General features: G+C 71.5%; 56 protein-coding genes and 1 riboswitch. Of the genes, 31 read left to right on the forward strand and 25 right to left on the reverse strand.

Annotated features, from left to right (window positions below; all coding sequences use genetic code 11):
- Positions 1-47: 47 nt before the first annotated feature.
- Positions 48-1,301: an exodeoxyribonuclease VII large subunit gene (gene xseA / locus JI751_RS18855; protein WP_201940118.1), complete on the reverse strand. Its 1,254-nt coding sequence runs from the start codon at positions 1,299-1,301 to the stop codon at positions 48-50.
- A 47-nt stretch (positions 1,302-1,348) separates the two neighbouring features.
- On the opposite strand from xseA, the gene JI751_RS18860 reads away from it, so the two are divergent.
- Both JI751_RS18860 and JI751_RS18865 read left to right on the forward strand, forming a co-directional pair.
- Positions 1,349-2,344, forward strand: coding sequence for a 4-hydroxy-3-methylbut-2-enyl diphosphate reductase (locus tag JI751_RS18860; RefSeq protein ID WP_201940120.1), 996 nt, complete (start codon positions 1,349-1,351; stop codon positions 2,342-2,344).
- Positions 2,345-2,347: 3 nt separating this feature from the next.
- Positions 2,348-2,971, forward strand: coding sequence for an L-threonylcarbamoyladenylate synthase (locus JI751_RS18865; RefSeq protein WP_201940122.1), 624 nt, complete (start codon positions 2,348-2,350; stop codon positions 2,969-2,971).
- Between the two features lie 166 nt (positions 2,972-3,137).
- Here the strand turns inward: JI751_RS18865 and JI751_RS18870 are convergent, their stop codons facing one another.
- From JI751_RS18870 to JI751_RS18880, 3 genes are all read right to left on the reverse strand, one after another.
- A complete protein-coding gene (locus tag JI751_RS18870) occupies positions 3,138-3,581 on the reverse strand; it encodes a DUF6542 domain-containing protein (protein ID WP_201940124.1) in 444 nt (147 codons plus the stop codon).
- Between the two features lie 10 nt (positions 3,582-3,591).
- On the reverse strand, positions 3,592-4,773 hold the full coding sequence (locus JI751_RS18875) for a DNA recombination protein RmuC (RefSeq protein WP_201940125.1): 1,182 nt from the start codon (positions 4,771-4,773) through the stop codon (positions 3,592-3,594).
- Between the two features lie 149 nt (positions 4,774-4,922).
- On the reverse strand, positions 4,923-5,900 hold the full coding sequence (locus JI751_RS18880) for a GlxA family transcriptional regulator (protein WP_201940127.1): 978 nt from the start codon (positions 5,898-5,900) through the stop codon (positions 4,923-4,925).
- A 78-nt stretch (positions 5,901-5,978) separates the two neighbouring features.
- Here JI751_RS18880 and JI751_RS18885 point away from each other — a divergent pair, with 78 nt between their 5' ends.
- Entirely contained in the window at positions 5,979-7,280 is a 1,302-nt protein-coding gene (locus JI751_RS18885) for an MFS transporter (protein ID WP_201940463.1), read from the forward strand.
- A 3-nt stretch (positions 7,281-7,283) separates the two neighbouring features.
- On the opposite strand, the gene JI751_RS18890 is transcribed toward JI751_RS18885, so the two are convergent.
- Entirely contained in the window at positions 7,284-8,063 is a 780-nt protein-coding gene (locus tag JI751_RS18890; RefSeq protein ID WP_201940129.1) for an exodeoxyribonuclease III, read from the reverse strand.
- A gap of 186 nt (positions 8,064-8,249) precedes the next feature.
- On the opposite strand from JI751_RS18890, the gene JI751_RS18895 reads away from it, so the two are divergent.
- Both JI751_RS18895 and JI751_RS18900 read left to right on the forward strand, forming a co-directional pair.
- Positions 8,250-9,062 (forward strand): M57 family metalloprotease, encoded by an 813-nt coding sequence (locus JI751_RS18895; protein ID WP_201940131.1) that lies wholly within the window; start codon positions 8,250-8,252, stop codon positions 9,060-9,062.
- A 73-nt stretch (positions 9,063-9,135) separates the two neighbouring features.
- Complete coding sequence (locus JI751_RS18900; protein ID WP_201940134.1) at positions 9,136-10,932, forward strand: acyl-CoA dehydrogenase; 1,797 nt, start codon at positions 9,136-9,138, stop codon at positions 10,930-10,932.
- 7 nt (positions 10,933-10,939) lie between these two features.
- On the opposite strand, the gene JI751_RS18905 is transcribed toward JI751_RS18900, so the two are convergent.
- Together JI751_RS18905 and JI751_RS18910 are read right to left on the reverse strand one after the other, a co-directional pair.
- Positions 10,940-12,439, reverse strand: coding sequence for a PH domain-containing protein (locus tag JI751_RS18905; RefSeq protein ID WP_201940141.1), 1,500 nt, complete (start codon positions 12,437-12,439; stop codon positions 10,940-10,942).
- The gene (locus tag JI751_RS18910; RefSeq protein ID WP_201940143.1) at positions 12,436-12,930 is read right to left on the reverse strand and encodes a PH domain-containing protein; all 495 of its coding nucleotides are present in this window, start codon (positions 12,928-12,930) and stop codon (positions 12,436-12,438) included. Before JI751_RS18910 ends, JI751_RS18905 begins: the two co-directional genes overlap by 4 nt.
- 190 nt (positions 12,931-13,120) lie before the next feature.
- On the opposite strand from JI751_RS18910, the gene JI751_RS18915 reads away from it, so the two are divergent.
- Together JI751_RS18915 and ychF are read left to right on the forward strand one after the other, a co-directional pair.
- Positions 13,121-13,933: a M57 family metalloprotease gene (locus JI751_RS18915; RefSeq protein ID WP_201940145.1), complete on the forward strand. Its 813-nt coding sequence runs from the start codon at positions 13,121-13,123 to the stop codon at positions 13,931-13,933.
- 126 nt (positions 13,934-14,059) lie between these two features.
- Positions 14,060-15,136 carry a redox-regulated ATPase YchF gene (ychF, locus tag JI751_RS18920; RefSeq protein WP_201940147.1) on the forward strand — a complete coding sequence of 359 codons (1,077 nt, stop codon included), beginning with the start codon at positions 14,060-14,062 and terminating at the stop codon, positions 15,134-15,136.
- A gap of 102 nt (positions 15,137-15,238) precedes the next feature.
- Here ychF and JI751_RS18925 read toward each other — a convergent pair whose 3' ends face one another.
- Both JI751_RS18925 and JI751_RS18930 read right to left on the reverse strand, forming a co-directional pair.
- A complete protein-coding gene (locus JI751_RS18925; protein WP_201940149.1) occupies positions 15,239-16,729 on the reverse strand; it encodes a DUF4331 domain-containing protein in 1,491 nt (496 codons plus the stop codon).
- Between the two features lie 193 nt (positions 16,730-16,922).
- Positions 16,923-18,236 carry a FlgD immunoglobulin-like domain containing protein gene (locus JI751_RS18930; protein WP_201940151.1) on the reverse strand — a complete coding sequence of 438 codons (1,314 nt, stop codon included), beginning with the start codon at positions 18,234-18,236 and terminating at the stop codon, positions 16,923-16,925.
- Between the two features lie 231 nt (positions 18,237-18,467).
- On the opposite strand from JI751_RS18930, the gene JI751_RS18935 reads away from it, so the two are divergent.
- Positions 18,468-19,577, forward strand: coding sequence for a sugar phosphate isomerase/epimerase family protein (locus tag JI751_RS18935; RefSeq protein ID WP_201940153.1), 1,110 nt, complete (start codon positions 18,468-18,470; stop codon positions 19,575-19,577).
- A gap of 57 nt (positions 19,578-19,634) precedes the next feature.
- Here the strand turns inward: JI751_RS18935 and JI751_RS18940 are convergent, their stop codons facing one another.
- A complete protein-coding gene (locus tag JI751_RS18940) occupies positions 19,635-20,309 on the reverse strand; it encodes a class I SAM-dependent methyltransferase (protein WP_236666572.1) in 675 nt (224 codons plus the stop codon).
- Between the two features lie 44 nt (positions 20,310-20,353).
- Between JI751_RS18940 and JI751_RS18945 the strand changes: the two genes are divergently transcribed.
- The 4 genes from JI751_RS18945 (at position 20,354) to JI751_RS18960 (ending at position 23,286) form a co-directional block, all read left to right on the forward strand.
- On the forward strand, positions 20,354-20,965 hold the full coding sequence (locus JI751_RS18945; protein ID WP_201940155.1) for a sulfite oxidase-like oxidoreductase: 612 nt from the start codon (positions 20,354-20,356) through the stop codon (positions 20,963-20,965).
- Positions 20,962-21,699 (forward strand): FAD-binding oxidoreductase, encoded by a 738-nt coding sequence (locus JI751_RS18950; protein ID WP_307814377.1) that lies wholly within the window; start codon positions 20,962-20,964, stop codon positions 21,697-21,699. The genes JI751_RS18945 and JI751_RS18950 overlap by 4 nt, the downstream gene beginning before the upstream one ends.
- Positions 21,700-21,736: 37 nt before the next feature.
- Positions 21,737-22,366 (forward strand): NADPH-dependent F420 reductase, encoded by a 630-nt coding sequence (locus tag JI751_RS18955; protein ID WP_201940157.1) that lies wholly within the window; start codon positions 21,737-21,739, stop codon positions 22,364-22,366.
- 74 nt (positions 22,367-22,440) lie between these two features.
- Positions 22,441-23,286, forward strand: a complete 846-nt coding sequence (locus tag JI751_RS18960; protein WP_201940159.1) for an alpha/beta fold hydrolase — start codon at positions 22,441-22,443, stop codon at positions 23,284-23,286.
- On the opposite strand, the gene JI751_RS18965 is transcribed toward JI751_RS18960, so the two are convergent.
- The 6 genes from JI751_RS18965 to JI751_RS18990 form a co-directional block, all read right to left on the reverse strand.
- Complete coding sequence (locus JI751_RS18965) at positions 23,270-23,842, reverse strand: GNAT family N-acetyltransferase (RefSeq protein WP_307814378.1); 573 nt, start codon at positions 23,840-23,842, stop codon at positions 23,270-23,272. The two genes, JI751_RS18960 and JI751_RS18965, sit on opposite strands and share 17 nt — an antisense overlap.
- Positions 23,839-24,255, reverse strand: coding sequence for a VOC family protein (locus tag JI751_RS18970; protein ID WP_201940161.1), 417 nt, complete (start codon positions 24,253-24,255; stop codon positions 23,839-23,841). Before JI751_RS18970 ends, JI751_RS18965 begins: the two co-directional genes overlap by 4 nt.
- 80 nt (positions 24,256-24,335) lie before the next feature.
- Complete coding sequence (locus JI751_RS18975; protein WP_307814379.1) at positions 24,336-25,370, reverse strand: ribonucleotide-diphosphate reductase subunit beta; 1,035 nt, start codon at positions 25,368-25,370, stop codon at positions 24,336-24,338.
- The gene (locus JI751_RS18980; RefSeq protein WP_201940170.1) at positions 25,367-27,775 is read right to left on the reverse strand and encodes a ribonucleoside-diphosphate reductase subunit alpha; all 2,409 of its coding nucleotides are present in this window, start codon (positions 27,773-27,775) and stop codon (positions 25,367-25,369) included. Before JI751_RS18980 ends, JI751_RS18975 begins: the two co-directional genes overlap by 4 nt.
- 127 nt (positions 27,776-27,902) lie before the next feature.
- Positions 27,903-28,117: riboswitch (cobalamin riboswitch) on the reverse strand.
- Between the two features lie 66 nt (positions 28,118-28,183).
- The gene (locus JI751_RS18985) at positions 28,184-29,092 is read right to left on the reverse strand and encodes a pseudouridine-5'-phosphate glycosidase (RefSeq protein ID WP_201940171.1); all 909 of its coding nucleotides are present in this window, start codon (positions 29,090-29,092) and stop codon (positions 28,184-28,186) included.
- Positions 29,092-29,985 carry a carbohydrate kinase family protein gene (locus JI751_RS18990; RefSeq protein ID WP_201940173.1) on the reverse strand — a complete coding sequence of 298 codons (894 nt, stop codon included), beginning with the start codon at positions 29,983-29,985 and terminating at the stop codon, positions 29,092-29,094. The genes JI751_RS18985 and JI751_RS18990 overlap by 1 nt, the downstream gene beginning before the upstream one ends.
- 94 nt (positions 29,986-30,079) lie before the next feature.
- Between JI751_RS18990 and JI751_RS18995 the strand changes: the two genes are divergently transcribed.
- Positions 30,080-31,474: a ferredoxin reductase family protein gene (locus tag JI751_RS18995; RefSeq protein ID WP_201940175.1), complete on the forward strand. Its 1,395-nt coding sequence runs from the start codon at positions 30,080-30,082 to the stop codon at positions 31,472-31,474.
- Positions 31,475-31,537: 63 nt separating this feature from the next.
- On the opposite strand, the gene JI751_RS22020 is transcribed toward JI751_RS18995, so the two are convergent.
- The gene (locus tag JI751_RS22020) at positions 31,538-31,738 is read right to left on the reverse strand and encodes a hypothetical protein (RefSeq protein ID WP_236666573.1); all 201 of its coding nucleotides are present in this window, start codon (positions 31,736-31,738) and stop codon (positions 31,538-31,540) included.
- Between the two features lie 37 nt (positions 31,739-31,775).
- On the opposite strand from JI751_RS22020, the gene JI751_RS22025 reads away from it, so the two are divergent.
- From JI751_RS22025 to JI751_RS19010, 3 genes are read left to right on the forward strand one after another with little or no spacing between them, the layout of a single operon-like run.
- Positions 31,776-32,000 carry an FMN-binding protein gene (locus JI751_RS22025; RefSeq protein WP_307814404.1) on the forward strand — a complete coding sequence of 75 codons (225 nt, stop codon included), beginning with the start codon at positions 31,776-31,778 and terminating at the stop codon, positions 31,998-32,000.
- The gene (locus JI751_RS19005; protein ID WP_307814380.1) at positions 31,997-32,761 is read left to right on the forward strand and encodes an FAD:protein FMN transferase; all 765 of its coding nucleotides are present in this window, start codon (positions 31,997-31,999) and stop codon (positions 32,759-32,761) included. Before JI751_RS22025 ends, JI751_RS19005 begins: the two co-directional genes overlap by 4 nt.
- 28 nt (positions 32,762-32,789) lie before the next feature.
- Complete coding sequence (locus tag JI751_RS19010) at positions 32,790-32,990, forward strand: hypothetical protein (RefSeq protein ID WP_201940177.1); 201 nt, start codon at positions 32,790-32,792, stop codon at positions 32,988-32,990.
- Between the two features lie 14 nt (positions 32,991-33,004).
- On the opposite strand, the gene JI751_RS19015 is transcribed toward JI751_RS19010, so the two are convergent.
- Together JI751_RS19015 and JI751_RS19020 are read right to left on the reverse strand one after the other, a co-directional pair.
- The gene (locus JI751_RS19015) at positions 33,005-34,207 is read right to left on the reverse strand and encodes an MFS transporter (protein ID WP_201940179.1); all 1,203 of its coding nucleotides are present in this window, start codon (positions 34,205-34,207) and stop codon (positions 33,005-33,007) included.
- A complete protein-coding gene (locus JI751_RS19020) occupies positions 34,191-34,538 on the reverse strand; it encodes a DUF3054 domain-containing protein (protein ID WP_201940181.1) in 348 nt (115 codons plus the stop codon). Before JI751_RS19020 ends, JI751_RS19015 begins: the two co-directional genes overlap by 17 nt.
- Positions 34,539-34,571: 33 nt before the next feature.
- Between JI751_RS19020 and JI751_RS19025 the strand changes: the two genes are divergently transcribed.
- Genes JI751_RS19025 through JI751_RS19035 form a run of 3 tightly spaced genes read left to right on the forward strand, consistent with a single transcriptional unit; the run spans position 34,572 to position 37,783 of the window.
- Positions 34,572-35,861, forward strand: a complete 1,290-nt coding sequence (locus JI751_RS19025; RefSeq protein ID WP_201940182.1) for a cytochrome P450 — start codon at positions 34,572-34,574, stop codon at positions 35,859-35,861.
- A 40-nt stretch (positions 35,862-35,901) separates the two neighbouring features.
- Positions 35,902-36,951, forward strand: coding sequence for a family 43 glycosylhydrolase (locus tag JI751_RS19030; RefSeq protein WP_201940183.1), 1,050 nt, complete (start codon positions 35,902-35,904; stop codon positions 36,949-36,951).
- Positions 36,952-36,976: 25 nt separating this feature from the next.
- Positions 36,977-37,783, forward strand: coding sequence for a thioesterase family protein (locus JI751_RS19035; RefSeq protein WP_201940184.1), 807 nt, complete (start codon positions 36,977-36,979; stop codon positions 37,781-37,783).
- A 215-nt stretch (positions 37,784-37,998) separates the two neighbouring features.
- On the opposite strand, the gene JI751_RS19040 is transcribed toward JI751_RS19035, so the two are convergent.
- Positions 37,999-39,102 (reverse strand): hypothetical protein, encoded by a 1,104-nt coding sequence (locus JI751_RS19040; RefSeq protein ID WP_201940185.1) that lies wholly within the window; start codon positions 39,100-39,102, stop codon positions 37,999-38,001.
- 43 nt (positions 39,103-39,145) lie between these two features.
- Here JI751_RS19040 and JI751_RS19045 point away from each other — a divergent pair, with 43 nt between their 5' ends.
- From JI751_RS19045 to JI751_RS19060, 4 genes are read left to right on the forward strand one after another with little or no spacing between them, the layout of a single operon-like run.
- Positions 39,146-39,436 (forward strand): hypothetical protein, encoded by a 291-nt coding sequence (locus JI751_RS19045; protein WP_201940186.1) that lies wholly within the window; start codon positions 39,146-39,148, stop codon positions 39,434-39,436.
- Between the two features lie 5 nt (positions 39,437-39,441).
- Positions 39,442-40,344, forward strand: a complete 903-nt coding sequence (gene mshB, locus JI751_RS19050; protein ID WP_201940191.1) for an N-acetyl-1-D-myo-inositol-2-amino-2-deoxy-alpha-D-glucopyranoside deacetylase — start codon at positions 39,442-39,444, stop codon at positions 40,342-40,344.
- Positions 40,341-40,718, forward strand: a complete 378-nt coding sequence (locus JI751_RS19055) for a hypothetical protein (RefSeq protein ID WP_201940193.1) — start codon at positions 40,341-40,343, stop codon at positions 40,716-40,718. Before mshB ends, JI751_RS19055 begins: the two co-directional genes overlap by 4 nt.
- Positions 40,693-42,447, forward strand: a complete 1,755-nt coding sequence (locus JI751_RS19060) for a VanW family protein (protein ID WP_201940202.1) — start codon at positions 40,693-40,695, stop codon at positions 42,445-42,447. Before JI751_RS19055 ends, JI751_RS19060 begins: the two co-directional genes overlap by 26 nt.
- 23 nt (positions 42,448-42,470) lie before the next feature.
- Here JI751_RS19060 and aspS read toward each other — a convergent pair whose 3' ends face one another.
- The gene (gene aspS / locus JI751_RS19065; protein WP_236666593.1) at positions 42,471-43,712 is read right to left on the reverse strand and encodes an aspartate--tRNA(Asn) ligase; all 1,242 of its coding nucleotides are present in this window, start codon (positions 43,710-43,712) and stop codon (positions 42,471-42,473) included.
- A gap of 318 nt (positions 43,713-44,030) precedes the next feature.
- On the opposite strand from aspS, the gene JI751_RS19070 reads away from it, so the two are divergent.
- Entirely contained in the window at positions 44,031-45,002 is a 972-nt protein-coding gene (locus tag JI751_RS19070) for a DUF389 domain-containing protein (protein WP_201940206.1), read from the forward strand.
- Here JI751_RS19070 and JI751_RS22030 read toward each other — a convergent pair.
- The gene (locus JI751_RS22030) at positions 44,984-45,895 is read right to left on the reverse strand and encodes a GNAT family N-acetyltransferase (RefSeq protein ID WP_201940208.1); all 912 of its coding nucleotides are present in this window, start codon (positions 45,893-45,895) and stop codon (positions 44,984-44,986) included. The two genes, JI751_RS19070 and JI751_RS22030, sit on opposite strands and share 19 nt — an antisense overlap.
- 66 nt (positions 45,896-45,961) lie before the next feature.
- Between JI751_RS22030 and fdxA the strand changes: the two genes are divergently transcribed.
- The 7 genes from fdxA to JI751_RS19110 all read left to right on the forward strand — a co-directional run bounded on the left by fdxA (position 45,962) and on the right by JI751_RS19110 (position 53,344).
- Positions 45,962-46,288 carry a ferredoxin gene (fdxA, locus tag JI751_RS19080; RefSeq protein ID WP_056604759.1) on the forward strand — a complete coding sequence of 109 codons (327 nt, stop codon included), beginning with the start codon at positions 45,962-45,964 and terminating at the stop codon, positions 46,286-46,288.
- Entirely contained in the window at positions 46,288-47,391 is a 1,104-nt protein-coding gene (dapC, locus tag JI751_RS19085; RefSeq protein ID WP_201940210.1) for a succinyldiaminopimelate transaminase, read from the forward strand. The genes fdxA and dapC overlap by 1 nt, the downstream gene beginning before the upstream one ends.
- Positions 47,392-47,609: 218 nt before the next feature.
- Positions 47,610-48,596 (forward strand): LacI family DNA-binding transcriptional regulator, encoded by a 987-nt coding sequence (locus JI751_RS19090; protein ID WP_201940212.1) that lies wholly within the window; start codon positions 47,610-47,612, stop codon positions 48,594-48,596.
- Between the two features lie 4 nt (positions 48,597-48,600).
- Positions 48,601-49,902, forward strand: coding sequence for a sugar ABC transporter substrate-binding protein (locus JI751_RS19095; RefSeq protein ID WP_201940214.1), 1,302 nt, complete (start codon positions 48,601-48,603; stop codon positions 49,900-49,902).
- A gap of 40 nt (positions 49,903-49,942) precedes the next feature.
- Positions 49,943-50,842, forward strand: a complete 900-nt coding sequence (locus JI751_RS19100; RefSeq protein WP_307814383.1) for a carbohydrate ABC transporter permease — start codon at positions 49,943-49,945, stop codon at positions 50,840-50,842.
- Entirely contained in the window at positions 50,839-51,723 is an 885-nt protein-coding gene (locus JI751_RS19105; protein WP_201940218.1) for a carbohydrate ABC transporter permease, read from the forward strand. Before JI751_RS19100 ends, JI751_RS19105 begins: the two co-directional genes overlap by 4 nt.
- Positions 51,724-51,769: 46 nt before the next feature.
- On the forward strand, positions 51,770-53,344 hold the full coding sequence (locus tag JI751_RS19110; protein ID WP_201940220.1) for a glucoamylase family protein: 1,575 nt from the start codon (positions 51,770-51,772) through the stop codon (positions 53,342-53,344).
- A gap of 111 nt (positions 53,345-53,455) precedes the next feature.
- On the opposite strand, the gene JI751_RS19115 is transcribed toward JI751_RS19110, so the two are convergent.
- From JI751_RS19115 to JI751_RS19125, 3 genes are read right to left on the reverse strand one after another with little or no spacing between them, the layout of a single operon-like run.
- Entirely contained in the window at positions 53,456-54,424 is a 969-nt protein-coding gene (locus tag JI751_RS19115; protein WP_201940226.1) for a VldE C-terminal domain-containing protein, read from the reverse strand.
- Positions 54,425-54,432: 8 nt separating this feature from the next.
- Positions 54,433-55,374 (reverse strand): 2,3,4,5-tetrahydropyridine-2,6-dicarboxylate N-succinyltransferase, encoded by a 942-nt coding sequence (gene dapD / locus JI751_RS19120; RefSeq protein ID WP_201940228.1) that lies wholly within the window; start codon positions 55,372-55,374, stop codon positions 54,433-54,435.
- Positions 55,375-55,408: 34 nt separating this feature from the next.
- On the reverse strand, positions 55,409-55,939 hold the full coding sequence (locus JI751_RS19125) for a DinB family protein (protein WP_201940230.1): 531 nt from the start codon (positions 55,937-55,939) through the stop codon (positions 55,409-55,411).
- Positions 55,940-56,244 lie beyond the last annotated feature (305 nt).

Consider the following 56,244-nt stretch of genomic DNA (forward strand, 5'->3'; position numbering starts at 1 on the left):
GCTCCTCGCGGGCCTCTTCGTAGCTGGGCTGCTGCTGGGTGGGGGCGTCAGGCATGGGGGTCCTCCTCGACCAGGGGTGCTTCTTCGATGCGGTCCGTCGTGGCGTGGATCCGGCCGTCGGCGACCCGTACGGACACGGCGGCACCGACGGCGGCCCCCGCGACGGAGGTGACGACGTGGCCGTCGGCGTCCTGCAGGACGGCGTACCCCCGCTGGAGCGTGGCGAGCGGCGACAGCGCCTGGGCGCGGGCGCGCTGGTGGCCGATGTCGTCGGCGGCGCGGTCGAGCCGGTGCGAGAGCGTACGGCGAGCGCGCGCCAGCAGCTCGTCGAGCTCGTCGGACCGCGCCGTGAGCAGGTTGCGCGGGTCGGCCATCGCCGGTCGCGACCGGACCTGGCCGAGCCACTCCTGCTCGCGCGCGATGCGCTGGGTGATCACCTGGCGCAGCCGGTCGCGCGCCCAGGTGACGCCGTGGGCCTCCTCGGCCATGTCGGGCACCACGAGCTTGGCGGCGTCGGTGGGTGTCGAGGCCCGGACGTCGGCGACGAGGTCGAGCAGCGGCTGGTCGGGCTCGTGGCCGATGGCGGACACCACGGGCGTACGCATCGCATGCACCGCGCGGATCAGCGCCTCGTCGGAGAAGGGCAGGAGGTCCTCGATCGAGCCACCGCCCCGGGCCACCACCACGACGTCGACGTCGGGGTGGCGCTCGAGCCGGTCGAGGGCCTCCATCACCTCGGCGGCGGACCGGGTGCCCTGCATGGCGGCGTAGGCCACCTCGAACCGCACGGCCGGCCAGCGGCGGCGCGCATTCTCCAGGACGTCGCGCTCGGCGGCGCTGTTGGGCGCGGTGACCAGGCCGACCAGGCCGGGGAGGAAGGGCAGGTCGCGCTTGAGCTCCGGCGCGAACAGTCCCTCGGCGGCCAGCAGCTGGCGCCGCCGCTCGAGCCGGGCGAGCAGCTCGCCGAGGCCGACCATCCGGATCTCGCGCGCGGCGAGCGAGAACGACCCGCGGTTGGGGTAGAAGCTCGGCCGCGCGTGGACCACGACGCTCGCGCCCTCGACGAGGGGCGGGTTCATCGAGTCGAAGAGCGAGCGCTGGCAGGTCAGCGTCACCGAGATGTCGGCCACGGTGTCGCGCAGCGTCATGAAGACCGTGTTGACGCCGGGACGCCGGTTGACCTGGGCGATCTGGCCCTCCACCCACACGCTGCCGAGCTTGTCGATCCACTGCGTGACCGCGTTGGCGACCGCACGCACGGGAGCCGGGGACTCGACCGTTGCGTCGCGGAGAGAGGGCACGCGGCGAGGATAGGGGAGGGCGCGGACACCCCCGTAAGATCGAGGGCATGACAGACCTCGGCCTGCCCCCGGTCCTCGACCCCGAGACCGCCAAGAACGTCCTCCTCGCGGCCCCCCGTGGCTACTGCGCGGGAGTCGACCGGGCCGTGATCACCGTCGAGAAGGCGCTCGACCTCTACGGCGCGCCCGTCTACGTCCGCAAGCAGATCGTCCACAACAAGCACGTGGTGGCCAACCTCGAGTCGCGCGGCGCGATCTTCGTCGAGGAGCTCGACGAGGTGCCCGAGGGCCGCACGGTCGTGTTCTCCGCCCACGGTGTCTCGCCGGCCGTCCACGCGCAGGCTGCCGAGCGCAGCCTCAAGACCATCGATGCCACCTGCCCGCTGGTGACCAAGGTCCACCACGAGGCCAGGCGCTTCGCCAGCGACGACTACGACATCCTTCTGATCGGGCACGAGGGTCACGAGGAGGTCGAGGGCACCGCCGGCGAGGCGCCCGAGCACATCCAGCTCGTGCAGAGCCCCGACGACGTGGCCGGCATCGTCGTCCGCGACCCCGCGAAGGTTGCCTGGCTGTCGCAGACCACGCTGAGCGTGGACGAGACGCTGGAGACGGTCGCGGCGATCCGGGAGAAGTTCCCCCTGCTGCTCGACCCGCCCAGCGACGACATCTGCTACGCCACCCAGAACCGCCAGCTCGCGATCAAGGAGATCTCGCAGAGCGCCGACCTGGTGATCGTGGTCGGCTCGCGCAACTCCTCCAACTCGGTCCGCCTCGTCGAGGTGGCCCTCGAGGCCGGTGCGAAGGCGTCCTACCTCGTCGACGACCACACCGAGATCGACGAGGCCTGGCTCGACGGCGTCGAGACCGTGTCGGTGACGTCCGGCGCGTCCGTCCCCGAGGACCTCGTGGAGGGGGTGCTGGCCTTCCTCTCCGAGCGCGGCTACCCCGACGCCAAGGCCGTGCACTCCGCCGAGGAGTCGCTGATCTTCGCCCTGCCGCCCGAGCTGCGCCGCGACCTCCGCGCGGCCCAGAAGGCCTGAGTCGTGGCGCGCTTCGTCGACATCCACCCCGACAACCCGCAGCCGCGGCTGGTCACCCAGGTCGTCGAGGCACTGCGCAACGACGAGCTGATCGCCTACCCGACCGACTCCGGCTACGCGCTCGGCGCCCAGCTCGGCAACCGCGACGGCCGCGACCGGATCCTGAGGATCCGCGAGCTCGACGACCGCCACCACTTCACGCTGATGTGCAAGGACTTCGCCCAGCTGGGGCAGTTCGTGCACGTGGAGAACTACGCGTTCCGTGCGATCAAGGCGGCGACGCCCGGGCCGTACACCTTCATCCTCCCCGCGACCGGGGAGGTCCCGAAGCGGCTGATGCACCCTAAGAAGCGCACGGTCGGCGTCCGGATCCCCGACCACACGCTGGTCTGTGCACTGCTCGAGGAGCTCGGCGAGCCGATCCTCACCAGCACGCTGATCCTGCCCGGCGAGACCGAGGCGCGGACCATGGGCTGGGAGATCAAGGAGGACCTCGACCACGTGGTCGACATCGTCGTCGAGTCCGGCGAGGTCACCGCCGAGCCCACGTCGGTGATCGACTGGTCGGAGGCCCAGCCCGTCGTCGTACGCCACGGGGCGGGCGACGTGTCGCGCTTCGAGGAGTAGCCCAGTCGGATCCACCGGTCTCTCGCCTGCTGCGCGTCACCAGGCGGGCGCGCTGGCGGCGTTGTCGAGCACTCGACGGGCCTGGCGGCCCGCGTTCGGCCCTCCGCCTGCCATCACACCCGCCTGATGACGCTCGCGACGGCGTCGACCGGCGGACCCGACTGGCTCAGGCGGGGCGCGAGAGCTCGCGGCTGAGCTCGGTGGCCATGTCGGCCTCGCCCTCGCGGTGGAGCCGCCAGCCGAGCCAGCCCAGGCAGAGGGCGTAGCCGAGGAAGAGGGCGACGCCGTGCGTGGCCACTCCCGAGACGATCGCCTGCAGCACGCTGTCGGTCGGATCGGCGACGGCGCCGCGGGCGACGAGTGCGACGAAGGCGAAGACGGCCGTCATCAGCAGCGGTGGCAGGAGCGCGACCAGGTAGAAGTCACGCCGACGCACGAGCGCGGCCAGGCCGAGGCACAACACCATGAAGCACAGGTCGAAGAAGATGGACAGCCGGCCGACGAGCAGCACGTCGATGCTGACCGCGGTGAGCGTGACGGCGACGCCGAGCGACACCACCTGGCGGCCCGGCTCGCGGCCGACCTCCCAGAACGCTTCGGCCTGGTTCACGACGCTCAACCTAGGACGCATCCCAGGCACCCTCCGCGCGGCGCGCCGCGCGGTCCGCAGAGTCTGGATCGGCCTGCTGGGCCAGCAGGTCGTCGAGGGTCGGCTCGTCGAGCACGGTCGGCACGCCGTCGAGAGCGGTCAGCTCGGGTGCCGACGGCGAGCGGGGCGCGACCTCGACCTGGCGCGGGGAGTCGAGCTGCTCCGACGTCACGCCGAGGTCGGCGAAGCGGCGCGCGGAGACCAGCACCCGGCCCTCGAGCGAGCCCATCGCCTGGTTGTAGGCCGCAACGCTGGCACCGAGCGAACGACCGACCCGGTCGAGGTGACCGGCCATCGACCCGAGCCTGGCGTGCAGCTCCTGGCCGAGCCGCTGCACCTCGTGGGCCTGGGCGTTGAGCAGCTCGTGCTGCCAGCCCTGGGCGACGGTGCGCAGGAGCGCGATGAGCGTGGAGGGCGTGGCGAGCACGACGTTGCGCGCGGCGGCCTGCTCGACGAGGTCGGGCACGGCCTGCAGCGCCGCCTGGAGGATGGCCTCGCCGGGCAGGAACAGCACGACGAACTCGGGCGTCCCGGCCAGCGCCTCCCAGTAGCGGCGCGAGCCGAGGTCGGCCACGTGCTTGCGCACGTGCTCGCCGAGCCGGGCCATCGCGGCGTCGTGCTCGGCCGGGTCGTCGGTGCCGGTCAGGTCGAGGAACGCCGCCAGCGGCGCCTTGGCGTCCACCGCGATCGTGCGGCCCCCCGCCAGGTTGACCACGAGGTCGGGTCGGAGCCGGCCGTCGTCGAGGCGCACCTGCTCGGCGAAGTCGCACCGGTCGACCAGTCCGGCGAGCTCGACCGTGCGTCGCAGGTGGAGCTCGCCCCACTGCCCGCGCACCTGCGGCTTGCGCAGCGCGGCGGCGAGGGTGCTGGTCTCGCGGCGGAGCGTGTCGGTCGACAGGCGTACGTCGGCCACCTGCTGGTGCAGCTGCGCCTGCCAGGCCACGCGGTCGTGGGCGAGGTCGCTCAGCTGGTCCTGGAGGCGCTCGAGCCCGTCCTGGACGACGGCGTGGTCCGCGACGCGCTGCTGGAGCGCGGCCACCGCGACGTCGTCCTCGGGCCGGCTGCGCGACCACAGCACGCCGATGACGGCGCCGAGGCCGAGGCCCACGGCGAGGACCAGCGCCAGGGTGAGCAGCAGGGGGAAGGTGTCCATGGATCCAGCATGGAGGCCACCACCGACACTCACGGGGAGCTCGACCCCGGCCCTGTCGGGGTAGTCCAGTGAGAATTGGCTGTCCAGGACCGGGGATGGCAGCCAGATCTCACTGGACTACCTGGGCCGGGCAGCCAGAAGTCACTGGACTACACCGAGGTCGAGTCCCCGCGGAACGTACGCCGGTAGGCCGAGGGGGAGACGCCGAGGCTCGCCCGGAGGTGCTGGCGCAGCGACGCAGCGGTGCCCATCCCGGCGCGGGTCGCCACCTGGTCGACCGGGAGGTCGGTGGCCTCGAGCAGGTGCTGGGCGTGGCGGATCCGCTGCTGGGTGACCCAGGCGCCGGGGGACTGGCCGGTCTCCTCGCGGAAGCGGCGGGTGAAGGTCCGCACGCTCATCGACGAGCGCCGCGCGAGGGTGGTCACGTCGAGGGGCTGGTGGAGGTGGGCCTGCGCCCAGGCGCGCACGTCGCTCGTCGTCTCGTCGCTGCGTCGGGGGACCTGCCGCTCGATGAACTGCGCCTGCCCGCCGTCGCGCCACGGCGGCACGACCATGTGGCGTGCGACGGCGTTGGCGACGGCAGTCCCGTGGTCCGTACGGACGAGGTGGAGGCAGAGGTCGATGCCGGCACTCAGTCCGGCCGAGGTCAGCACGCGGCCGTCGTCGGTGAAGAGGACGTCCTCGTCGACGGCCACGGCAGGGTGGAGACGACGGAAGTCGTCGGCGTACTTCCAGTGCGTCGTGGCCCGCTGCCCGTCGAGGATCCCGGCCGCGGCGAGCACGAAGGCGCCGGTGCAGATCGAGACCCAGCGGGCGTCTGCGGGCACGGTGGCGAGGGCCGCCCGCAGGTCGTCGGGGAGGGTGCCCTCGCGCCGCGGTCCGTGGATCATCGTGCCCGGGACGACCACGGTCTGGGCGGTGGCGAGGGCCTCGACGCCGGCCGACGGCGCGATCGCGTAGCCCTTGCTGGTGGCGACCGGTCGGTCGTCGACCGACACGACCTGGACGTCGTAGAGCGGGTTCCCGGACGCGTCGCGCGCCTCACCCAGCACCTGGGGCGGGATGGTCAGGTCGTAGCCGATCACCGGCGGGATGGCCAGGACGACCACGCGGTGGGGAGACGGCATGGCCGGATCCTTGCACATGTTGGCAATTCTGCCACTCGTCCGGCCGGGACGCGGTGCGAGAGGCTGGCCCGCGTGACGATGACGAGCCCTCCGCCGGGTCCCGCGCCCGCCGTCGACCGCGCTCAGAAGGTCCACTACGCGTGGATCGTGGCCGCGGTCGCCTTCGTGACGCTGGTCGGGGCCGCGGCCTTCCGCTCGGTGCCGGGTGTGCTGATCGAGCCGCTGCACGACGAGTTCGGCTGGTCGCACGGCCTGATCGGGTCGGCCGTCTCCCTCAACCTCATGCTCTTCGGCCTGATCTCGCCCTTCGCCGCCGCGCTGATGGACCGGTTCGGCGTCCGGCCGGTCGTCACCTTCGCGCTCCTCATGGTCGCGGTCGGCAGCGGGCTCACCGTCTTCATGACCGAGCCGTGGCAGCTGATCCTCACCTGGGGCCTGCTCGTCGGGGTCGGCACCGGTTCGATGTCGATGGCCTTCGTCGCCACCGTCACCAGCCGCTGGTTCGTCGCCCGCCGCGGCCTCGTCAGCGGCATCCTCACCGCCGGCAACGCCACCGGCCAGCTGATCTTCCTGCCGGTCGTCGCGTGGTTCGCGACCCACCACGGCTGGCGTACGGCGGCGCTGCTGGCGTCCGCGGCCGCACTGGCCGTCGTACCCCTCGTGCTCGCCTTCCTCCGCAACCACCCGGCCGACCTCGGGCTGAAGGCGCTCGGCGCGACCGACGCCGACCCCGGCCCGCCGCCGCACCAGCAGGTCGGCTCGAGCGCCGGGCGTGCACTCGGCGTGCTGCGCGACGCCGCCCGGACCCGGACGTTCTGGCTCCTCGCCGGCGGCTTCGCGATCTGCGGGATGACCACCAACGGCCTCATCGCCACGCACTTCGTCCCGGCCAGCCACGACCACGGCATGCCCGCCACGACGGCCGCCTCGCTGCTCGCCGTGGTCGGGATCTTCGACGTCGTCGGCACGATCGCGTCGGGCTGGCTGACCGACAAGGTCGACCCGCGGCTGCTGCTCGTCGGCTACTACGCCCTGCGCGGCGTCGGCCTGATGACCCTGCCGGCACTGCTGTCGCCGCACGTCCACCCCAGCATGTGGGTCTTCATCATCGTCTACGGCCTCGACTGGGTGGCGACGGTCCCGCCGACCGTGGCGATCTGCCGCGAGTGGTTCGGCGCGGCGTCCGGGCCGATCGTCTTCGGCTGGGTCTTCGCCAGCCACCAGGTCGGCGCCGCCATCGCGGCCACCGGCGCCGGCATCGTCCGCGACGTCACCGGCGGCTACGACCCGGCCTTCTACGCCGCGGCCGGGCTGTGCGTGCTCGCCGCCGCGATGTCGTACGCCATCCGGCGCACGCCGCAGCCGGTCGCCATCGGCTGAGCGCTAGCCGAGGTCGACGACCACCGGCGCGTGGTCGGACGGTGAGCCGGTGCCCTGTGCCGGGTCACGCTCGTCCCTGTCGATGAAGGCGCCGGTGACGCGCGAGGCCAGCGAGGGCGAGGCGACGACGAAGTCGATCTTGAGGCCGCGGTCGCGCTCGAAGCGCTGGCGGTAGTAGTCCCAGTAGGTGTAGCCGGGGGCGTGCTCGCGGGTCACCTCGGCGTAGCCGTCGTTGAGGAAGCCCTGGAAGGCGGCGCGCTCGGGCGGCGTCACGTGGGTCGACTTCGCGAACTGCGCGGGGTCGAAGACGTCGTCGTCGGTCGGGCAGATGTTCCAGTCGCCGACCATCGCGGTCGGGGTGTCGAGCCAGCCGCGGGCGGTCTCGCGCAGCCGCGCGAGCCAGTCGAGCTTGTAGGTGTAGTGCGGGTCGTCGGGCTTGCGGCCGTTGGGGACGTAGAGCGACCAGATGCGTACGCCGTCGCACGTCGCGGCGATCGCACGGGCCTCCTCGGCCGCCGGATCGCCCCACGTCGGCATGCCCTCGAAGCCGACCTGCACGTCCTCGAGGCCGACGCGCGAGAGCAGGGCGACGCCGTTCCACTGGTTGAGGCCGGCGACCGCGATGTCGTAGCCCAGGGCCTGGAGACCCATCAGCGGGAGCTGCTCCTCGCGGGCCTTGGTCTCCTGCAGCGCGAGCACGTCGATGTCGTGTCGCTGCACGAAGGCCTCGACGCGGTCGATGCGGGAGCGGAGGCTGTTGACGTTCCAGGTGGCGATGCGCACGAGTCCACCCTAGGGAGGCGCCGGCCCTTTACAGATCCTGGGTCTTGGGGCAGGTTCTGGGCAGCGCACTGGTCTCGGGAACTTCGTGCTCACCACCGGATCGACCTGGTTCCACCTCCGTCGACCCCTTTCATGGACTCCGAGATGGCGTGTGCCCACATCCCCCATCAAGGAGAAGAAATCACGATGCAGCGCAGTCGACTCGGGGCGATCGCCCTCGCCAGCTCCGCACTCCTCGGCGCGGCACTGGCCTCACCGGCCATCGCCGCCACGGAGACCGGCACCACCGTGCCGACCTACCAGGAGTTCAAGGCCGCGACCTACCAGGACGCGGACAACCAGTACATCGTCAACGGTGACGAGCCGGCCGGCACCAACGCCGACCTCCGCACCTTCTACGACCGCCTCGTCGGCCAGGACAGCCTCAACGAGGGTCTGATCGTCAACACCGTGGGCGGCGCCGACGACAAGTGGTCGACCGCCCAGGTCGGCAACCTCACCTACTGCGTCAGCAACAAGTTCGGCACGCGCAAGGCCGACATCGTCAACGCGATGAACGGTGGCGCCGGCCTCTGGGAGGCCGCGTCGTCGAGGATCAACTTCGTCTACGTCCCGTCGCAGGACGCGAGCTGCACCACCCGCAACAACAACGTGCTCTTCTCCGTCGAGCCCGTGCAGACCTCGCAGTACATCGCCCGGGCGTTCTTCCCGAGCAGCCCGAAGCGCTCGCGCAACGTCCTGGTCGACGACTCGATCTGGACCTCGGGCTCGTGGACGCCGTCCAACATCCTCGGCCACGAGCTCGGCCACACGCTGGGCTTCCGCCACGAGCACACCCGCCCGGAGGCCGGCACGTGCTTCGAGGACAACAACTGGCGTCCGCTGACGCCGTACGACTCGGCGTCGATCATGCACTACCCCCAGTGCAACGGCTCGTCGAGCAACCTGTCGATGACCGCGACCGACCGCCAGGGAGCGGCTGCCCTCTACGGCGCCTGATCCCCGGCACGATCTCGAACGCCCCTTCCGTCCCGAGCGGAGGGGGCGTTCGTCTGCCGGTTACGGTCTGCACGTGCCCTCCACGATCCTCTCCGCCCGCGACCTCGAGTTCATGCTCTTCGAGTGGCTCGACGTCGAGCGGCTCAGCGAGCGACCGCGCTTCGCCGAGCACGACCGTGCGTCGTACGACGCCCTGCTGGCGCTCTGCGAGGAGCTCGCCACCGAGCACTTCGCGACGCACTACCGCAAGAGCGACACCGAGGAGCCGACGTTCGACGGCTCGAAGGTCACCCTGATCCCCGAGATCGAGGCCGCGCTCCAGAAGCTCAGCCGGGCCGACCTGCTGACCCTCTCGCTCGACGAGGAGCACGGCGGCATGCAGGTGCCGCGCGTCGTGGCGTCGGCCTGCATGGCGTGGTTCACCGCCGCCAACATCGGCACCGCGGCGTACTCCTTCCTCACCATCGCCAACGCCGGCCTGCTGCTCGCGCACGGCTCGCCCGAGCAGGTCGAGCGCTGGGTCGGACCGATGCTGGAGGGCCGGTTCTTCGGCACGATGACGCTGTCCGAGCCGCACGCCGGCTCGAGCCTCGGCGACGTCGTCACCCGCGCGGTGCCCGCCGACGACGGCACGCACCGGATCTTCGGCAGCAAGATGTGGATCTCCGGCGGCGACCACGAGATGGGCGACAACATCGTTCACCTGGTGCTGGCCAAGCTGCCCGACGCGCCCGCCGGCTCGCGCGGCATCTCGCTGTTCATCGTCCCGAAGTACCTCGTCGACGATGACGGCTCGATCGGCGAGCGCAACGACGTCTCCCTCGCGGGCATCAACCACAAGCTCGGCAGCCGCGGCACGGTCAACACCGCGCCGGTCTTCGGCGACGGCGCCTTCACGCCGGGTGGCGCGCCCGGTGCCGTCGGCTACCTCGTCGGCGAGCCCCACAAGGGCCTGTCCTACATGTTCCACATGATGAACGCCGCCCGCCTCGGCGTCGGGATGTCGGCGACGACCACGGCCTACACGGCCTACCTCAAGTCGCTGGAGTACGCCCGCTCCCGCCCGCAGGGCAGGTCGCTGACCGCCGCCGACCCGACCGGGCCGCAGGTGCCGATCATCGAGCACGCCGACGTCCGCCGGATGCTGCTGGCGCAGAAGTCCTACGTCGAGGGCGCGCTCGCGCTGAACCTCTGGTGCAGCCGGCTCCTCGACGAGCAGGTCACCGCCGCCGACGACGCCGAGCGGCTCGCCGTCGGCCAGCTCCTCGACATCCTCACGCCGATCGCCAAGTCGTGGCCCTCGCAGTGGGGCCAGGAGTCGTGCAGCCTCGCGATCCAGGTGCTCGGCGGGTCGGGCTACACGCGCGACCACGACGTCGAGGCCCACTGGCGCGACCAGCGGCTCAACCCGATCCACGAGGGCACCCACGGCATCCAGGCGCTCGACCTGCTCGGCCGCAAGGTGCTGGGCGGAGGTGGCGCCGCGCTGCTCGCGCTGGCCGGGCGGATCCAGGAGACCGTCGACGGCGCGACCGCGCTCGGCGGCGAGCCGGCCGCCCACGCGGCGGCCCTCAAGGCGACGGTCGACCGGCTGGGCGAGGTGACGTTCGGGCTCGCCGGGCTCGGCGACCCGGAGCGGATCATGGCCAACGCCACCGTCTACCTCGAGGCCGCCGGCCACGTCGTGATCGCGTGGATGTGGCTCGAGCAGCTCGTCGCGGTGGGGGAGAAGGAGGGCGACTTCTACGACGGCAAGCGGGCCGCCGCGCGCTACTTCTTCGGCTGGGAGCTGCCGAAGGTCACGCCGATGCTCGACCTGCTCGCCTCGGGCGACACGACCACGCTGGACATGCAGGCGAGCTGGTTCTAGCCCTGTCCTAGGCCGTCTCCGCCAGGAATTCGGTCAGCAGGCCGGGCGTCGCCGCGTCCGCGAGCTCGACGGCCACCTCGAGGCGTACGTCGCGCACGAGCACCCGCTCGTGGCCCGCCGCTGTCGTCGCGACCAGGTCGGCGAGACCGATGCGGCGCTGCCACCACGACTGGGAGACCACCCAGCCGATGATGCCGTCGGTCTCGAGGGCCGTACGCACCCGCGCCACGAGCCCGCTGCCCGCGACGAGGTGGTCGCCGGCGAGGGCGTGGCCGAGGTGGCGGTACGACGCCTCGCCGACCGCGGCTGAGACCAGCAGCAGGGCGAGCCCGCCGAGGCCGACCCACCACCACGAGAGGTCGAACCACCATGTCGCAACGGCTCCGGCGGCGATGACGACCAAGGACTCCCGGATCTGGCGCAACCACGCGCGTCGCCGTGCGAGGGGGCCGTGCTCGACGAGGGGGTCGGTCAGCGGCCCGCGGTGCTCCAGCACGGTCTCGCCCACGCCGATCGCCACGTCGCGCGGGCACGGCGGCAGGACCTGCGTGACGCCGTCCTCGACGCCGGTCGCCAGTGTCGAGAGCTCGGCACCGCCCACGACCCGCATCAGGAGGGGCTCGGTCATCTCGACGCCGCGCACCTTGGCCTCCTCGACGGTGATCGAGCGGGTGGTGAACAACCCGCTCGTCAGGTGGAGCGAGCCGTGCTCGCGGACGAGCAGGAAGCGCCACCACTGGACGACGTAGCCGGTCACGGACACGACGAGCCAGACGGCGAGCCCGCCGACAGCGAGGACCGCGATGACTGCGACGAGGGCGAACTGCATCACCCAGTCCCACGTCGAGCGCGCGGTCTCCTCGTTCCAGATGGGCAGGTCGTCGCCGAACTGCGAGAGCACGCCGACCGCTCCGGCCAGGAGGACGAGCCGGGCCAGGCTGAAGGGGGCGAAGCGTAGCCAGGACCAGTCGATCCGGGCGAGCTCGGCCGGCGCCGCGACCGGCACGGGGACCGGCCCGTCGACCTCGTCGGCGTCCGTGCCCGGCGTGGCCTCCGGTGCCTCGCGGCGGCGCAGGAGCGTCGTACGCAGTGCGTGGGCGTCGGCCGCCGCCAGGGCGTCGAGGGTGATCCGGTCGTCGTCGACGCCGGTGCCGATCTCGACCTTCTGCAGGCCGAGGATCCGGTGCAGCAGGGAGGCCTCGAGGTCGACGCTGCGGACCCGGTCGAGCGGCGCGGTGGAGGTGTTCTTGTTCAGGACGCCTCTGCGCACCTGGATCTGCGTGTCGGTCAGCCGGTAGTGAGTGGTGAGCCACGGAAGCGCACCGAAAAGGAGGGGGCCGAGCACCGCGACGGGGAGGATCACCCACCCGAACCGGCCGCCGCTCTGGCTGATCCCGACCAGGGCGACCACGACCGGCACGATCGCCTGGCCGATGGCCTTCACCGGGTCGAGCAGGAGCTTGCGTGGACTGAGCCGGGACCACCCGTCCCCCGGGGCGGGGATCACGTGGCGTCGTCCTGCTCCGGGGCGGCGGCCGTGATCGCGGTCAGCCGGGCCACCACCTCGCGCGCCGTCTCGGCGTCGAGGCAGTCGACGGTGATGGGACCCGCGGCCGAGGCGGTCGTGACGGTGATCGAGGCCAGCCCGAAGAGTCGCATCAGCGCTCCCTGGCGCGAGTCCACCGTCTGCACGCGGCTGATCGGTGCGATGCGGGTCTCGCGCCCGATCCAGCCGGAGCGCGTGTGCACCGCCGTGTCGGTGACCTCCCAGCGGTGGACGCGGAAGCGGATCCGCGGCATCAGCACGACGTGCGCGACGGCGGCGGCGGCGACGAGCAGCACGAGGACCAGCGTCCAGCCCGGGACGTCGGGGATGACGGCGTACGCCACCACGGCGGCGACCACGAGGACCACGTCGCCGACCGCCGCGGACAGCCGCCAGTAGGGGACCGCCTGCGGCGAGACCCGGTGCGCGGGCTCGCGGAGCACGTGATTCATGCGGCGAGTCTTGCAGGTGCGACCGCGCGGGCGAACTTGTGCAATCCGGCGTTCGGGCGGAGTGGCCGATGGACTTCTGCAGGTTCATGCAGTGCACACACCTGACCCTGACCAGACCTTCCCCTCTGGTCTAGACCGGGGTGTGGTGGAGGTGCCACCACCAATCCAACCGGAAGAAGTGACAGCACACATGAAGACCACGATCATCAGGACCCTGGCCGCCGTCATCGGAGCGGGCGCGCTGGCTGCGTCGATGCAGCCGGCGAGTGCAGCACCTGCTCGGGAGGACGTGCCGAGCTTCCAGGAGTTCAAGGACGCGACCTTCCAGGACGTCGGCGGTCAGTACGTCGTGAACGGCGACGAGACCATCGCGACGACCCAGCAGCTGCGCGACTACTACGACAGCATGGTCGGCTCCAAGGACACCGACTCGCAGTCGCTCGTCATCAACACCGTGGGCGGTGCGGACGACACGTGGTCCGCCACCACGGCCCGCAACCTCACCTACTGCGTCAGCGACCGCTTCGGGTCCTACAAGTCGGCGATGGTGTCGGCGATGCAGTCCGGCGCCGGTCAGTGGGAGGCCGCCTCGAGCGGGGTGAACTTCACCTACGTGCCGTCGGCCGACGCCAACTGCACGGTGAGCAACAACTCCGTGCTGTTCTCCGTCGAGCCGGTGAACACCACCCAGTACATCGCGCGGGCGTTCTTCCCGAGCACGCCGGACAGCCAGCGCAACGTCCTGGTCGACGACTCGATCTGGACCTCGGGCTCTTGGACGCCGTCCAACATCCTCGCCCACGAGCTCGGCCACGCACTCGGCTTCCGCCACGAGCACACGCGGCCCGAGGCCGGGACCTGCTTCGAGGACAACAACTGGCGGCCGCTGACGCCGTACGACTCGGCGTCGATCATGCACTACCCGCAGTGCAACGGCTCGTCGAGCGACCTCTCCATGACGGAGACGGACCGCCAGGGCGCGCGGAGCGTGTACGGCTCCTGAGCCGGCACCCCGCCTGACCGGGGGGAGGGCCCGACCCGCTGCGCTCGTCGCGCGGGATCGGGCCCTCGTTCGCGTGCGGGCTCACGTTTCGTGCACGCGTCCGTCGCCGCCGTAGACTCCCCGCCCGTGGCTCTCACCATCGGCATCGTCGGTCTCCCCAATGCGGGCAAGTCGACGCTCTTCAACGCACTGACCAAGAACGACGTCCTCGCGGCGAACTACCCGTTCGCGACGATCGAGCCCAACGTCGGCGTCGTCGGCGTGCCGGACGAGCGGCTCCCGCAGCTCGCCGAGGTGTTCGAGTCGGCCAAGGTGCTGCCGGCCACGGTCGAGTTCGTCGACATCGCCGGCATCGTGCGCGGCGCCTCGCAGGGCGAGGGCCTCGGCAACAAGTTCCTCGCCCACATCCGCGAGTCTGCCGCGATCTGCCAGGTGACCCGGGTCTTCCGCGACGAGGACGTCACCCACGTCGACGGCGAGGTCAACCCCGCCAACGACATCTCGACGATCCAGACCGAGCTGATCTTCGCCGACCTCGAGACCGTCGACCGGGCGATCGCTCGCCTGGAGAAGGAGTCGCGCAAGGTCAAGGACCTCGTCGCGAACCTCGACGCCGCCCGCGCAGCCAAGGACGCGCTGGAGTCCGGCACCCCGATCATCGCGACCGACATCGACCGCACCCTGCTGCGCGAGCTGTCGCTGCTGACGGCCAAGCCGCTGATCTACGTCTTCAACTGCGACGCCGACGAGCTCGCCGATGACGCCCTCAAGGACAAGATGCGCGAGATCGTCGCGCCGGCCGAGGCGATCTTCCTCGACGCCAAGTTCGAGGCCGACCTCGCCGAGATGGACGACGACGAGATGGCCCACGAGATGCTCGCCGAGATGGGCATCACCGAGTCCGGCCTCGACCAGCTCGCCCGGGTCGGCTTCGACACCCTCGGCCTCCAGACCTACCTGACCGCCGGCCCCAAGGAGACGCGGGCCTGGACGATCAAGAAGGGCGCCACCGCCCCCGAGGCCGCCGGTGTCATCCACACCGACTTCCAGAAGGGCTTCATCAAGGCCGAGGTCGTCTCCTTCGAGGACCTGATGGCGGCTGGCACCATGCTCAAGGCCAAGGAGGCCGGCAAGGTGCGCATGGAGGGCAAGGACTACGTCATGGCCGACGGCGACGTCGTGGAGTTCCGCTTCAACGTCTGACCGTTCGACGTCCGCATCCGGACGTCGGTAGCTGACGTTGCGCCCCACGGCACGGTCCGACCGCGCGGCGTGCAACGCCGCGCGGTCGGACGCGCTCTACGGTCAGGCCTTGCGGCGGCGCACTGCGCCGCTGATGCCACCGACGAGGGCAAGGAGTCCCACGCCGATGAAGGCTGCCGAGCTCTGGCGACCCGGGACGACGCGCTGGAGCACGCCTCCCTTGCTCGCCGACTGCTTGGCCGAGGCACCCGTGGACGGGTGCGGGTCGGCATTGCTGCCGCTGGCCGGGAGGGCCAGGTAGGGGAAGGTGTTGTCGAAGGCGGTGTCGTTGGTGTCGACGCCGTCGCCGAGGTCGTTCGCTGATCCGACGAGCTCACCCTCGACCACCTGGAGCGCGATGTCGATGACATCGTCACCGAGACGGCGACCGTTGGGGAAGCCCTGCGTGTCGCCACCGATCACACCGAGCCGGTTGGGCTCGGCGGTCACGGGGGTGGACATGTTGAGTCGCAGCTGCTCGCTCGGGGTGATCTTGCCCTTGGGCATGTTGAGGCCCTTGACGCCCGTGAGGAACACCGACACGAGGTCGTTGCGCGGGGTCGCGGGTGCCTTGATGCCGTAGACGGCCTCGATCAGCTTCGGCAGCTCGGGGTTGGTCACGTACTTGAGCGCCACTGCGTCGCCCGTGGGCTCGAGACCGTTGAACGCGTCCTTGAGCTTGAGCGGGATGACGACCTCGTTGACCAGCGGGTTGCCCAGGCGCGAGACCTGGGTGTAGCGCTTGCCGGTGGCGTTCATCTTCGACGTGGTCGTCCACACGCCGATGACCGGGTTCTTGCCCGGGTTGTGGCGCTTGGCGACCCACTTCTGCGGGACCTGCAGCGCCACCGACTGGACGTTGAAGCCCGCCAGGGTGTCGTCGCCGGCCTCGGAGAGGTCACCGCCGTAGAGCAGGTCGAAGACGCGCAGGTCGAGGAAGAACGGGTCCTCGGCCTGACCGGCGAAGGACTTCATGTTCTTGCCGACCCGGGTGACGGCCTGGCTGCGCAGCTTGTTGTAGGCCGGCATCGACGCCGCGCCGATGTCCGAGGGCGCCACGCGACGGCTCTTGATCAGCGTCTTCTTCTTGTTCTTGTAGAAGCGCTGCAGCTTGTAGGTCTGGTAGTAGTTCAGGTTCTTGTCGGTCAGGGAGGTGACCGGGCCGGTGGCGGCCAGGAACGTGTTCCCCGTGACGTAGTGGTCCTTGAACGTCCACCGGAAGATCACGTCGGGCTTCGCGTCCGCGTTGTTGTCGATCTTGATGTCGTAGCGCGCGTCGGTGGCGAAGCTGTAGAAGTTCGGACCGCCCGCGGGCTCCTCGAAGGGCAGCCAGTTGGCGATCAGTGTGACGGTGTTCTTCTTCTCCGGACTGCGGAATGCGTAGAGGTCCGTCCCGTCGTACTGGGGCGTCCCCGAGATGAGTGGTGCCTCCCGGTGACTGGACGCGGTCGCAGCGAGCGGACCGAGACCGGCGAAGCCGACTGCTGTCAGCAGGCCGCCGGCGCACGCCAGGGCGATCGCCCCGTGCCGCTTGGTGGGTCGTGAGTGGTTCATCAGCAACTACTCCTAGGGGTCTGGTGCATACGTTGTGCAGGACACTGCGCAGACGTGACGGCCATCGCCTCTTGGAGTCACGGCATCGTGTGTTCGGAGTCACACGAGCAATGGATGCATTGTGCGCAAGGAATGCGCATGGCGCGTCCTCCCTTGGGGGGTGCTGGGAGCAGCACTGCACGATTCGGTGGGATCAGTCCTCGACCGCGAGGTAGCGCGCGGTCACGACGAACTCCTGCACGTCGACGGCATTGCCGCTGGTGGTCGAGAACCCCCACAGGACACCGGGTGGGATCGGGTCCGCGCTGCCGCTGGTGTCGCCATCCACGCCGAGGCCGTAGCGCGGCGTGACGTCGGCGGTCTCGCTGCCGGTGGCGCTGGTGGTGAACGAGCTCTGCTGGCCCGCAGTCGCTGAGACGGACAGCGTCCCGACGTCGCCCTCACCGGCGTGGGTGGGTGCGCCCACGAACCGGACGCGCGCCCGCGCCACGCCTCGGGGTGCCTGGGGGAAGGGCAGCCAGTGGCTCATGCCGGCGCGGTCGTTGCCGGTCCGCCCCTCGGGGCACGGTGCGGAGCGATAGCTCAGGCCACCGGCGTACAGCTGGCTCGCCGTGACGGTCCCGCACGGCGGGTTGAAGGTCTCGGCATCGGAACAGCCCGCGCCGCCGTCGAAGAAGCACGCGCCGCCCCCTTCCGAACCCTGCGGCCGGACGGTCCTGACCTCCTCGTGCCAGACGAGGCGCTCCTTCGACACCCAGATCGGCTGCTCGACGCGGCCACGGTTGCCCACCCGGTCGACTCCTGCGATGACGGCCCGGTAGCGACCCGGGGGCAGCGGCCGGCCATCCACCCGCGCGGTCCACCGCTCGTCGAAGACGCTCGAGTAGACCTGCGCGGGGCCCTTCACGTTGCGCTTGACCTTGCGCAGCACGACCCGACCCCGTGGGTTCCGGATCGTGAGCGAGACGCGGCGGGTCCTGTGCTCGACGAGGCCGGACAGGTGGAGGGCGTCGCGCACCACCGAGGTGCGTGGATAGACGGCGGGGTTCACGCCGGCCAGCCGGATCGCGCCGGAGTCGACGGCCAGCCGGGGCGAGAAGCTCGTGTCGACCACGAGTCGGTTCCCGGCAGCTGCCGGGGAGCCCGCGTAGGACAAGGACACGCGATAGGTGCCGTCGTCGACGATCGTGCCGTTGCCGTTGCGGCCGTCGAAGGTCCACGAGTGCGAGCCCTGCTCGACGCGTCCCAGCCGGACCACCCGCACGTGGTCGGTCGGCCCGGCGTACAGCTCGTCGATCGTCAGCTCGACCCGGTCGGCGTCACGGGGGAGGACGTAGCGGACCAGCAGGGTGTCGTCCCGGCCGTCGCCGTTGGGCGAGAAGGCGCCGGCGACGACGCGCGGGCCGGAGGCCCCGTCGTCCGAGGAGGAGGCGGACGCCGAGGCGGGCGTGCTGACCGCCGCGGCGACCACGGCCAGTCCGAGCAGGCTGACGTGAAGGCGACGCATGGAACCCCCGTGTGGTGAGTGAGACGCAGGAAGCGTGCCATGTCGGGAGACGCGCCTGATGCGAATTCGGTTGTGGTGGGGGAGCTGAGGACGATGACCACTTTCGTCGATTGATAGACAAAAGATTGACGTTCGCCGTCCGAACTGCCTAGGTTCGCAGGGTCACGCCGTGACGTACGCCACACCCCCGACGTGGTGCCACGCTCGACCCGCCCCCTGGAGGAACCCACCATGAAGACACCTGACATCAGGTCCGAGGAGACGCCCGCACTGCGGCGCAGCTTCGGTCTCAGCCGCCGCCAGCTGATGGCGGCCTCCACCGGTCTCGCCGCCGCGTCGATGGTCGGCCCGCTCAGCTCCTCCGCGGCAGCGAAGGGCAACGGCGTGCTCGTCCCGCGCGGCAAGCTCGGGATCATCCTCTACTCGGTGCGCGACGCGGTCGGTCGCGACCCGCTCGCCTCCAGCCTCCCGTCAGGCTTCAAGGAGGTGTTCGCCGAGCTCGCCCGGATCGGCTACAAGCAGATCGAGTTCGCCGGCTACACGCAGCACGCCAACGCCGAGGGTGGACGTACGCCGGCGCCCGCGCTCCTCAAGCAGTGGCTCGACGACAACGGCCTGGAGGCCGAGGGCAACCACGGCAGCATCCCCAGCACGATCACCGACGCCACGCTGGCCACCTTCGATGCCGCCTGCGAGGCTGCCAACGTCCTGGGCATGGGTCACATCGGCACCGGCAGCGACCCGACCAGCTCGGCCTACCTCGCCGACTGGCAGCTCGCGGCCGACCGGTGGAACATCCTCGGCGAGCGCGCGATGAACAAGCACGGGCTCAAGCTCTACACGCACAACCACGCCGAGGCCTACTCCCACCTCAACGACGTGGGCCCCCTGGACGCGCAGGGTCGCCCGACCCGGCAGTCCGGCGTGCGACGGCTCGAGTGGTTCATGAACAACACCGACTCGCGCTACGTCTTCCTGGAGATGGACATCTACTGGGCGCACGTCGCGCAGTACCGGTTCGGCTCCTACGTCGCCGAGGACGGAACGACGGTGGCGGACCCCTTCGACCCGCTCGGCACGGTCAACACCTTCGGTCCGCTGCGCTACCCGCTGTTCCACGCCAAGGACGGCACGTCGCAGCCCGGCACCCGCGACGGCTACGCGTTCGCACCGTTCGGTGCCGGTGTCATCGACTACAGGGCGTTCCTGGGCGGTGTCGGCGCCAAGGGCTACCACAACCCGATGTGGGAGCAGGACAGTGCGCCCAGTGCCGCTGTCCCCGGCCAGTCGCTCGAGCTGGCCGCGTTCAGCTTCAACAACCTGAAGAACCTGCGCGGCTGACGACCTGAGGACCCGGCTCCCCTGCCGCACCTGGTGACGGGCGGCAGGGGAGCCGTGTCATGCCGGCTTCGTCCACGCGATCGTGTGGCGGAAGCCCACTCGGTGGCGCATCCGCGCGCCGGGCATGACGGCCTCCGTCCGCCTGCGGAGGTCGTCGTACGCCATCACGGGGTCCTGCACCGGGTACGACGGCGGCTGTGGGCCGACGCGACTGACCCGCGGGTGCTTGGCGAAGCCGATCAACGGGTTGGTCACCATCGACGCCGCGTCCCAGAGGTGGTCGGTGACCGATCGCGGAGGAGCGAGCCCGACGACGAGGAAGCGGCCGCCGGGAGCCAGCAGGTCCCGTACGTCGCGCAGCGCCGCGTCGACGTCGAGGTGGTGCAGCACCGCCACCATCGTGACGAGGTCGAACGGTCCGTCGAGGTGCGCCCAGTCGCCACCGGCGATCGTGACGTTCGCCAGGTCGGCGCACCGGTCGGCCGTGTCGTCGCACATCGCCGGATCGGCGTCGTTGCCGACCACGGTGTCGAAGAGCGGGGCGAGTGCGGCGACCAGCCCGCCCTGCCCGCACCCGACATCGAGCGCCTTACGACGGCGCGCCGGCAGGTTCGACAGGATCCATCGGTGGAAGTGGTCGTTGTGGCTCCACGGGTGGCGGGCATTGAGCCTCGCCATGCCGGACGAGAGCGCACCGCCCGCGACGGATCGCGTGAGGTCCCGGAGAGCCATGCACATCAGTGTGCCCGGGGCGCCGTCGTGGCTAGGCTCGTCCCGTGCCCGTGACCCGAGGTTTCCGCCGCCGCCGACCTGACGGCCCCGAGGGCCGCCTGCCACCCGGTCAGTACGACACGGGTGCGGGCTGGCCGGTGCTCACCGCCGAGGCGACGCCGCGGATCGCGCGCGAGTCCTGGACCATCGGCGTGGACGGACTGGTGGAGCGGCCGACCACGTGGACCTGGGACGAGGTCCAGCAGCTGCCACGGTCGTCGTACAGTGGAGACATCCACTGCGTCACGACCTGGTCGAAGTTCGACGTGGTGTTCACCGGCGTCTCCGTGGACGACCTCCTCGCGGTCGCCGGGCCACAGGCCGACGCGGCCTTCGTGATGGCCCACTCCTCGACGGGCTACACGACCAACCTGCCGCTCGCTGACATCACCGGCGGCAAGGCGTGGGTCGTCTGGGAGTTCGACGGGAAGCCCCTGACGGCCGAGCACGGGGGGCCTGTGCGGCTGCTCGTGCCGCACCTTTACTTCTGGAAGTCGGCGAAGTGGATCAGCCGACTCGAGCTCACCGCCACCGACCGGCCGGGGTTCTGGGAGCAGAACGGCTACCACGACCGCGGCGACCCGTGGCTCGAGCAGCGCTACCAGGGCGACCCGTGACCGGCGCCGCCGACGACCCGGCAGCCTCCTTCGACCCGGGCGGCACCGGAGCCACCTCGTGGACCACCGGACGCATCATCACCAAGGACCTGCCGGCGCCGAACCTCGTCCGGCTCCGCATGCACGTCGAGGACCGCCAGCGCCACTGGCCCGGCCAGCACTACCTCATCCGGCTGCGCGCCCCCGACGACTACACGGCCCAGCGGTCGTACTCGCTGGCGTCCGACGACAGCGACCCGCTCGTGGAGTTCCTCGTCGAACGCCTCCCGGACGGCGAGGTGTCGGAGTTCCTGGCGGACGTCGCCGAGGTCGGGGATGTCCTCGAGCTGCGCGGACCGATCGGCCGCTGGTTCCGATGGGACACCTACACGCCGGCGCTGTGCCTCGTCGGCGGCACGGGCGTCGTCCCAGCGGTGTCGATGATCCGCGCCGCCCGGCACCACGGCCGCTCCGAGCAGCTGCGGGTGGTGGCCGTGTCCCGCGGCCCGGAGGACCTGCCCTACGCCGACGAGCTCGCGCGCGCCGGAGCCACGATCGCCCACACCCGGCACGAGGTCGGTGACCGCCCACCAGGCCCTCCCGCCGCGGACGAGCTCGCCCCGCTGCTGGCCGGGGTCGAGCTGGCCTACGTCTGCGGCTCCGCCCGCTTCGCCGGGTTCGCCGAGGACCTGCTGCTCGAGGCCGGCTTCAGCCCGGAGGCGATCCGGGTCGAGAGGTTCGGGGTCACGGGCTGAGCGGGAAGCAGACCGCGCGTCGCGCTGTTCCACCAGCATGACAACCATCGGACTCATCGGCAGTGGACACATCGGCACGGCGATCGCGCGCCGTGCGATCGAGCAGGGGCACGACGTCGTGCTCAGCAACTCGCGGGGACCGGAGACCCTGTCCGACCTCGTGGCCGAGCTCGGCCCGCGAGCCCGGGCCGCGACGGCTTCGGAGGCGGGTGAGGCCGGCGACCTGGTGGTCGTGACCGTGCCCTTCAAGGCCTACCTCGACGTGCCGGTCGAGCCCCTCGCCGGCAAGGTCGTCATCGACACCAACAACTACTACTTCGAGCGCGACGGCCACTACGCCGAGCTCGACGAGGGCCGTACGAGCGTGAGCGAGATGCTGGCCGCGCACCTGCCGACCTCGAAGGTCGTCAAGGCGTTCAACGCGATCCAGGCCGCCCACATCGTCACCGAGGGCCGCCCGGCCGGCGCCGAGAACCGGCGCGCCCTCGCGATCGCCGGCGACGACGCGGACGCCAAGGCCGTCGTCACCGACCTGATCGAGTCGTTCGGCTTCGACGTCGTCGACGCCGGACCCCTCGCCGAGGGCAAGCGCTTCGACCGCGACAAGCCGGCCTACGGCGCGGAGCTGGACGCCGACGGCCTGCGCGAGGCCCTCGCCGCCGGCTGAGCGCCGCTGGCCGACGGGATCGCGGCTACCGTGGGGTAACCAGCCGCCACCCACCACCGCGAGGATGACGTCCCATGGCCCGCCTGGCTCCACACACGGTCACCCTCCACGGCCACGAGCTGTCGTACGTCGACAGCGGCTCCGGACCGGTCGTCCTCTTCATCCACGGCATCCTGGGCTCGCAGCGCCAGTGGTCGCACCTCGTCGACCAGGTCGACGACGACCACCGGGTCGTCGTGCCGGACCTGTTCGGGCACGGCGAGTCGGCCAAGCCGAGTGGCGACTACTCGCTGAGCTCCCACGCCGCGACCTTGCGCGACCTGCTCGACCACCTCGGCGTCGAGCGGATCACCCTCGTGGGGCACTCGCTCGGCGGCGGCATCGCGATGCAGTTCTACTACCTCTTCCCCGACCGGGTGGACCGCCTCGTCCTGGTGTCCAGCGGCGGCCTCGGCCGGGAGGTCAACCTGGTGCTCCGCGCGGCCACCCTGCCGGGCGCCGAGCAGGTGCTCAGCGTGGCCGCGTCCGCTCCCGTCCTCTCACGGGTAGAGGCCCTCGGGCGAGGTGCGCAGAAGGTCGGTTGGAAGCCCGGGGCCGACGTCGGCGCCATCTGGCGGGGATTCACCTCGCTCGGTGACCGCGAGAGCCGGCGGGCGTTCCTCGCCACCACTCGCGCGGTCATCGACTTCGGCGGCCAGAGCATCAGTGCCCACGACCACCTCGGCGCCGTGACCCCGCCGCCCACCCTGATCGTGTGGGGCTCGAAGGACCGGATGATCCCCGCGTGGCACGCGCTCAGCGCGCAGCGGGCGGTTCCCGACTGCCGCGTGGAGCTGTTCGAGGGTGCCGGCCACTTCCCGCACCTCGACGACCCCGAGCGGTTCGCGCGCGTGCTGCGGGACTTCATGACGGGCGACTGATCCGCGCTGTCCACTCGTCCTCGAGCAGCGCGAAGTGGAGCACGGTGATCCACGAGCCCTTGAAGACCTCGCCGTCGACGTGGCGGGCCTCCTGCCGGAAGCCGAGCCGGCCGAGCAGCCGGACCGAGGCGTCGTTGCCCTCGACCACGGTGGCCGAGACGCGGTGGAAGCCGAGGTCGTCGAAGGCGAGGCCGAGGATCGCGCGCGCGGCCTCGGCGGCGTACCCCTGCCCGTGGTGGTCGCGACCGAACGCGAAGCCGAGCTCGCCCTGGCGGTCCGAGGCCCACTTGAGGAGCACCTCCCCGATCACCGTGCCGGTCGATCGCAGCTCGACGGCCAGCACCAGCCACTGGCCGTGCTCGTCGAGCACGGTCTGCTCGAGCTTGGTGCGCAGGGTCTCCTCGGTCGCGGCGCGGTCGCGGACCGGCCACGGGACGTAGCGCACGACCTCGGGGTCACCGTGGAAGCGGGCGAGGTCGTCGAGGTCGTCCATCCGGTGGGCCCGCAGCACCAGCCGCTCGGTCTCGATGGGCAGGTCGACCGACGGCCCGGTCACAGCGAGAAGTGCTCCGGCGCCAGGCTGCGGAGCACGCAGAACTCGTTGCCCTCCGGATCGGCCAGCACGACCCACGACTCGTCGCCGCTCTGGCCGATGTCCGCCCGGGTGGCGCCGAGCGCGAGGATCCGCTCCACCTCGTCGTCCTGCGAGCAGTCGACGGGGGACACGTCGAAGTGGACGCGGTTCTTCGCCACCTTCTCCTCCGGCACCTGCGCCAGGAAGATCGTCGGTGAGACCGGTCCCGAGCGGACGGCCTCGAGCAGCTCGGCGTCGTCGCGACCGCCCGGGCCGATCTCCACGAGCCCGGGCTCGTGGTGGAGCACCTCCCAGCCGAGCACCCCCGTCCAGAAGTCGGCGAGCCGGTCCGGGTCGTGGCAGTCGAGGGAGATCTCGGTCAGTCGGGAGGCCATGGCTCGATCCAAGCACCTGCCTCTGTGCGGTGCCCGTGATGCGGATGCTGCACCACGGGCACCGCGCAGTCCGTGCTGGCTCAGAAGTCCTCGTCGAACCCGACCGCGCCCGTCACGCCGACCTGGTAGGCCGACACCTTGCGCTCGAAGAAGTTCGACAGCTCCTGCACGTCCTGGAGCTCCATGAACGCCAGCGGGTTCTTCGACCCGTAGATCGGCGGGAGGTCGAGGCGCTCCATGCGACGGTCGGCGACGTACTCCAGGTAGGAGCGCATGTCGGCCGTCGAGAGGCCGGCGACGCCGCCGCCGAGGAGGTCCTCGGCGAACTGCGCCTCCGCGTCGACGCCGTCGACCAGCATCTGTCGCACCTGCGCGGCCATCTCGTCGTCGAAGAGCTCAGGCTCCTCCTCCCGCACGGTGTCGACCACGTCGAAGGCGAAGGCCATGTGCATCGACTCGTCGCGGAAGACCCAGTTGGTGCCGGAGGCCAGGCCGTTGAGCAGTCCGCGCGAGCGCAGGAAGTAGACGTAGGCGAACGCGCCGTAGAAGAACAGCCCCTCGATGACCGCGGCGAAGCAGATCAGGTTGAGCAGGAACTTGCGTCGGTGCTCCCGGGTCTCGAGTGCGTCGAGGTCGAAGACCGAGTCGATCCACCGGAAGCAGAAGTCCGCCTTGGCCTTGATCGACGGGATGTTGTCGACCGCCGCGAACGCCTCGTGCCGCTCGTCCTCGTCGGTGACGTAGGTGTCGAGGAGGGTCAGGTAGAACTGCACGTGCACCGCCTCCTCGAACAGCTGCCGGGAGAGGTAGAGGCGTCCCTCGGGCGAGTTGATGTGCTGGTAGAGGTTGAGCACCAGGTTGTTGGCCACGATCGTGTCGCCGGTGGCGAAGAAGGCGACGAGCCGCGAGACCAGGTGGCGCTCGGCCTCGCTGAGCCGCTGGAGGTCCTTGAGGTCGGAGTGCAGGTCGACCTCCTCGACGGTCCAGGTGTTCTTGATCGCGTCGCGGTAGCGGTCGTAGAAGTGCGGGTAGCGCATCGGCCGCAGCGTGAGGTTCATCCCCGGGTCGAGCAGCATCTTCTGCTGCTGGGGGTCGGTGTCGTGGGTGATGGTCACTGGCAGGCCTCGCAGTTCTCGGGGTTCTCGAGCGAGCAGGCGAGCGCCTCGTCGTCCGAGATGGTCGTGGGGAGAGTGGGCAGGGGAGGGGTGTCGGCGGCGACCGGCGCGCCGACCGATGTCGTCGTCTGCTGGATCCGCGTCGCCGGGCGCGAGCGCAGGTAGTAGGTCGTCTTGAGACCGGCCTTCCACGCGTGGAGGTACATCGACGAGAGCTTTCCGATCGACGGACCGGCGATGAAGAGGTTGAGCGACTGGCTTTGGTCGATGTACGCCGACCGCGCGGCGGCCATGTCGATGAGCGCGCGCTGCGGCAGCTCCCACGCCGTCCGGTAGAGCTCGCGGACGTCGTCAGGCAGCTGGGTGACGCCCTGCACCGAGCCCTCGGCCCGCTTGATCGCCTCGCGGACCTCCGGCGTCCAGAGCCCGCGCTCCTTGAGCTCGCGGGTGAGGGCGGCGTTGACCTGGAGGAACTCGCCCGAGAGGGTCTCGCGCTTGAACAGGTTGGACACTTGCGGCTCGATGCACTCGTAGCAGCCCGCGATCGACGCGATGGTCGCCGTCGGCGCGATCGCGATGAGCAGCGAGTTGCGCAGCCCGTGCTCCGCGACGGCGGCGCGCAGCGCCTCCCACCGCTCGGTCTGGGCCGGGTTGGCGCCCCAGTGGTCCGGCTGGAGCACGCCGGCGGCGGCCCGCGTCTCGGCGTACGCCGGGTGCGGTCCGTGGCGCCGCGCCAGGTCGACCGACACCTCGAGGGCGGTCAGGTAGATCTCCTCCTGCACACGCGTCGACAGCTCGCGCGCCTCGCCGGAGTCGAAGGGCAGGCGCATCGCGAAGAACGCGTCCTGGAGCCCCATCAGCCCGAGCCCGACCGGTCGCCAGCGCGGGTTGGACGCGGCCGCCTCGTCGCTCGGGTAGTAGTTGATGTCGATCACCCGGTCGAGCAGCGGCACGGCCGTGCGTACGGTCTCGCGCAGCTTGTCCCAGTCGATTCCGACCGACGACCCGGCGGTCGTCAGGTGCTGCGCGAGGTTGATCGAGCCGAGGTTGCAGACCGCGGTCTCGTCGTCGGACGACACCTCGATGATCTCGGTGCAGAGGTTGGACAGGTGCACGACCGGACCACCCGGGGTGTCGCGGGTCTGGTTGCAGGTGCGGTTGGAGGCGTCCTTGAAGGTCATCCAGCCGTTGCCGGTCTGCGCGAGCGTGCGCATCATCCGGCCGTAGAGCTCGCGGGCCTTCACCTTCCGGACGTAGCGGCCCTCCTCCTCGGCTCGGCGGTAGGCCTCGTCGAACGCCGTGCCCCACAGGTCGGGCAGCTCGGGGGCCTGGTCGGGGTCGATCAGCGACCAGTCGGCGTCGGCCTCGACGCGTCGCATGAACTCGTCGGGCACCCAGTGGGCGAGGTTGAGGTTGTGGGTGCGCCGGGCGTCCTCGCCGGTGTTGTCGCGCAGCTCGAGGAACTCCTCGACGTCGGGGTGCCACGGCTCGAGGTAGACGCACGCGGCGCCCTTGCGACGACCACCCTGGTTGACCGCCGACACCGACGAGTCGAGCGTGCGGAGGAACGGCACGATGCCGTTGGACTGCCCGTTGGTGCCGCGGATCAGCGCACCGCGCGAGCGGACGCGCGAGAAGGCGATGCCGATCCCGCCGGCGAACTTCGAGAGCTTCGCGACCTGCGCGTAGCGCGAGTAGATCGAGTCGAGGTCGTCGACGGGGGAGTCGACCAGGTAGCACGACGACATCTGGGTGTGCCGGGTGCCGGAGTTGAACAGCGTCGGCGACGACGGCAGGTAGGCGAGCGACGACATCAGCCGGTAGAACCGGATCGCCTCGCCGGGCGACTGCGCCAGGCCGGACGCGACCCGCAGCAGGAAGTACTGCGGCGTCTCGACGACCAGCCGGCTCGACGGGTGCCGCAGCAGGTAGCGGTCGTACACCGTGCGGAGGCCGAAGTACTCGAACCGCCGGTCCGCGTCGTCGTCGATCGCGAAGTCGAGCTTGCGGGCGTTGTCCTTGACGAAGCGCGCGGTCTCGTCGCCGATCAGGCCCTCCGCGTGGCCGAGGGCGACGGACTGGCTGAACGACATCACGCCCTGGTTGCGGACCTCCTTGTCGATGTAGCCCGACAGGAGGCGGGCGGCGAGCCGGGAGTACTGCGGCTCCTCGCCGATCATCTCCGCGGCCGTCTGGATCGACAGCCGGTCGAGCTCGGCGGTGGTGGCGCCGTCGTACAGCCCACTGATCGTGCGGGTGGCGACCCGCATCGGGTCCACGTCGGCCAGGTCGGCACTGACCCGGTCGACTGCCCGCACGATCTTGTTCACGTCGACGGGCTCGGTGTCGCCGTTGCGCTTGCGCACCTGCATGGACGTCCGTCCGGGTGCTTCGGTGACCGTCATGACTCTCTCCTCGCGAGGTCGGTCCTGGAAGGTCCGGAGGTCGCGCAGAAGAGGACGGAGGTACGACGCGGCGCGCGCGTCGTGATCGCCGTCAGCCGTCCCACGAGGCCTCGGACCACCGCACCCGGTCGGGTGCGGTGCGCTGGCAGGTCTTCGGACTCATGGGCACGCCGAAATCGCTCTCGACCCCTACTGGCCGTCGCTTCCCAGATCATCGATCCAGTGCTGTGTGACGGCTGTCGTTCCCACTCACCGCTGCGGGGCAGTCCCGGACTCACACCGGGTTCCCTCTTGCCTCGACACGCCTGGGTGGCGTGCCGAACCAGCTGCGTGGAACACCATATGTAGGGCGGATCGGGAAGTGTGGGACCACATCTTGTGTCGGCGTGTCTGCCGCGGGAGATGCGTCTAGCGAACGGCGTACTCCCGCGCGATCGCGGCACCGAGGCGCGCGTTGTGCTCGACGAGCGCAATGTTGGCCTTCAGGGACGCGCCGTCGGTGATCTCGACGATGCGCCCGAGGAGGTAGGGCGTCGCGTCCTTGCCGCGGATGCCGAGGGCGTCCATGTCGCCGAGGGCGCGGTCGATGATCGCGCCGATCTCGTCGGCGGGGATCTCGGCCTCGGCCGGGATGGGGTTCGCGACGACGACGCCGCCGGCGAGCCCGAGCTCCCACTTCGAGCGCATCAGCGCGGCCACCTCGACCGGCGCGTCGACCCGCATCGGCGCGCCGAAGCCCGACGAGCGGGAGAAGAACGACGGGAACTCGTCGGTCCCGTAGCCCAGCACCGGGACGCCCAGCGTCTCGAGCTTCTCGAGGGTCAGGCCGATGTCGAGGATGCTCTTCACCCCGGCGCAGACCACGGCCACCGACGTCGTGGAGAGCTCGGTGAGGTCCGCCGAGACGTCGTACGTCGTCTCGGCACCGCGGTGCACGCCGCCGAGCCCGCCGGTCACGAAGACGCCGATGCCGGTGAGGGCCGCCAGCCGCATCGTCGAGGCGACGGTCGTCGCGCCGTGCAGGCCGCGCGAGACGACGTAAGGCAGGTCGCGGATCGAGACCTTGATGACCGACTCGTCGGAGGCGAGCAGCTCGAGGTCGTCGGGGGAGAGGCCGATCGTCGGCCTGCCGTGGAGCACCGCGATCGTCGCCGGCACGGCGCCGCCCTCGCGGACGATGTCCTCGACGGTGCGGGCCATCTCGACGTTCTGCGGGTAGGGCATGCCGTGGCTGATGATGGTGCTCTCCAGTGCCACGACGGGCCGGCCGTCCGCGAGGGCGTCGCGGACCTCGTCGGTGATGGTCAGCATGGACATCAGGACCTCTTCGTGATCTCTTCGGCCAGGTCTGGCCGGACGGTGTGGGGGCTCTCGACGGTGGCGGCGGCCGCGCGGTGACCGGCGCGCGCCGCCTCGACCGGGTCGGCGCCGCCCAGCCAGGCCGCGACCCACGCGGCGAGCATCGCGTCGCCCGCGCCGGTGACGTCGACGACGGTGGCGGGCTCTGCGGGGAGGTGGACGGGCTCGGCGCCGCGGCTGCACATCCACGAGCCGCCCGCGCCGTGGCGGACCCAGACGTGCTCGACGCCGCGGGCGTGCAGGTCCGCGGCGGACTCGCGCCACGCGCCGGTCGCCCGGCCGGTGACGGCCGCCAGCTCGTCGGTGTTGGGCGTGACGAGGAACAGGTCGTGCACGAGGTCGGCGAGCCGCGCGGCCTTGGCGACCGACACCGGCTCGAAGGCCACCGGGACGTCGGCGGAAGCGGCGGCTGCGACGACGAGAGCTGCCTGCTCGTGGGCGAGGTTGCCGTCCACGACGACGAGGGCGGCGTCGGCGAGGTGCACGGTCTCGAGCACGAGGTCGTCGACGACGGCCATGTCGGAGACCGCCGCGACGAGCTCGCCGGCGTCGTCGAGGACGGCGGTGTAGGTGCCGGTCGCGGCGCCCGGCACCCGGCGTACGGCCCCGACGTCCGCACCGCACGCGGCGGTCACCCGCATGGCGACGTCGCCGAACGCGTCGTCGCCGACGGCTGACACCAGCCGGACGGGAGCGCCGAGAAGGCCGAGGCAGGCGGCGATGTTGCGGCCGACGCCACCGGGGGAGATCCGGGTGTGGCCGGGGTTGCTGGTTGCGGCGACGAGCGGGGCGGAGGTGCGCGCCACGACGTCCATGTTGGTCCCGCCGACGACCACCACCCACTGGTTCACGGGCAGATCCTGACAGAGACCCCGGCGGGGCTTTCACAGGAAGGACACAGGTGGTCGACACGGTCGTGCCAGCCCGCTGCACCACGGTGGTGACATGACCCTCCTCCAGACGTCCGCGCCGGACGTCGTACGCCTCGGCGCCCGTGCCCGCCGCGACGCGGGCGTCCGGCTCGCCGCCGGCAGCACCCTGTGGCTCTCGCTGCTCCTCGTCACGTGGTGGTGGGTCACCGGTGGCGGGATCACGCAGCTCGGAGGGTGGGCCACCGGCCTCGAGTCGGTCGGTCGCATCACCGGCCTCGCCTCGGCTGTGCTGCTCCTCGCCCAGGTCGTGCTGATGGCGCGGATCCCCGTGCTGGAGCGGGCGTTCGGCCAGGACGAGCTCACCCGGATCCACCGGCTGGTCGGCTTCACGTCCTTCAACCTGATGGTCGCGCACATCGTCCTCATCACATGGGGCTACGCGGCCGGGTCGCTGCTCGCGTCGCCCGGCACGCTGTGGGACCTCGCCGTGAACTACCCGGGCATGCTGCTGGCCGTCGCGGCGACGGCCTGCCTCGTCATGGTGGTCGTCACCAGCATCCGCGCTGCGCGGCGTCGGCTGCGCTACGAGTCGTGGCACCTGATGCACCTCTACGCCTACCTCGGCGTCGGCCTCGCCATCCCGCACCAGCTCTGGACCGGCACCGACTTCACCTCCTCGACGGGGCGCCAGGTCTTCTGGTGGGCCGCCTGGGGCGTGTCGATGGCCAGCGTGCTCGTGTGGCGCGTCGGCCTGCCGCTGTGGCGCAACCTGCGCCACGACCTCCGCGTCGCCGCGGTCGTGCCGGAGGGCGACGGCACCGTCTCGGTCCACGTGACCGGGCGCCACCTGCACCGGCTCCCGGTCGAGGGCGGCCAGTTCTTCAGCTGGCGCTTCGGTGGTCGACCCGGCCGCACCCGCGCCAACCCGTACTCGCTCTCCGCCGCTCCCGACGGCCGCTCGCTGCGGATCACCGTGCAGGACGTCGGTGACGGCAGCGCCGCCGTCGCCGGGCTCGAGGTCGGCGCCCGCGCGTGGGTCGAGGGACCCTACGGCCGGCTCAGCCCGCGGGCGCGCAGCCGGTCGAAGGTGCTGATGATCGGTGCCGGCGTCGGCATCACCCCGCTGCGGGCGCTCGCCGAGCACCTGGAGTACGCGCCGGGCGAGGCGCTCCTGCTCTACCGCACCTCCGGCACGTCCCTGTTCGTCGACGAGCTCCACGAGCTGGCCGACCAGCGCGGCCTCGTCGTGTGGGGCCTGCCGGGTCGCCGCCGCGCGGCCGACTCCTGGCTCGGCGACACCGTCGACGCCCCGACCGACCTGGCCGCGCTCAGGTCGTGGGTGCCCGACGTCGCCGAGCGCGACGTCTACCTCTGCGGCCCCGGACCGTGGGCCGACCTCGTCCTCCGCGACCTGCGGGCCGCCGGGGTGCCCGAGCAGCACATCCACTTCGAGACGTTCGGCTGGTGACACCGTGAAGCGCATCGTCCTCTGGGTGCTGAGCACCCTGTCCACCCTCGTCGTCCTCTTCGGCTACCACACGTCGACCTCGTCGACGATGGCCACGGCCACCGGCAGCGAGACCGCGATCACCGGGTCGGTCCAGGCCTCCGGGGCCGGCACGACCTCCAGCGGGTCCGCGCCGCCGAGCGACACCGGCTCGGCGAGTTCCTCGAGCTCCTCGGGGTCCTCGTCGAGCTCCTCGGGCTCCTCTGGGTCCACCACCACGGTCACCGGTGCAGCCGCCCAGACCCGCTACGGGCCGGTCCAGGTGCAGCTGGAGGTGAGCGGTTCGACGATCACCAACGTGTCGGTCCTGCAGTACCCGAACAGCGACGGCCGCGACATCCAGATCAACCAGTACGCCCTGCCCCAGCTGATCCAGCAGACGCTCGACCAGCAGGACGGGTCGGTGTCGATGATCAGCGGCGCGACCTACACCAGCACCGGCTACTCGCAGTCCCTGCAGAGCGCGCTCGACCAGGCGGGGCTGTGACCACCGTGGCGGAGCCGGTCGCCCGCCGGGTCGAACAGGTGATGGGCATGCCGATCAGTCTCGCGCTGCGGGGCCGGCACGCCACCGGCCCCGACGCGGACGCGGCCTGGCAGGCCGCGCTGGCCGAGCTGCGGTGGGTCGACGAGGTCTTCAGCACGTGGCGGCCCGACAGCCAGGTCTCACGGCTCGGCCGTGGCGAGATCGCCGTCGACGACTGCCACCCGACGGTGGCCGAGGTGCTCCGGCTCGGCGACCACGCGCGCGTCGCCTCGGAGGGGGCGTTCGACGTCGTCCGCACCGGTGCGGACGGCGTACGCCGCCTCGATCCCAGCGGGGTCGTGAAGGGCTGGGCTGTGGACCGCGCCGTACGTCCGCTGCTCGCGCTCGCCGACACCGACGTGTGCCTCTCGGCCGGCGGTGACATGGTGTGCCACGTCGCCGACCCGCACGGCGAGGCGTGGGTGATCGGCATCGAGGACCCGCTCGCCCCGACCCGCCTGGTCGCCCGGGTGCCGCTGCACCGCGGCGCGGTCGCGACGTCGGGGTCGGCGCACCGCGGGGCCCACGTCGTCGACGCGCGGACCGGTGCCGCGGCCGACGCGCTGGCCTCGGTCACCGTGATCGGCGCCGACCTGACCAGCGTCGACATCGACGCCACCACCGCCCTCGCCCTCGGGAAGGACGGCCCCGCGTGGTTGCGGTCACGGCTGCGCACCGGTGTTGTGGTCTGGGCTGACGGCCGGGCGGAGACCGTGGCCTGACGGCGACTTCGGGCGTACGGTCGCAGGCATGGTCCTCATCGGGGTGGTCGTCGCAGTCGTCGTGGTCGTGCTCGTCCTGAGCGAGCGGCAGCGTCGTCGCGACTGGGAGGACCTCACCCGACCGGGCATGGGCGGCCGCCGCGGCCGGCCGGGCACGGGCACCGGCCACCTCGGCGAGGCGCCGGTGACGATCCACCACCGCCTCGGCGGCCGCGGCCGCAACGACTGACCTGACCCTGCGGGTCAGATCTCGTCGTCGACGTAGGCCGGCCGCGCGACGCGGAGCCCGGCGAGGGTGAGCGGCACCGAGGTGAGCGCGAGGAGGACCAGGACGAGCGTCCAGCCATCCGTGGCCTCGTGGACCAGTCCCACGGCGAACGGCCCGATGGCGGCCAGTGCGTAGCCGATCGGCTGCACGAAGCCCGACAGCTGGGCGGTCACCGACGGGTGGCGCGTGCGGGCGGTGATGAGGGCGATCGCGGTCGGGAAGGCCAGGCCCGAGAAGCCGAGGGAGAACGCCCACAGCCACGGGACCGTCGCGGGGGCGATCATCAGGCCGGTGTAGCCGACCGCGAGCGTGAGCCCGAAGGCCACCATCAGCGGGCGCAGGCCGCGCCCGCGCGCGATCACGCTCGGCATCGCGAGCGCGCCCGCGATGCCGACGGCGGAGAGCAGACCCTGGAGCGCGCCGGCGTGTGACGCCGAGAGCCCGGCGTCGCGGTAGATCGTGGGCACCCAGCCGAACTGCACGTAGGCGTGCATCGACTGGACCCCGAAGAGCACGGTGAGCGCGACGGCCGTGGGGGAGTGCACCACCCGGCCCGACGGCGCGTCGCCGCTGACGCTGTGCTCGGCGGGCGAGCGGCGCTCGCGCAGCGCGAGCCACGCCCAGAGCGGGACCGCGACCGCGAGCAGCATGCCCCACACGGCGAGTCCGGCCTGCCACGAGTCCGTCGCCTCGGTCACGGGGGCCGTGACGATGACCGACATCGTGGCGCCGACGACGAGACCGGTGCCGTAGACGGTCATCAGCACGACCGCGTGACCGTGCGCCTTGACCCACGCGGGCACCAGCACGTTGCCGACCGCCATGCCGGACAGGGCGACCACGGTCAGGACCAGGAAGAGCGGCACGCTGTCCGTCGCGACGCGCAGCAGCAGGCCGGCCGCGCCGGCGGCGAGGCCGATGGCGATGCCGGCCGTCATCCCGACCCTGCGCGCGAAGCCCACCGCGAGCGCCCCGACCACGCCGAAGCACAGGCCCGGCAGGCCGGTCATGGCACCGGCGACGCCGGCGCTCATCCCGAGTCCGTCGCGGACCTCCTCGAGGACCGGGCCCGGTGACGAGGCGCCCGGCCGGAGGTTGATCGAGACGAGGACGACGGCGGCGACGAGGACGACGAACGGGAGCGCGGCACCGCGCGGGTGGTCATCGGCGTCGGACACGTGCACCGACTCTAGGCAGCACGAGCAGGGCGCCGAGGACGAGGGTGGCGACGACGACGAACGCGGTGGCCGTGCCCTGGCCGCTGGCCTGCCGCAGCAGCATCCCGCCGACGAGCGCGCCGAGCCAGACGACCACGCCCGAGGCGACTGCGCCGGGCGGACGTCGTACGGCGACCAGGGCGACCCAGGCGAGCAGCGTCCCGGCCAGGAAGGGCCACGCGGTGGTCCACCAGCCGCCGGCGGTGAGGGTGCCGTAGTGGCTGAGCCGACCGATCACTGCGAAGACGCCGACGAGCACGAGGTCGATCACGAGCCACCTTCGATCGGACATGGTGCAGACCCTAGGTGTGAGTAGGTTCGGAGCATGAAGTCGACCGTCCACTGGGGCGTGGCCCACGGACTGCCCACGCTGTACCTGCGGCGAGCTGCGGCGCGCGGGGACCTTCAGGCACAGCTGATCCGGGTCGGGTCGATGGGCTCCGAGGACGCCGTGTTCGACCTGATCGAGGACATCCGCTCACGTGGGCCGCTCTACCGCTCCAGCATCGGGCACGTCGCCACCAGCCACTCCGCCGTACGCCACCTCCTGACCAGCGACGACTTCCGCACCGGCCTGCCCAACGCCGAGGGCACGCTCGGCCGGATCGCCCGCTGGGCCGCGCCGTCGACGCTCCACCCGGTCGAGCCGCCGTCGCTGCTGGTGACCGAGCCGCCCGACCACACCCGCTACCGCAAGCTGGTGACCCGGGTCTTCACGATGCGCGCCGTGGAGAGGCTGCGCGTGCGCACCGAGGAGATCGCTGCCCAGCTGCTCGACGACCTCGAGCCGCGCGCGACGAGCTCGGTCGACCTGGTCGAGGCCTACTGCGCGCAGCTCCCGGTGACGGTGATCGCGGAGATCCTCGGGGTTCCCGACGCCGAGCGCGACACGGTGCTCGACTTCGGCTCGGCGGCCGCGCCGAGCCTCGACCTCGGGCTGGGCCTCGCCCGCTACCGCTCGGTCTCCCGGGCACTCGCGCGGTTCGACCACTGGCTCGGCGACCACCTCGAGCACCTGCGCCGCGAGCCGGGCGACAACCTGCTCAGCCAGCTCGTCGCCGCCCGCGAGGACGGGCAGGGCCTGTCGGAGACCGAGCTCAAGGCCACCGCCGGGCTGGTGCTGGCGGCCGGCTTCGAGACGACGGTGAACCTGCTCGGCAACGGCATCGCGCTGCTCCACGACCACCCGTCCGAGCGGGCGCGCGTCGTCGCCGACCCGTCGCTCTGGGCCAACGTGGTCGAGGAGGCGCTGCGGCTCGATCCGCCCGTGCTGCTCACCGGCCGGATGGCGCTGCGCGACACCGAGGTCGCCGGCCAGCCCGTGCGCGCCGGGTCGATGGTGACCGCGATCCTCGGTGCTGCCAACCGCGATCCCGAGGTCTTCGAGGATCCGCTCCGCTTCGACGTCGGTCGCGCCAACGCCCGCGAGCACATCGCCTTCTCCGCCGGCCGGCACCACTGCCTCGGCGCGCAGCTGGCGCGGATGGAGGGCGAGGTGGGCCTCCGGGCGATCTGGGACCGCTACCCCGACCTGCGCCTCGACCCGGGTGCCCGCCGCCGGGAGACCCGGATCCTGCGGGGCTACGAGCGGCTTCCCGCCACGCTGCGTCCCTGATCCGGTCCCGGGCGACCTCCGGGCGCGATACGGTCCGCCGGTGCCGACCCGGGGAGCAGTACGCCTGCTCGTGCTGCTGCTGACCGCGAGTCTCCTCGGCATCGCGTCCCCGGCGCTCGCCGACGACTCCGTCCCGCGCCCGGTCCTCGACGTCGACTTCCCCGACCCGGCCGTGGTCGCCACCGGGAGTGGCCTGGTGGCCTACTCGACCGGCGACCGGGTGCCGCACGCCTGGTCGCGCAGTGCCGACGGCCCGTGGCGCCGTGGCGCCGCACTCCTCACCCACCAGCCGTCGTGGTCGCGCGACGGCGGGATCTGGGCCGTCGACGTCGAGCGCGTGCAGGGCACGTGGCTGCTCTACTACGCCACGCCCGTGCCGAGCCTGGGGCCGACGGGTCGCTGCATCGGCGTCGCCCGGTCCGACTCGGCGCGCGGACCGTTCCGCCCGGTCGGTCGCCGACCGCTGGTGTGCCCGTCGTACACCCGCGTGCCGACGGCGCAGGACCCCCTCCTGCCGCGCGACCCCACCCTCCCGCGCGCCGGCGTGATCGACCCGTCCTTCTTCCGCGACGCCGACGGCGCGCCGTACCTGCTCTACAAGACCGACCGGATCCCGTCGACCATCCGGATCGTCCCGCTGGCGCGGACCGGCCAGTCGGTCGCGCCGGGCGCGACCAGCCTCGAACTCGTCCGATCGGCCGGCGTGATCGAGAACCCCGTCGTGGTGCAGCGGCCCGAGGGCTACGTGATGCTCGCGTCGGAGGGCGACTGGACCCGCTGCGGCTACGCGACGACGTGGCGGATCTCCGCGTCCCTGCTCGACTGGTCGACCGCCGTGCCGACGACCCTGCTCGACAGCGTCACGACACCCCTCTGCGGACCGGGCGGCGCCGACCTCGTCGAGGGCAGCGGCGGCCGGACGCTGATCTTCGTCCACGGCTGGACCTGCCGTGGCACCGACCTGCCGTGCGTGGGTCGCGGCAAGTGGGACCACAAGCCGCGGCAGCGCGGGGTGCGGGCGATGTACGCCGCCGAGCTGGGCTGGGTCGGCGGTGTGCCGGAGGTCACCAGCTGGCTCCGGACCCCCTGAGCCCACGCGGTCCTAGGCTCGGGCCATGGCCTCCGAGTGGGACACCCACACCTCCCTGACCTCGACGGACGACGACCTGTTCGGCGCCGAGCTCGACCCCGGCTGGATGGTCGGTGGCGGCATCAACGGCGGCTACCTGCTCGGCATCCTCGGCCGGGCGGTCGCGGAGACCGTGCCCGCCAAGCCGCACCCGCTGTCGGTCAGCGCCTACTACCTGTCCGCGTCCACGCCCGGTCCGGCGCAGGTCTCGACGCGGGTGCTGCGCGAGGGCGGCAGCGTCGCCACCGTGGCGGCCGAGCTCGGCCAGGAGGGCACCACCCGCATCACCGCCCTGGCGACGTACGGCGACCTGGGCGCGATGCCGTCCGACGTGGCCACGACCGCCGTCGAGCCGACCCTCCCGCCCCTCGAGGAGTGCGTGCCCGGGACGATGGCGCCCGAGGAGGTGCGCCGGGTCGCGCCGCTGATGGAGCGCTTCGACCTCCGGTTCGACCCGGCGTGCGTCGGGTGGGCGATGGGCGCGCCGAGCGGCAACGGCCACATCCAGGCGTGGTTCCGGATGGCCGACGGCCACGAGGTCGACCCGGTCGGCCTGCTGATGGTGTGCGACGCGCTGCCGCCGGTGACCTTCGACCTCGGTCGCCCGGGCTGGGCGCCGACCCTCGAGCTGACGGTGCACGTGCGGGCCGTACCGGCGGCCGGCTGGCTCAAGGTGTCGCACCGCGCCCGCAACGTCGCCGGCGGGATGTTCGAGGAGGACTGCGAGGTCTGGGACTCGGCCGGCCGCCTGGTCGCCCAGAGCCGTCAGCTGGCGATGCAGCCGCGCCCCTGACCTGCACCTATGGCCTGTGAGTCGCCCAGGGACTCAACGTGCATCCCGGGCGTGTCGTGGCCTTCGATGGACCTTGAGTCTCGGAGAGACTCAACGTCCAGCGGCCGACTGTCGGGAGGTCGCTCGACCGTGAGTCTCCAGGAGACTCACGGGCCAGGGCGGGCAGGACGAGGCCGCGCCATGACGGTTGAGTCTCCGAGAGACTCACGGGCCAGTCAGTCGAAGAACGCGCGGTCCATGGCGACGATCCAGCGACGACGCGGGTGCTCGGTCACCGACCAGATCCGGTCGGTCGAGGGCCAGTAGCTGAGGTCCTCCGGACCCATCGGCAGCGCCCAGCGGTGGATCTTCATCGAGCCCGGCTCGCCCGCACAGACGGTCCCGGGCATCCAGGGCCCGTGCGAGACCGTGACGTGGAAGCGCCCCGACGCGATGACCGCGCCCTGCATCTGGCGTACGCCGCCCTCGTCGAGGGTCAGCGGCCGGGAGAAACCGTCGTCGCCGACCGCGAGCTGCCACGTCTGCCGGTCCAGGGGATAGCGGGCGAGCCGGGTCGTGGCGCTGGCGCCGAGGGCGTACTCACCGGCGATCAGCGCGGGCGGGTCCGAGCGCCGGTCGAGCGACATGAAGGAGTAGCGCAGCTTCTCGTGACCCTCGTCGGTGAACGCCTGGTAGGTGAAGCGCACCGGCAGGACGTAGCGGTGTCCGTAGGAGTAGACCGTCGAGCCGTCGACGCCGAACCGGTCCGGGTGGTCGTCGTCGCCACTCACCCGCATGATGTCGTCGACCCGCGCGGTCACGAAGCCGCGGTTGGTGGCCGCGATGTGGAGGTAGGGGCCGGCCCACACGATGCCGCCGGCGTGGATGCTCATCGGCTTGAGGACGAGGCGGCCGGCCTTGTCGAAGACGGGCGAGACCAGCAGGACGTGCCGGTACTTCCCCGAGTCGAGGTCGACGAAGGTCACCCGCGACCCGCGCTTCGTCCCGTCCTTGCCGGTGGAGTACCAGGTCGTCACGACGACCTTGCGCCCGCCGATGTCCTCGGTGTCGGAGGAGTCGGCGCTGGTCGAGATGCCCTGCGGGTACCACTGCTCGTCCCGCTCGTCGTAGTCGTCCCAGCGGTAGGCCTCCCGCACCGCCCGCCCCAGCAGCCGCGGCGCCCGCGAGCGGCGGACGTCGTACTTCAGGTCGTCGAGCACCCCGTCCAGCCCCGTCGGCTCGCCCAGCACCTCCGCGAGGGCGGCGATCTCCCGCACGTTCTCGTCCGTGCGCTGCAGGTGGACCCCCTGCACGTACGGCGACTCCGACGCGGTGCTCACGCCGTCGACCCTAGCCATCGCGTCACGGGGCACAATCACCCCCGTGAGGGCGATCTTCTTCGACGAGGACGACGCGGAAGCCGTCGTACGCCGGTTGCGCGCCGACGGGTTCGAGGCCCGGGCCGAGCGGGAGCGGCTGGCGGGGGAGGACGACGACGAGGACCACCCGTGGGCGGTCGTCACCGACGCCCCGGCCTTCATGCTCGAGGTGCTGGTCGACTCCCACGACGGGTGGCTCGACGAGGGTGACGAGCCGCGGGAACAGGGGCCACCCCTCCCGCCGTTGCACCTCCCGATGGCGCCGAAGCGGATCAAGCGCCCCGACCTAGGCTGAGGTTCATGACCGACCACCGCATGCTGCTCGTCCACGCCCACCCCGACGACGAGTGCATCGGCACCGGCGCCACGATGGCGCGCTACGTCGACGAGGGCGTCGGCGTCACCCTCGTCACCTGCACCGCGGGTGAGATGGGCGAGGTGCTGGTGCCCGACCTGGCCCACCTCGCCTACGAGAAGGAGGGCGGTCTCGGTGAGCACCGCCGCGGCGAGCTCGACGAGGCGATGAAGGTCCTCGGCGTCACCGACCACCGCTTCCTCGGCGGCTTCGGCCGCTTCCACGACTCCGGCATGGCCTGGCACGAGGACGGCCACGCGATCGCGGCCGAGTCGATCCCGGACAACGCGTTCTGGACCGCGGACCTCAACGAGGCGGCCGATGAGCTGGTGAAGGTGATCCGCGAGGTCCGTCCGCAGGTGCTGGTCACCTACGACCAGTTCGGCGGCTACGGGCACCCCGACCACATCCAGGCCCACCGCGTCGCGATGTACGCCGCCCAGCTGGCGGCGGTGCCGTCCTACAAGCGCGACCTCGGCGAGGCGCACGACATCGCCAAGATCTACTGGACCGCGATGAGCGAGTCGCGGATGCGCGAGAGCCTCCGCAAGCTCCGCGAGTCCGGCGACACCGAGACCTTCAAGGGCATGGAGCCCGACGGCAAGCTGCCGCCGTTCGTGACCCCCGACGAGCTCATCAGCGCCCGCGTCGACGGCAGCGCCACGGTCGATCGCAAGATGGGCGCGCTGCGCCAGCACGCCACCCAGGTCGAGCAGGACGGGCACTTCTTCTCCGGCGCCGAGAGCGGCCACTCGTGGTGGTCCGACGAGTACTACCGCCTGGTCAAGGGCACGGCCGGACCCGTCGACGCCGACGGGTTCGAGGAGGACCTTTTCGCCGGGCTGTGAGGACGCTGCTCGCGGGGGCGGTCGGACTGCTCTCGGGGGCCGCCGGCACGCTGCTGCACCAGGAGTGGTGGGGGCTCGCGCTCGCCGTCGTCGCGGGCCTCGCGGCACTGAGCTGGCTGCCCCCCGGTGGCCTGCGCCTCGCGTTCGCCGTCGGCTGGTGCCTGGCGGTCGTGCGGGGCGCCGTCGAGCGCCCGGCCGGAGGATTCCTGATCGCCTCCGACGCGGCCGGGTGGTCCTGGCTGGCCGCCTCGTTCGTGCTGCTGCTGGGCGCGCTGGCGACGGTCCGCAGCGGCGCAACGCCGCGCCGCGGATCGGAGAGTTCGGGGACCTCTTACCTAGACTCGGTGCGTGGCGAAGAACCCCAGCAGCACTAGCGAGCAGCCCCGCGAGAAGGCCGGCGCCTCGGTCGTCGTGTGGCTCCTGCTCGGCCTCGGGGTGCTCTTCGGCGGGCTCTACGTCGCCGCCCACTACGTCGCCGGCGACAAGGTGCCGCGCAACACGACCGTCTCCGGCGTGCGCATCGGCGGGCACCCCCAGGCCGAGGCCGCCCAGCGTCTCGAGGCGGGCCTCGCCGACAAGGTCAACCGCGACATCGCCACCACGATCGAGGGCACGCCGGTCGCGATCGTCCCGGCCGAGGCGGGCCTCGCGGTCGACTACGAGGCGTCCGTCGCCGAGGCCGGCGGCGAGGAGAGCTGGGACCCCGTCCGGCTCTGGAACTACTTCACGGGCGGTGACACCTTCGAGGCGGAGGTGATCGTCGACGACACCGCCTTCCAGACCTACCTCACCGGCCTCGACGAGCAGCACGGCGCGACGGCTCGCGACGGGGCCGTCTCGTTCGACGGCGAGCGCGTGGTCGTGAAGAAGGCGCGCACCGGCGCCGCCCTCGACCCGGCCGACACCCTCGCCGCACTCCGTACGGCCTTCCTCGCGGACGAGCCCGGCGACGTCGCTCTCGAGATGGCCGACGTCGCCCCGGCGATCGACGCCGGCGACGTCGAGGAGGCCCTCGACGGCTTCGCCTCGCCCGCCGTCGCAGCGCCGGTGACGCTGAGCTTCGAGGGATCCGCCGTCAAGGTCTTCCCGGCCGACTACACCGCCGCCCTCAGCCTGGTGCCGACCGACGGCGAGCTGGTGCCCACCCTCGATGCCGCGAAGCTGTCCGAGGTGGTGGCGTCCAAGGTCACCCAGGGCGCACCGGTCGACGCGACCGTCACCCTCGTCAACGGCACGCCGCAGGTCGTGCCCGCCAAGCCGGGGGTCACCTTCGACGAGCAGCAGCTCGAGGCCGGCTTCCTGGAGGTGGTCGCGAAGCCGCAGGGCGAGCGGACGCTTGCGCTGACCGCGAAGGTCGCCGAGCCGGCGTTCACGACCAAGGACGCCCGCGCGCTCAAGATCCGCGAGCGGGTGTCGACCTTCACCACCTACTTCCCCTACGCGGAGTACCGCAACGTCAACCTCGGCCGGGCGGCCGAGCTGATCAACGGGACCGTGCTCAAGCCGGGGGAGACGTTCTCGCTCAACGGCATCGTGGGCGAGCGCACCGAGGCGAACGGCTTCACCAAGGGCTACATCATCAACGACGGCATCCTCGTGCAGGACCTCGGCGGCGGCGTCTCGCAGATCGCGACGACGACGTTCAACGCCATGTTCTTCGCCGGTCTCGAGGACGTCGAGCACAAGCCCCACTCTTTCTACATCGATCGCTACCCGATCGGTCGCGAGGCGACGGTGGCGTGGGGATCCGTGGACCTCCAGTTCAGGAACGACACCCCCTACGGCATCCTCATCTCGGCCAGCGTCACGCCGTCGACGCCGTCCACCTCGGGGGTGGCGACCGTGAGCATGTACTCCACGAAGTACTGGGACATCACCACCACCGTCGGCGAGCGCCACAACCTCACCGAGGCCAAGGTGCGCCGGATCGACACCCTCAAGTGCCACGCCAACGAGGGCTACGGCGGCTTCGACATCGACGTGGTGCGCTACTTCACGCCCGTCAACGGCAACACCGAGACCCGGGACGACGAGGTCTTCAGCACGACGTACACCCCCAGCGACACGGTGATCTGCACCAACCCCGACGCCGTCGACGAATAGCCGTCGACGACGCCGGACCGGACCTAGGGCGTCAGCCGGTGCAGGTCGCGCGGGAAGAGCGTGACCTCGCGGACGTTGGCCGCGCCGACCAGCCGGGCGACCCAGCGCTCCAGACCGATCGCGAAACCTCCGTGCGGCGGCATGCCGTGCCGGAACGCCTGGAGGTAGGCGGCGTACGTCGTCGGGTCCTCGCCGCGTGCCCGGATGGCCCGCTCGTAGTCCGACGGGCGGTGCAGCCGCTGGCCGCCCGTCACCAGCTCGAGCCCGCGGAAGAGCAGGTCGAAGCTGTTGGACCACCGGGCGTCGCCTGGCTGGGGATGGGTGTAGAACGGCCGCTTCGCCATCGGGTAGCCCTCGACGGCCACGAAGTCGCTGCCGTGCTCGGCCAGCGCCCACTCGCCGAGCGCCCGCTCGTGCTCGGGCGCCAGGTCAGGCTCGTCGGCGGGCGCGCCCACGAGCGCGAGGGCGTCGGCGAAGTGGATCACCGGGATCTCGTCGGGCACGACCGGCAGCCGGGCGGCTGACCGGTCCGCGAGCGACGGCTCGATCGACGCGACCATGCCGGCCAGCACCTCGCGCAGGACGGCCAGGACGTCGCGGTGGTCCTCGATGAAGCCGAGCTCCACGTCGAGCGAGCGGTACTCGGCCAGGTGGCGCACGGTGTCGTGCGGCTCGGCGCGGAACACCGGTCCGACCTCGTAGACCCGCTCGAAGACGCCGACGAGCTGCTGCTTGTAGAACTGCGGGCTCTGGGCGAGGTAGGCCGGTCGGCCGAACCAGTCGACCTCGAAGACCGACGAGCCCGACTCCGTCGCCGTCCCCACGATCTTCGGCGTGGCCACCTCGGTGAAGCCGAGTCCGTCCAGCGTCGAGCGGAAGCCGCGCAGCGACGCGGTCGCCAGCTCCCACCGTGCCCGCTGGGCGGGGTGCCGCCAGAGGACGGGTGCGTGGTCGAGCAGCGTGGGCAGCGACGCGTCCAGCGACGGGCGCCACAGCTCGACCGGCGGGGTGGCGGCCGGTTCGGTCAGCAGCTCGACGACCGCGTCGGTCACCTCGACGCCGCCGGGCGCCTGGGCGTTGGCGGTCGCGGTGCCGGTGACCCGCACGGTCGTCTCCTCCGGCGGGACCGGCGTACCGGCAGGCAGGACCACCTGCGCCAGGCCGCTGCGGTCGCGCAGCACGAGGAAGGTGACCCGCGACAGCTCACGTCGGCGGTGCACCCACCCCTCGAGCGTGACGGTCGAGCCGGGATCGGCGGTGGCCAGGTGGCGGCAGAGCGTGCGAGCCCCCGTTGGTCGAGGAGGTCGCGCAGCGACCGTCTCGAGACCGGGCTCTGAGGGGACGGGTGGTCTCATCAATACCTCCAGGTGGATGGGGCCCTGGAGGTGTGGGCGGGGGCAAGGTCGCGGTGCCACCACACCTTCGCCGGCTCGAGCCGGCCTCTCGTCGGTGTACGCCGGACGCGCGGACGGCCGTGTCGCTGCTGGCGTGCAGGAGGGGTGTCAGGCCTCACGGTCGTCGCCACCATGGTGGACCGCCACCGCCGCGCGTCTCAACCGATTTCCACGTCGTAGGGTCCACGCATGCTGCTGCACCTGCGGCTCACCGTGCCGAGCGAGCTGAGCGACGACGTCGTCGACCTGCTCGCCCACGAGAACCGCTCCGCCAACCTGACCCTCAGCCCCGGCGCCTCCCTGTCGCCCCCGGGAGACCTCGTCGAGTGCGACGTCGCACGCGAGCTCGCCGGGGAGATCATCGGCAGGCTCAAGGCGCTCGGCCTCCACGAGTCGGGCGGCATCCTCGTCACCACTCCGACGAGCACGCCCTTCGCCGCAGCGCGACGCCTGGAGCGGGTGGCCCCGGGCGACCCCGACGACGCGGTCGTCTGGGACGCCGTCATCGAGCAGTGCTACGCCGCCAGCCGGCCGACGGTGTCCTACTACCTGTTCTTCGTGCTGGCCACGCTGCTCGCGTCGATCGCCGTCATCACCGACTCGGCGGTGCTGGTGGTCGGCGCGATGGTCGTCGGTCCGGAGTTCGGCACGGTCGCGGCGATCGCGACGGGTCTGGTGTTCGGCCGGTTCGGTCTCAGCGGCAAGGCCCTGCGGTTGCTGGTCTCCGGGGTGGTGGTGTCGGTCGTGGTCGTCGCCCTGCTCAGCCTCGTCGCGGGCCTCACCGGACTCATCACCGCCGACATGGTCACCCGCCCGCGCCCCCAGACCGGCTTCATCTGGCACCCCGACCGGTGGTCGTTCATCGTCGCCCTCATCGCCGGTGCGGCCGGCGTGCTCGCCATGACGACGGCGCGCGCCAACGCCATGGTCGGCGTCTTCATCTCCGTCACGACGATCCCCGCGGTGGGCAACTTCGCCCTCGCGCTCGGCGTCTGGGCGCCGTCGGAGATCCGCGGCTCCGCGGCCCAGCTCGGCGTGAACATCGGCGGGATGGTGGTCGCCGGGATGGCCGTCGTCGTGCTCCAGCGCCTGCTGTGGGTGCGTACCCTCGCCGCCGCGCAGCGGCTCTTCGCCCGGTCGGGTCAGGACGCGAACAGGTAGCGGTTGGTGTGGTGGGTGGTGAAGCCGTGCCGCTCGTAGAGCGCGATCGCCCCGGTGTTCACGACCTCGACGTGCAGGAGCGCCGTCGTGGCGCCGAGGGAGGCGCCCCAGTCGAGGAGCTCCGCGAGGACCGCCGTCGCCAGACCGTGGCGACGATGGGCCCCGTCGACCGCGACGGACTCGATGAGCAGCCAGTCGCCGGACAGCACCCCGCGACCGGTCGCCGCGCCGTCGGCGAGTGACACGGAGGCGTCCCGGGGTGACTCCTCGAGCGCTGCCTCCACGCGGGGCGCCACGGCGCGCACCGACCGCAGCGCCCGCGCGACCGAGGCCAGCTGGGCGTGGGCGTCGCCGTCGCCGTCGCCGGTGGAGGCGAAGCCGAGCGGGAGCAGCCTCTGCTCGACCACGGACCCGCGCTGGACCTGGAGGATCGGCGGCTGGTCGAGCGCGTCGTAGAAGCGGCGTACGCCGAAGGCCGCGTCCGCCCAGCCGATCCCCGGATCGCGCATCGCGAGGGCCGAGTTGCCCCGCCGCCGCAGCCGGCCGCCGTGCGGGGGAGAGGCGCGGAGCAGCCAGTCGCCCAGCGGCTCGGTCGAGATCGTCGACCAGAGCGCGTTGATGTGCTCCTCGACCTCGTGCGGGTCGACGCGCGCCCGGACCGACGCGCGTGGCGGCACCGGCTTGCCGGTGACCACGTCGCGGAGCGCGATGGTGACGGGTCCGTGCCCGTCGCGGTCGACGGTCAGGGTGTCGGCGCCCCACGCCGTACAGACGCCGAGGACGTCGGTCGCCGAGCCGTCCGGGAGCCGGTGGCGTACGACGATGCGCTGGCCGACGACGTGCGGCCCGAGGGAGTGCTGGCCCACTGGCTGGGGTTCTGCCGTGTCGGACACCTCCCGGATACTAGAGTGATCCGCGTTCGATCCCCATCCGTGCTCCCCGCTCCTCAGGAGGACCTGGTGACCTACGTCATCGCCCAGCCGTGCGTCGACCTCAAGGACCGCGCGTGCGTCGACGAGTGCCCTGTCGACTGCATCTACGAGGGCAAGCGGATGCTCTACATCCACCCCGACGAGTGCGTGGACTGCGGCGCCTGTGAGCCGGTCTGCCCCGTCGAGGCGATCTTCTACGAGGACGACACCCCGGAGGAGTGGAAGGGCTACTACGACGCCAACGTCCACTTCTTCGACGACCTCGGCTCGCCCGGTGGCGCCGCCAAGATGGGCGTCATCGACAAGGACCACGAGCTCGTCGCCGCGCTGCCCCCGCAGGAGCACGACGAGTGATGTCCCAGCCGGTCTCCGGCCGGCTCCCGGACTTCCCCTGGGACAAGCTCACCGACCATGCCGCGACGGCACGGTCGCACCCCGACGGCGTCGTCGACCTCTCGGTCGGCACGCCCGTCGACCCGACGCCCGAGGTCGTGCAGCAGGCGCTGCGCGACGCGGCCGACTCGCCGGGCTACCCCACGACCATCGGTCTCGAGACCACGCGTCAGGCGGCGATCGACTGGCTGGCGCGCCGACACGGTGTCACGGGACTCGGCCTCGACGGCGTCCTCCCGGTCATCGGCTCCAAGGAGCTCATCGGCTCGATGGCGCTGCACCTCGGCATCGGGCCGGGTGACCTCATCGGCTACCCCGCGCTCGCCTACCCGACGTACGAGGTCGGCGCGGCGCTCGCCGGCGCCGAGAGCCTGGCGACCGACTCGCTGACCGCGTTCGGCCCGCGCACCCCGCGGCTGCTGTGGCTCAACAGCCCGGCCAACCCGAGCGGCCGCGTGCTGCCGCTCGACCACCTGCGCAAGGTCGTCGAGTGGTGTCGCGAGCGCGGCACGATCCTGGTCTCCGACGAGTGCTACATCGAGTGCGCGTGGGAGGGGGAGCGGCCGCTCTCGATCCTCGACCCGCAGGTCAGCGGCGGCTCGCACGACGGGCTCCTGGCCGTGCACTCATTGTCCAAGCGCTCCAACCTCGCCGGCTACCGCTGCGCCTTCGTCGCCGGTGACCCCGCCCTGGTCGGCGAGCTCCTCGCCGTCCGCAAGAACCTCGGGCTGCAGATGCCCGGCCCCCAGCAGCGCGCGATGATCGCCGCCCTGGAGGACGACGAGCACGTCGAGCGCCAGCACGCGACCTACGCCGCCCGTCGTACGCAGCTCAAGCGCGCGCTCGAGTCCGCCGGGTTCCGGATCGACCACTCCGAGGCGTCGCTCTACCTCTGGGCGACGCGGGACGAGGACTGCTGGACCACGGTCGCCGACCTCGCCCAGCAGGGCATCCTCGTGGCACCCGGCGACTTCTACGGCGCCGCCGGCCGGCAGCACGTCCGGGTCGCGTTCACCGCCACCGACGAGCGCGTCGCCGCCGCGGTCGCCCGCCTCTCCGCCTGAGGCGTCCCGGCCCGAACTCGGAGGGCGAGTCGGACACATGGAGGCCGTTGCAACGCCCTCCAAGTGACGGACTCCCCGCACGAGCGGGGACTCATGCAACGCCCCACGACACGCCCGGGCGACCCGGCGGGGGTTGACACATCCGTGTGACCGACGGCACGGTGTAACCGGTTTCAGTAACCGGTTTCACACACATCTCGGGCTCGAGGAGGTGCACCATGGCGTCGACCATCCGTGACGTCGCGAGGAGCGCAGGCGTTTCCATCGCGACCGTCTCCCGGGCAATGCGCGAGCCCTCGATCGTCAGCGTCGAGACGCTCCGGCGGGTGCGCGCCGCGGCCGACGAGCTCGACTACACGCCCTCCCAGCTGGGCCGCCAGCTCGCCGAGCGCCGCCACGGCGCCAACGGCATCGTCTTCCCCGACCTCTCGGGTCCCTACTACGGCGAGGTCGTCGTCGGCTACGAGGACGTCGCGTCCGAGCTCGGCCGCGCGGTGCTCATCCTCGCCACCCACGGACGGCCCGCCGCCCGCGAGATGATCACCCGCCTCGCCGGTCGCTGCGACGGCCTCGTGGTCCTCGGGCACACGGTGTCGGACGAGGCGCTCCTCGAGCTCGCGGAGCGCGGGGTGCCGCTGGTGACCGTGGCGCGTCCGCCGGTCGCCGGTGTGGACTCGGTCGCTGCCGAGAACCACCGCACCGCCTTCGCCCTCGCCACCCACCTGGCCGACTCGGGCGCCCGGTCGGTCGTGTTCCTCGGCAACCCGGACCGCTCGCCCGACGTCACCGAGCGTCGTGCCGGACTGTTCGCCGGCGCGCGGGAGGTCGGCCTGGAGGTCAGCGAGCTGCGCGTCGAGACCATGGACGAGCAGGGTGGCGCGGTCGCCGCGGAGCACCTCTGCCAGCAGCCCGCCCTCCCCGACGCCATCGCGTGCGCCAACGACGAGCTGGCACTCGGCCTGATGACCGCCCTGCGCGAGCGTGGCGTCGTCGTGCCCCGCGACGTGCTCGTCACCGGCTGGGACGACGTCATGGCCGCCCGCTATGCCGAGCTGACCACCGTGCGCCAGCCCCTGCGCGACCTCGGGGCCACCGCCGCCCGCTTCCTCGACGACCTGATCGCCGGCCGCCGGGCCGAGCCGCGCATCGAGGTCCTCCCCACCGAGCTCATCGTTCGATCCAGCAGTTCCCCCCGCGAAAGGTAAGGACATGACCACCCCCACCGCCACACGCTTCCGACGCACCGCACGTGCGGGCGCGATCCTCGGGCTCGCCTCGCTGGCGCTCGTGGCCTGCGGCCGCGACTCCGGCAGCGACGCCCCCGTCGAGCAGGGTGAGGCCATCGGAGACGGCAAGGCCACCGGGACCATCGAGGTCTGGGCCATGGGCACCGAGGGCGAGGTCCTCGACGACTTCTCCGAGGCCTTCACCGAGGAGAACCCCGACGCGAAGATCGAGGTCACCGCGGTCCCGTGGGAGAGCGCCCACGAGAAGATCGCCAACGCGATCGCCGCCGGCGAGACCCCCGACGTGACGCTCGTCGGCACGACCTGGATGGGCGAGTTCGCCGAGTCCGGCGGCCTCGAGCCGCTTCCCGAGGACCTCGTCGACCCGGCCGCCTTCTTCGACGGCGCCTGGGGCAGCACCGAGGTGGGCGGCACGTCCTACGGCGTGCCGTGGTACGTCGAGACGCGCGTCCTCTACTACCGCAAGGACCTGGCCCAGAAGGCCGGCTGGGACGAGGCCCCTGCGTCGTGGGACGAGCTCAAGCAGTTCACCCAGGACCTCCAGACCAAGGGCGGCGCCGAGTACGGCATCCAGCTGCCCGCCGGCGGCACCGGCTCGTGGCAGACGATGCTCCCCTTCGCCTGGTCCAACGGCGTCGGCGTGACCAACGACGACGGCACCGAGTACACCCTCGACAGCCCCGAGATGGTCGAGGCGCTGGACTACTACAAGTCCTACTTCGACGAGGGCATCTCCCCGACCCGGCTGCTCGACGCCGGTGAGCTCGAGAGCGGGTTCGCCGACGGCACCTACGGCTCGTTCATCTCCGGCCCGTGGCACACCGGCCTGGTGGAGGACCAGGGCGTCACCGAGGACCAGTACGGCGTCGCGGTCCTGCCCGGCGTCGACAGCGCCGGCGGTACGTCGTTCGTCGGCGGCGGCGACCTCGCCGTGTTCTCCGACTCCGACAACAAGGAGAGCGCCTGGAAGTTCGTCCAGTGGCTCGCCGACCCCGCCACCCAGCAGGGCTTCTACGACGAGATGGGCGACCTGCCAGCCGTGTCGGAGGCCTGGGACAGCGGTGAGCTCTCCGAGGACCCGCAGCTGACCGTCTTCGGCGAGCAGCTCGACAACGCCCTCGCCCCGCCGGCCGTGCCGACGTGGGAGGAGGTCGCCACCGTGATCGACGGTGAGGTCGAGAAGGCCACGAAGGGTGACACCTCGGTCGAGGACGCGGTGGCCGAGATGCAGCGCCAGGCCGAGCAGATCGGCACCGGCCTCTGACATGAGCACCATCTCCCCGAGCACCGACAGGGTCAGGCACGTGGACCCCACGCGGCGGCAGCAGGCTGTCGCCGCGTGGGCGCTCGCGCTGCCCTTCGTGCTGCTGTTCGTGGTGTTCAGCCTCGGGCCCGTGCTCGCGAGCCTGGGGATGAGCTTCACCGACATGCGGCGTACCGACATCCGCGACCCGTTCGCGGTCAACCCGGTCGGGCTCGACAACTACGTCCAGCTCGTCCAGGACCCGCTCTTCCGCAAGGTCACCCTCAACACCCTGCTCTACCTGCTCCTCGGCGTCCCGGCGACCATGGCGGTCGCCCTCCTGGTCGCCGTCGGGATCAACCGGGTCGAGCGGTTCAGCGGGTTCCTGCGGGTCGGCTACTACCTCCCGGTCGTGACGAGCATCGTCGCGGTCTCGGTCGTGTGGAAGTTCCTCTACCGCGACAACGGCGGCCTCTTCAACACGGTGCTCGGCTGGGTCGGGATCGACGGTCCCGGCTGGCTCGACAGCACCACGCTGGCGCTGCCGTCGCTCGTCCTGATGGCCGTGTGGCGCAACTTCGGCACGCTGATGGTCATCTTCCTGGCCGGCCTCCAGACCATCCCGCAGGAGGTCGACGAGGCGGCCGAGGTCGACGGCGCCAGCGGGTGGGCGCGGTTCCGCCACATCACCCTGCCGATGCTGCGACCGACGCTGCTGTTCGGCGCGGTCATCACCGGCCTCGGCTACCTCCAGTTCTTCGAGGAGGCGTTCGTGATGACCAAGGGCGGTCCGCTCGACTCGACCCGGTCCGCCACCTACTTCACCTTCGACCAGTTCGGCTTCGGCAACTACGGGTACGCGGCGGCCGCCAGCTACCTGCTGTTCCTCGCCGTCGTGCTCCTCACGTGGGTGCAGTTCCGCTGGCTGGGCGAGCGCGACGAGAAGGGAGCCACGCGATGAGCACGCTCACCGCAGAGAAGCAGGCGGCACCGCCGAAGGCTCCGGCGTCCCGCGACGGAGGGGAGTGGCGTCGTACGCCGGGATGGCTCTATGCCGTGCTCTTCGTCGGGCTGTTCCTCGTCGTCATCCCGTTCGTCTGGATGCTGCTCTCGAGCCTCAAGCCCGAGGCCGAGGTGCGCTCCGTGCCGCCGACCTGGTGGCCCGAGACGATCACCCTCGACAACTACGAGACGCTGTTCACCAAGCTCGACTTCCCGACGTACTTCATGAACTCGGCGATCGTCGCGCTGGCCGTCACGGCCGGCAACATGGTCTTCTGCTCGATGCTCGGCTACGCGCTGGCCAAGCTCGACTTCCCCGGCAAGAAGGCGCTCTTCGCGATCGTGCTGGGCACCTTGATGATCCCCGGCGTCGTGACCTTCGTGCCGCTCTTCGTGCTCACCACCAACATCGGGCTGTCCAACTCCCTGATCGGGATGATCCTGCCCTTCCTGGCCGGCCCGTTCGGCGTCTTCCTGATGCGCCAGTTCATCCAGTCGCTGCCCGACGAGCTCATCCAGGCGGCCCGCATCGACGGCGCCGGGGAGCTGAGGATCTTCTTCTCGGTGATCCTGCCGCTCTGCGGCCCCGCGCTCGCGACGCTCGGGATCCTGACGTTCCTCACGTCGTGGAACAACTTCCTGTGGCCGCTCGTGGTGGCGCAGACCGAGGACAAGTACACGCTCCCGGTCGCCCTCGCGCTCTACTCCGTCGGCCAGAACGCCACGCAGTACGGACTCCTGCTCGCCGGCTCGGTCGTCGTCGTGCTGCCCGTGCTCGCCATCTTCCTGGTCCTGCAGCGCCACATCATGCAGGGCATCGCCATGACCGGAATCAAGTAGGACCCCCACCACCGACGCCCCTGCTCGGGCAAGGAGGCACCACCCCATGAAGATCCGTCCCCCCGTCGCGCTCGCCGCGACCGCGGCCCTCGCAGCCGCCGCCCTGGCGGTCCAGCCGCTGGCGCCGGCGACCGCCGGCGACCGCACCCCGACCGGCACCCGCGCCGTCCTGCAGGAGTACATGGCGGACAGCTGGGAGTCGATGGCTGCGATGACCGACGAGACCACCGGCCTCCCGGCCGACAACATCGGCGGTGACCTCGACGCGTCCAGCCGCAGCGGCTACACCTCGCCGACCAACATCGGCGCCTACCTGTGGAGCACGGTCGCGGCCCGCGACACCGGACTGATCTCGCGTCGCGAGGCGCGCGAGCGGGCTCGTACGACGATCGAGACCGTCGCCGGCATGGAGAAGCACGAGCCGTCCGGCATGTTCTTCAACTGGTACGACCCCGCGACCGGCGACAAGCTCGACGTCTTCCCCGGCGGCGGCCCGATCGAGCAGTTCGCCTCGAGCGTCGACAACGGCTGGCTCGCGACCGGCCTGCTCCTGACCGAGCGGGCGATCCCGGCGCTCAAGCACCAGGCGGCGGCCATCCGCGAGCAGATGGACTTCGGCTACTACTACAACCCGGCCGAGGGCATCCGGAAGGAGCCCGGCAGCGACGCCCCCGTGGGTGGCCAGATCCGCGGCGGCTTCTGGGTCGACCCGCCGTCGGGCTGCTCCGTCGCGGACAACTACCGAGGCGGCGAGGACGTCTACTACACCTGCCACCACTACGGGTCGTTCAACACCGAGCCGCGCATCGCCTCCTACCTCGGCATCGCCGCGGGCCAGATCCCGGCCAGGCACTACTTCGGCACGCTGCGCACCTTCCCGCCGACCTGCGACTGGTCGTGGACCGAGACGAAGCCGAGCGGCGAGTGGCACACCTACGAGGGCATCGACGTCTTCGAGGGCACGCTGCCCTACCGCGGCCACCAGCTGGTGCCGACGTGGGGCGGCAGCATGTTCGAGGCGCTGATGGTGCCGCTGTTCGTGCCCGAGGAGACGTGGGGCGCCCGCTCGTGGGGCGTGAACCACCCCCTCTACGTCAAGGCCCAGATCGAGCACGGCATGGACGAGGCCGGCTACGGCTACTGGGGCTTCTCCCCGTCCAACGACCCGGCCGGCGGCTACCGCGAGTACGGCGTCGACCAGCTCGGCATCGACGGCCCGGGCTACACCTCCGACCAGGAGCGGACCTCCTGGGAGCAGGCCTACGAGGGCTGCCCGGACCGCGCCGGCACGCCCGCCCCGACGGCGTACGGCGACGGAGTGGTCACCCCGCACGCGTCGTTCCTGGCCCTGCGCTACGCCCCCGACGAGGCGCTCGCGAACCTGGCGAAGCTGCGGGAGAACTTCGACGCCTACGGCCCCGGCGGCTTCTACGACGCCGTCGCCGTCCGCTCGGGCACGGTCTCGAAGAAGTACCTCGCCCTCGACCAGGGCATGGTCGTCGCGGCGCTCGGCAACGCCCTCGCCGGCGACTCGCTGCGGAAGTACGTGAGCCGTGGTGCCCTGTCCGACAAGGTCCGACCGCTCATGGAGGAGGAGGTCTTCACCTCGAAGGCCCGCTGAGACCTCACCCCTCGCTGGTTGAGGTGCGAGCGCAGCGAGCCTCGGAACCACGCTCCCAGGCGCAGGTTTCGAGGCTCGTCGCTGGCGCTCCTCGCACCTCGACCAGCGACGTCAGTCGAAGACGTCGACGTGCACGTGGTCCCGGTGCTCCAGGATCTGCTGGTCGCCCCGTGACGAGGACGGCACCCGGTAGTCCGTCCAGCCGTCACCGGAGCGCGAGCCGGCGTGCCAGATCCGGTCGTCGAAGATCAGTGTCCTGATGTCGAGCCGGTCGGCGTTGGCCACGAGGTAGGTCGCCATCGCCCAGCCGCGCTGCTTGTTCTCCGCGGTGATCGGTCGGTAGAAGATGTCGATCGCGCGTCCTTCGTAGTGCGCGGATCCCTCCATGTGACCGCTCGAGACGCCCTCCGGCTCGAAGCCGCCGAGCGACAGAGCGCCGAATCGCGCCTCGACGTCCTCGCGCACGACCGCGGCACGGGCGACCAGGCCGGCGTCATCGAGGTCGTCGGAGTCCTCGTCCGCGTCACCCGGGACGTCGCACCACATCGCCTGCGGCGAGTTGCCGGTGAGGGCCGAGGCCAGGGCGCGGCCGTCCTCCTCGTGGTCGGCGTACGCATCGGGGTAGGCCGAGCGCTGCACCGCCTGCGCCGCCTCGGTGATCTCCATCTCGCGGTAGCCGTCGATCTTCTCGAGCGCGTCGTAGAAGGCGTTGGTCGCGTAGACCGGGTCCATGAGCTGCGCGATCGTGCCCCAGCCCTGCGAGGTGCGCTGCTGGAAGAGGCCGACGGAGTCGCGGTCGCCGTACTCGATGTTGTAGAGCTTGGACTCCTGGAAGGCCGTCGCGAGCGCGATGCTCGCCGCGCGTGCGGGCATGCCGCGCTCGATCGAGATGGCGGTGATCAGCGCGGCGTTCTCGGCCTGCTCGAGGTCGATCTCGACCCGGTGGCCGTCGACCTCGGCGGTGCACCCGCTCGTGTCGAGGATCGACGGCACGCCGCCGCGGTCGACGAGGACGAAGGTGGTGGCGACGGCACCCAGGGCCACCACCGCCCCGATGGTGACCGTCCGCAGGGACGGCACGGCCGCCCTCAGTTGGCGTGCAGTGCCGCGTTGAGGGCGATGCCGGCGCCGTCCGACCCGCCCTTCCACGGCACGGCCTCGATGGCGCCGCTGACCGAGTTGCGGCGGAACAGGATGTTGTCGACGCCCGAGAGGGTGGCCGCCTTGACGACCTGCGGCTTGCCGTCGAGGTCGGTGACGGTGACCTTGGTGCCGGCGGTGACGTAGCAGCCGGCCTCGACCACGCAGTCGTCGCCGAGCGAGATGCCGATGCCGGAGTTGGCGCCGAGGAGGCAGCGCTCGCCGATCGAGATGACCTCCTTGCCGCCACCGGACAGGGTGCCCATGATCGACGCGCCGCCGCCGACGTCCGAGCCGTCGCCCACGACGACGCCGCCGGACACCCGGCCCTCGACCATCGAGGCGCCGAGCGTGCCGGCGTTGAAGTTCACGAAGCCCTCGTGCATGACGGTGGTGCCCTCGGCGAGGTGTGCGCCGAGCCGGACGCGGTCGGCGTCGCCGATGCGGACGCCGGTGGGCAGGACGTAGTCGACCATGCGGGGAAACTTGTCGACGCCGAACACCGTGACGTGCGCACCGCTGGCGCGCAGCCGGGCGCGGGTGGCCTCGAAGCCCTCGACCGCGCACGGACCGGCGGAGGTCCACACGACGTTGGTGAGCAGGCCGAAGATCCCGTCCAGGTTCTGGCCGTGCGGCTTCACCAGTCGGGTCGAGAGCAGGTGCAGCCGCAGCCACACGTCCTCGGTCGACGACGGTGCCGCGTCGAGGTCCTCGATCTCGACCAGCCGTACCTCGCGCCGTACGCCGCGGAGGTCGTCGTCGCCCTCCAGCGCGGTCAGCTCGGCCGGCGCGTCACCCTCGGTCGCGCCGAGCACGGGGGAGGGGAACCAGGCGTCGAGGACGGTGTCGTCAGCGAGGGTGAGGAGGCCGTAGCCGGAGGCAGCAGTCACCCCACCAGCCTACGGATGCGACCCATTCCCGACCTCACTGGCCGGTGCGGCCGTCGACGCACTCCCGCACCAGGTCGGCGTGCCCGCAGTGGCGGGCGTACTCCTCGATCATGTGCACGATGATGTCGCGCACCTCGGTGGGCTCGCCGTGCACGTCGACGACGGCGTCGAGGTCGGTGCGGTCCAGCACCTCGCGGGCGTAGGCGATCTCGGCCTCCCACAGGTCGTGCGCCTCGCGGACGAGGTCGTCGTCGGCGTCGGGGAAGTCGAACCCGCCGTCGTCGTCCTGGAACAGGCGCGGGATGTCCATCCGCTCCTCGATCACCCGGCGGAACCAGCTCTGCTCGACCCGCGCCATGTGCCGCACCAGCCCGAGCAGCGAGATGTTGGACGGCGGCACCGCCCTGGTCGCCAGCTGCCGGGCGTCGAGCCCGTCGCACTTGAGCGCCAGCGTGCCGCGGTAGTGCTCGAGGTAGCCCACCAGGCACTCCTTCTCCCCACGAGTCGGCCCTTCCTGCATCCGCGGGTCCTGGTCCTGGGGCAGCCACATGCCGTCGAAGTTCATGGGCGCCACCCAACCGTGGGCGTGGCGGAGTAGTCCAGTGGGATTCGGTCGTCCGCCGTCGGTAGTCCAGTGAGGGATGGCTGTCCGGAAGGGGTTGCGGCAGCCAACCTTCACTGGACTACCCCGGTCCTCGAACTTGCTCTGTGGACAGCCGGTACGCCCTCGCCAGCGCGGGAACGCTCCACGCGTGTTCACCCCACCGCCCTTCCATCCGCGCCGACCGAGGCTGGTCGCGCCCGTCAGGTGTGATGCGGCCGGTCTGCTCGGCCCGACCCGGGGCCAGGCCCGCGGCCCGCGATGGCGTA

This window comes from Nocardioides baculatus, assembly GCF_016735675.1.
Classification (GTDB): Bacteria; Actinomycetota; Actinomycetes; order Propionibacteriales; family Nocardioidaceae; genus Nocardioides; species Nocardioides baculatus.

Bases quoted from the DNA above. Each gene is read 5' to 3' on its own strand.
- JI751_RS18860 (WP_201940120.1), top strand. From the start codon at position 1,349: ATGACAGACCTCGGCCTGCCCCCGGTCCTCGACCCCGAGACCGCCAAG.
- JI751_RS18875 (WP_201940125.1), bottom strand. From the start codon at position 4,773: ATGGACACCTTCCCCCTGCTGCTCACCCTGGCGCTGGTCCTCGCCGTG.
- JI751_RS18880 (WP_201940127.1), bottom strand. From the start codon at position 5,900: ATGCCGTCTCCCCACCGCGTGGTCGTCCTGGCCATCCCGCCGGTGATC.
- JI751_RS18885 (WP_201940463.1), top strand. From the start codon at position 5,979: ATGACGAGCCCTCCGCCGGGTCCCGCGCCCGCCGTCGACCGCGCTCAG.
- JI751_RS18895 (WP_201940131.1), top strand. From the start codon at position 8,250: ATGCAGCGCAGTCGACTCGGGGCGATCGCCCTCGCCAGCTCCGCACTC.
- JI751_RS18910 (WP_201940143.1), bottom strand. From the start codon at position 12,930: ATGAATCACGTGCTCCGCGAGCCCGCGCACCGGGTCTCGCCGCAGGCG.
- JI751_RS18915 (WP_201940145.1), top strand. From the start codon at position 13,121: ATGAAGACCACGATCATCAGGACCCTGGCCGCCGTCATCGGAGCGGGC.
- JI751_RS18925 (WP_201940149.1), bottom strand. From the start codon at position 16,729: ATGAACCACTCACGACCCACCAAGCGGCACGGGGCGATCGCCCTGGCG.
- JI751_RS18930 (WP_201940151.1), bottom strand. From the start codon at position 18,236: ATGCGTCGCCTTCACGTCAGCCTGCTCGGACTGGCCGTGGTCGCCGCG.
- JI751_RS18935 (WP_201940153.1), top strand. From the start codon at position 18,468: ATGAAGACACCTGACATCAGGTCCGAGGAGACGCCCGCACTGCGGCGC.
- JI751_RS18940 (WP_236666572.1), bottom strand. From the start codon at position 20,309: ATGGCTCTCCGGGACCTCACGCGATCCGTCGCGGGCGGTGCGCTCTCG.
- JI751_RS18955 (WP_201940157.1), top strand. From the start codon at position 21,737: ATGACAACCATCGGACTCATCGGCAGTGGACACATCGGCACGGCGATC.
- JI751_RS18960 (WP_201940159.1), top strand. From the start codon at position 22,441: ATGGCCCGCCTGGCTCCACACACGGTCACCCTCCACGGCCACGAGCTG.
- JI751_RS18970 (WP_201940161.1), bottom strand. From the start codon at position 24,255: ATGGCCTCCCGACTGACCGAGATCTCCCTCGACTGCCACGACCCGGAC.
- JI751_RS18980 (WP_201940170.1), bottom strand. From the start codon at position 27,775: ATGACGGTCACCGAAGCACCCGGACGGACGTCCATGCAGGTGCGCAAG.
- JI751_RS18985 (WP_201940171.1), bottom strand. From the start codon at position 29,092: ATGTCCATGCTGACCATCACCGACGAGGTCCGCGACGCCCTCGCGGAC.
- JI751_RS18995 (WP_201940175.1), top strand. From the start codon at position 30,080: ATGACCCTCCTCCAGACGTCCGCGCCGGACGTCGTACGCCTCGGCGCC.
- JI751_RS19010 (WP_201940177.1), top strand. From the start codon at position 32,790: ATGGTCCTCATCGGGGTGGTCGTCGCAGTCGTCGTGGTCGTGCTCGTC.
- JI751_RS19020 (WP_201940181.1), bottom strand. From the start codon at position 34,538: ATGTCCGATCGAAGGTGGCTCGTGATCGACCTCGTGCTCGTCGGCGTC.
- JI751_RS19025 (WP_201940182.1), top strand. From the start codon at position 34,572: ATGAAGTCGACCGTCCACTGGGGCGTGGCCCACGGACTGCCCACGCTG.
- JI751_RS19035 (WP_201940184.1), top strand. From the start codon at position 36,977: ATGGCCTCCGAGTGGGACACCCACACCTCCCTGACCTCGACGGACGAC.
- mshB (WP_201940191.1), top strand. From the start codon at position 39,442: ATGACCGACCACCGCATGCTGCTCGTCCACGCCCACCCCGACGACGAG.
- JI751_RS19070 (WP_201940206.1), top strand. From the start codon at position 44,031: ATGCTGCTGCACCTGCGGCTCACCGTGCCGAGCGAGCTGAGCGACGAC.
- dapC (WP_201940210.1), top strand. From the start codon at position 46,288: ATGTCCCAGCCGGTCTCCGGCCGGCTCCCGGACTTCCCCTGGGACAAG.
- JI751_RS19090 (WP_201940212.1), top strand. From the start codon at position 47,610: ATGGCGTCGACCATCCGTGACGTCGCGAGGAGCGCAGGCGTTTCCATC.
- JI751_RS19095 (WP_201940214.1), top strand. From the start codon at position 48,601: ATGACCACCCCCACCGCCACACGCTTCCGACGCACCGCACGTGCGGGC.
- JI751_RS19105 (WP_201940218.1), top strand. From the start codon at position 50,839: ATGAGCACGCTCACCGCAGAGAAGCAGGCGGCACCGCCGAAGGCTCCG.
- JI751_RS19110 (WP_201940220.1), top strand. From the start codon at position 51,770: ATGAAGATCCGTCCCCCCGTCGCGCTCGCCGCGACCGCGGCCCTCGCA.
- JI751_RS19125 (WP_201940230.1), bottom strand. From the start codon at position 55,939: ATGAACTTCGACGGCATGTGGCTGCCCCAGGACCAGGACCCGCGGATG.